The following is a 57,671-nucleotide window of genomic DNA, read 5'->3' on the forward strand; positions in this document are numbered from 1 at the left end:
GCCGCAGCCCCTGGGTCGAGTGAAAGAGCACGATGTTCATGAAGCCATCGTGCCAGCCGGGTGTGACAAGGCGAGATCGCGGCAGTACCCACGACCTGACGGAAGTCACATGTTCATGCCCGCCGGGAGCCGGTTAGGTTCGGGGGCATGGAGAACCTGCTACGACCGCTGATCGTGGTCGGTGGCTCGGTCGTGCTCACGCTCGTGATCGGCTGGGCCACCGACTTCCTGCTGCGCAAGGCCGACGAACGGCACCACGAGACCCAGCTGTGGGGTCTGCTCCGCCGCGGCCGCATCCCCTACCAGCTCGTGCTCTTCGCGGCCCTCCTGAGAGGGTCGTACGACGAGGCGGACCTGCTGGACGACCACCGCGAAGGCCTCGGCCAGGCGCTGACGCTGCTGCTCATCGGATCGGCCGCCTGGCTGGTGATCCGTATCGCGGGGGCGATCGTCGAGACGTCGTACAGCCGGTACGCCAGCGCCCGGGCCCACCGCGACCCGGCCAGGGTCCGCCGGGTGCGCACCCAGGTGACGCTGATCATGCGGGTGGTGTCCGCGATCGTCGGCGTGGTGGCCGCGGCGAGCATGCTGCTGACCTTCCCGGCGTTCCGGGCGGCGGGCGCCTCGCTGCTGGCCTCGGCCGGCATCCTCGGCATCGTCGCCGGTGTCGCCGCCCAGTCCACGCTGAGCAACATGTTCGCGGGGTTCCAGATCGCCTTCGGCGACATGGTGCGCATCGGCGACACCGTGGTGGTGGACGGCGAGTGGGGCACGGTCGAGGAGATCACGCTGACGTTCCTGACCGTCCACACCTGGGACGAGCGCCGGATCACCATGCCGGTCTCGTACTTCACGTCCAAGCCGTTCGAGAACTGGTCGCGCGGCACCCCGCAGATGACCGGCATCGTCTTCTGGCACCTCGACCACACGGCCCCCGTGGACGAGATGCGCGAGAAGCTCCGCGACATCCTGCGCGAGTGCCCGGCCTGGGACGGCCGTGCCTACAACCTGTGCGTCACGGACACCACGCCGAGCACCCTGCAGGTGCGGGCCCTGGTGACGGCCAAGGACGCGGACGACATCTGGACGGTGCGGGTCACGGTGCGCGAGGAGATGATCCGCTGGCTGGCCGAGGAGCACCCGTACGCCCTCCCCCGGGTCAACACGGCGGACGCGCTCCTGCCGCCGTCCTGGAACGGCAACGGGAGCGGGAACGGCCACCGCCCGTCGCAGGACGGCGTCCCGCCCCAGCAGCGCCGCTATCACGGCTCGGCGAGGCCGGAGCGCTGACGACACCAGAACCGAAGAAGAGGGGCTGCCCGTACCGCGGGCAGCCCCTCTTTCTGCCTGGTCTCAGTGACCGCGTTCGGCCCCGCCGTTGACCTGGATGATCTGGGAGGTGATGTGCCCGGCGCCCTGGGAGGCCAGCCAGTGCAGCGTCTCGACGACGTCACCGGGGGTCCCGGCCCGCCCGTTCGAGGTCTCCTCCACGAGCCGCGCCCGCCGCTCCTCGCTCATCGCGTCCCCGAAGAACTCGGTGTCCTCGACATAGCCGGGCGCGACCACGTTCACCGTGATGCCGCGCGGCCCCAGCTGCCGGGCCAGATCATGGGCGTAGGGATGCAGCCCCGCCTTGGCCGCCGCGTACGCACCGCTCCCGGATCCCCGGTAGGCGGCGATCGAACCGAGGAACAGCACCCGCCCGCCGGGCTCGGCGAGACGCGGCTTCAGAGCCTCGGTGAGCAGTACGGCGGTCAGGGTGTTGAGCCGGAAGTTCACGGTCCAGCTGTGCGCGACGGCCTCGAGCGGATCGTCGGGCCCGGGGCCCGGTTCGAGCAGCCCATTGCCCCCGGCGCTGTGCACGAGGACGTCCACGGCCCCGAACTCCCGCTCCACGAAAGCGGCCACACCCCGGACGTCCGCCGGCTCGGTGAGATCCGCCGCATACGTCCGCGCCCCCGGCACCCCGGCCTTCTCCAGCACGTCGGCCCGCCGCCCGAGCAACAGAACCTGATCCCCGCCCGCGGCGAAGGCCCGCGCCGCCGCGAGCCCGATCCCGGTCCCTCCACCACTGATCACAACATTCCGCGCCATACGACGACCCTACGACCCGTCAGCCGACGACGGCGAAGACCCCGCCGGGAAACCACTCACCGCATCGACCGCACGTCGAGATGGCGCAACACCCGGTCCACGACCTCCGGATCGGCCCCCGGCTCACTCCGCGCCGCCAGCACCTCGTGCCGCGCCGCGCTCAGCATCTCCTGCTGGATCCGCCGCACCCGCTTCAGCCGCCGCGCGCGCTCCCGGGAAGCCTCCCGCCGCTCGTCCTCGGCGACCTCGGGACTGATCCGCACCCCGATGTCGAAGGCCCGCCGCAGCATCTGCTCGGACAACTCCTCCGGGAGCTCCTCTTCCTCCTCGATCTCGCGCAGCCTCCGCTTCGCCGCCTTGGACGCCCGGATCGCCAGTTCCTTCGCGAGTTCCTTCTCCTGGTCCGTGTCGGCCTTCACGCCCAGCCGCCGCACCAGCCACGGCAACGTCAGCCCCTGCACCACCAGCGTCGCCACGATCACCCCGAACGCGATGAAGATGAGCTCGTCCCGGTTGGGGAACGGCGCCCCCGCGTCCGTCTCCAGCGGAATGGCCAGCACCAGCGCCACCGAGGCCACTCCGCGCATCCCCGACCACCACATGACCACGGTCTCGCGCCAGCTCACCGGGATGTCCTCGTCGTAGTCCCGCCGCGCGTGCAGCCGTTTGGTCAGCCAGGTCGCCGGCAGCAGCCACAGCAGCCTTACGAACACGACGACGGCCACCACCACCGCCGCCCAGCCGAGCAGTTCGCCCCACCGGCCGGACGCGGTGCGAATGGCGTTGTGCAGCTCGAGGCCGACCAGCCCGAACGCGACGCCGGTGACGAGGGTGTCGACGATGTTCCAGAAGGTGTGCCCTGCCAGCCGTGTCATGACGTCGTCGGCGTCGGACCCGTACTCCGCGAGGAACACCGCGGTGGTGAGCACGGCGAGCACTCCGGAGCCGTGCAGTTCCTCGGCCATGACGTAAGAGGCGTACGGCACCAGCAGGGTCAGCCCGATCTGCAGGGTCGCGTCCCCGAGGAGTTCCATCAGCTTGTTCGCGCCCCAGCCCAGCCCGATGCCCACGGCCGCCCCCACCACGGCCGACAGCACCAGATCGAGCCCGGCCTGCCAGGGCGAGAACGTCCCGCTGACGGCGGCGGCGATCGCCACGTGGTAGAGGACGATGGCCGTCACATCGTTGAACAGCCCCTCGCCCTCCAGGATCGACACCAGCCGGCGCGGCAGCCCCAGCTGCCCGGCGACGGCGGTCGCCGCGACCGGGTCCGGCGGCGCGACCAGCGCACCGAGCGCGAACGCCGCGGCCAGCGGCAGCCCCGGCACGATCGCGTCGGCCGCGGCGGCCACGCAGGCCATGGTGACGAACACCAGGGCCACGGCCAGCAGGAAGATCGGTCTCTTGTTCGCCGCGAACTGCCGCCATGACGTACGGCGCACGGCGGCGTACAACAGGGGCGGCAGCAGCAGCGGCAGGATGAGGTCCGGCGGGATCTCGACGTTCGGTACGAACTCGAGCAGCGCGAGGACTATGCCCAGGAGCGTCATCAGCACCGGCGCGGGCATCCCCAGCCGGTCCCCGACCGGGACGCTGATCACGGCCCCGAGCAGCAGCACGAACAACAGGGCCAACTGATCCACGGTCAGCGCTCCGGGAGGTCAGACGGTCATACGACTGACCTCAAGCCTGCCACGCAACTGCACGGACAAACCGTTTCGGCACCCGCGGCGAGCGGCTACAGCGAACGCCGCATCCCCTGGTGCGGGATGCCCGCCTCCAGGTACTCCGGCCCGTACGCCTCGTAGCCGAGCCGGGCGTAGAAGCCGAGCGCGTGCGTCTGGGCGTGCAGGTCCACGGCCACGAGTCCACGCGCGCGTGCGGCGTCCTCGATGGCCCGCACCAGGACGACCCCGACTCCGAGCCCGCGCGCCCGGCCGGTCACGGCGAGCCGGCCCAGCGAGCCCACGGACGGGCCGGCCCCGGTCTGCGCCACGGCCGCCTCGCCGTACAGCAGCCGCCCGGTCCCGAGCGGCACGCCGTCCTCCTGAACGGCCAGGACGTGCACCGCCCCCGCGTCGTACGCGTCGTACTCGAGGTCCTCCGGCACGCCCTGCTCGCCGACGAAGACCTCCTTGCGCACCGCGAAGCACGCCTCACGGTCGGCGGGGTCCTCCGCGACACGCACCGCATACCGCGCGGTGCTCATGCGTACGTCTCCTCCCGGACCTGGTCCAGGGCCTTCTGCAGGTCCTCCGGGTAGTCGCAGGAGAACTCCGCCCACTGCCCGTCCCCGGGGTGCTCGAAGCCGAGACGCACCGCGTGCAGCCACTGCCGCGTCAGGCCGAGGCGCTTGGCCAGCGTCGGGTCGGCGCCGTAAGTCAGGTCGCCGACGCAGGGGTGCCGGTGGGCGGCCATGTGGACGCGGATCTGGTGGGTGCGGCCGGTCTCCAGCTTCACATCGAGGAGCGATGCCGCACGGAAGGCCTCGATGAGGTCGTAGTGCGTGACGGACGCCTTGCCCTCGGCGGTGACCGCCCACTTGTAGTCGTGGTGCGGGTGACGGCCGATGGGCGCGTCGATGGTGCCGCTGGTCGGGTCGGGGTGGCCCTGGACGAGCGTGTGGTACCGCTTGTCGACCGTGCGCTCCTTGAATTGGCGCTTCAGGGACGTGTACGCGTACTCCGACTTGGCCACGACCATCAGCCCGGAGGTGCCGACGTCGAGGCGGTGCACGATGCCCTGGCGCTCCGCGGCACCGGAGGTGGAGATCCGGTACCCGGCGGCGGCCAGGCCCCCGATGACGGTCGGCCCGGTCCAGCCCGGCGACGGGTGCGCGGCGACACCCACCGGCTTGACGATCACGACCACGTCATCGTCGTCGTGCACGATCTCCATGCCCTCGACCGGCTCGGCCACCACCTGCACCGGCGCGGGCGCCTGCGGCATCTCGACCTCCAGCCAGGCGCCGCCGTGGACACGCTCCGACTTGCCGACCACCGACCCGTCGACCGTGACCTTCCCCGCGGCGGCGAGTTCGGCCGCCTTGGTCCGGGAGAAGCCGAACATGCGGGAGATGGCGGCGTCGACGCGCTCGCCCTCCAGTCCGTCGGGCACGGGCAGGGTGCGGATCTCGGGAATCGTGCTCACCCGTCGAGTATGCCGGACGGGTCCGACAGCCCCGTACGGCGCCTGTCAGTCCTTGTGGACGGTGCCGTCCGGGTCGAGCCCCTTGAACGACAGCAGCACGATCAGGATGCCGCCGCACACGATCGCCGAGTCGGCCAGGTTGAAGACGGCGAAGTGCTTGGGCGCGATGAAGTCCACGACCGCGCCCTCGAAGACACCCGGCGCCCGGAAGATCCGGTCCGTGAGATTGCCCAGCGCACCGCCGAGCAGCATTCCGAGCGCGAGCGCCCAGGGCAGGCTGTAGAGCTTGCGGGCGAGCCGGGCGATGACGACGATCACCGCCGCCGCGATCATGGTGAAGATCACCGTGAAGGCCTCGCCGAAGCCGAAGGCAGCACCCGCGTTGCGGATCGCCTCGAACTTCAGCCAGTCCCCGATGATCTCGATCGGCGGGTGGTGCTCCAGCTTGGCCACCACGATCATCTTGGTGATCAGGTCGAGGGCGTACGCGAACGAGGCGACGGCGAACAGCACCGCGATACGGCGCTTGCCCCGGGGCCGCGCGTCCGTGGCCTCCGGCTCACCCGTGCCGGGCTCTCCGGCGGCCCGGGTGCCCTCGGAGTCGGCGCGCTCGCCCGACGCCGCGTCCTCGGGCCGCTCCTGCCCGTCCCCGGCGGCATCCGGTGTGTCCGGCGTACCGATGATGCGCTCCGCCTCTGCCACGTGAGTCCCTCAACCTAGGTGCCTGACCAGGGCCTGTCCGACACATTCCCGTCGTCCGCCCGAAGGGCGGGGCCCGCGGCGTCTGGTGCGTGCGATCGCAAGGCGCCGGAGCGCTCTCGTGGCGGAGCCACGTGGGCGTTTCGGCAACGCGACGAGCGCGCGTGCCAGGCGTCGCGGGGCAGGCGGGAATGTGTCGGACAGGCCCTAGGGACGAGGGTACGACACACCGTGTGCGCCCCACGTGCTCAGGCGGCATTCGGCCGTCGGTCAGTACCTGCGCTCCTGCTTCTGCTTGCACTCCACGCACAGCGTGGCCCGCGGGAAGGCCTGCATCCGGGCCTTGCCGATGGCGTTGCCGCAGTTCTCGCACAGGCCGTAGGTGCCCGAGTGGAGGCGGTCCAGGGCGCGCTCGGTCTGGATGAGCATCTCGCGGGCGTTGGCGGCCAGGGCCAGTTCGTGCTCGCGGGTGATGTTCTTGGTGCCGGTGTCCGCCTGGTCGTCGCCCGCTCCGTCCCCGGAGTCGCGCATCAGACCGGCGAGCGAGCGCTCCGACGACGTGATCTCCTCACGCAGCCGGGTCTCCTCGGACGTCAGCTCGGCACGCGCCTCCTCGACCTCCGCCTCCGTCCAGGGGTCCTCACCGGGGCGTACCGCGAGCTCACCGGGCTCCGCCGCGGCGACCCGTGCCTTCGGGACGGCGGTCTTGGCCGCCGTCGCCGCGCCAGGAGTCTTCTTCGCACCCACCGTGGTCGCTCCTGTCTGCGTCGCGGCCTCGGCCGCGCCCGCCTTCTCGGCCGTGCTGTTCCCGGCCTTGTCCTGTGTGACCGCTCCGGTCCGGGCAGTGCCCTTCCCGGCCGCGCTCTTCGTGGTGGTGCTCTTGCCTCCGGCGCGCACGCCCTCGGCCCCGACGCCCTTCTCAGCAGCGACAGCCTTGGCGGCCTTCGCCCTTTTGACCGCGGCCTTCTTCTCCGCGACCTCTCCGACAGCGGCTTTCTTTGCCACTGCCTTCTTCCCCGCGCTCTCGCCGACAGCAGCCTTCTTCCCTGCCGTCTCATGAGCAGCCGCCTTCTTGGCCGCGGCTTTCTGCTCCCCGACTTCGCCGGCAGCCGCCGTCTTGCCCGCGGCTTTCTGCTCCCCGACCTCGCCGGCAGCCGCCTTCTCACCGGCGGCCTTCTGCTCAGCATCGGCAGCTGCCTTTTTGGCCGCCGCCTTCTTGCCCGCGGCTTTCGCGCCCGCGGCCTTGTCGGCCGCGGCCTTCTTGGCCGTCGCCTTCCCGACCGCCGTCTTCTTGGTCCCCGCCTTCTTGGCCGCAGTGCTCTCGAGCCCTGCCTTCTTGGCCCCAGTCCTCTCGAGCCCTGCCTTCTCGACCTCAGCCTTCTCTGCCGCGGCCTTCTCGACCTCAGCCCTGCCGGCCCCAGTCTTCTCGACCGCGGTCTCCCCGGCCTCCGTTTTTTCGCCCGGCCCCTTGGCTCCCGCCCTCTTCGCCGCGACCTTCCTGGCAACGGCCTTTCCCGCCGCGGTCTTCTTGGCCGTCACCTTCTTGACCGCCGCCTTGGTCCTGGTGACAGCCGCCTTCGTCCCCTCGGCCGCCTTCTCGGTCGCCCCCTTCGCCGCCCGCCCCGCCGAGCCGCCCTGGGCGGTCTTCTTCCCGCCCGGGTCCTTGGGCGCACCGCCGGAGGCCTCCGCGGACCTGCCGGACGCCGGCTGCTGTACGGCGGTCTTCTTCGCCACCATGGCCGCGGCCCCTTCACATATTGTGATCTTGCTCGCGAATCGTGCTGGGACGATAAATCGACTTGAGTCCCGCGGCAACGGGGCACACCGCCCGATTCGCCCGCCTCGCGCATGCCGCGCGGCGAACCTGCATCCGTTGTGCCCAGCTCCCCGCCCGGTAATCCGCCGAGCCGGACGTCCCAGGATCCGAACACCTATACCACTCCATTCGGGTCATCAAACCCAAAAGACACCTCTTGCGCCACCCCCTCCCCGGCGGCCCCGAAAAGCGGTCGGCCGCTGTCCGCCCGGCGCCGTACACTGGGCGGAGCGAAAAGCGTGGATGGGGACGAGTAGCGGCGTACGCAGCCCAGAGCGACCCGGGGACGGTGGAAGCCCGGGGGCCAGCGCGACGTGAAGATCACCCCGGAGCCGCCGGAAGAAAGCCGTAGCGAACAGCAGCGGCCAGTAGAGCCGGCATCGCGACCCCAATGAGGGGGCTCACCGGCGCACACCCCGCACCGGAGGGCCAAGGAGGGTGGTACCGCGGGAGCGCGCCGAAGGCGGCGCAGGCAATGACGTAGCTCTCGTCCCTCCGGACGGAAGGCAGCAAGTCCGCCGGAGGAAGCCCGCTGATGACATCGCCGACGTACCGCCAGGTACCCGCCCAGGTCGACCTGCCCGCCCTCGAGCACACCGTGCTCGCCTTCTGGGACGAGCAGAAGATCTTCACCAAGAGCCTGGAGCAGTCCGAGGGCCGCCCGGAGTGGGTCTACTACGAGGGCCCGCCCACCGCCAACGGCATGCCCGGCGCCCACCACATCGAGGCCCGCGTCTTCAAGGACGTCTTCCCCCGGTTCCGCACCATGCGCGGCTACCACGTCGCCCGCAAGGCCGGCTGGGACTGCCACGGCCTCCCGGTGGAGCTGGCGGTGGAGAAGGAGCTCGGCTTCTCCGGCAAGCAGGACATCGAGGCGTACGGCATCGCCGAGTTCAACGCGAAGTGCCGCGAGTCGGTGACCCGGCACACCAACGCCTTCGAAGAGCTCACCACCCGCATGGGGTTCTGGACCGACCTCAACGACCCCTACCGCACCATGGACCCCGCGTACATCGAGTCGGTCTGGTGGTCGCTGAAGGAGATCTTCAACAAGGGCCTGCTGGTCCAGGACCACCGCGTCGCCCCCTGGTGCCCCCGCTGCGGCACGGGTCTGTCCGATCACGAGCTGGCGCAGGGCTACGAGACGGTCGTCGACCCGTCCGTGTTCGTCCGCTTCCCGCTCACCTCCGGCCCGCTCGCCGGCGAGGCCGCGCTCCTGGTGTGGACAACCACGCCCTGGACTCTCGTCTCCAACACGGCGGTCGCCGCCCACCCCGAGGTCACCTACGTCGTCGCGACGAACGGCGAGGAGAAGCTCGTCGTCGCCGAGCCGCTCGTCGCCAAGGCCCTCGGCGAGGGCTGGGAGACCACCGGCCAGACCTTCACGGGCGCCGAGATGGAGCGCTGGACGTACCAGCGCCCGTTCGAGCTGGTGGAGTTCCCGGCCGAGGCCCACTACGTGGTCAACGCCGACTACGTCACGACCGAGGACGGCACGGGTCTGGTCCACCAGTCCCCCGCCTTCGGTGAGGACGACCTCAAGGTCTGCCGCTCCTACGGCCTGCCGGTCGTGAACCCGGTCCGCCCGGACGGCACCTTCGAGGAGGACGTCCCGCTCGTCGGCGGCGTCTTCTTCAAGAAGGCCGACGAGAAGCTCACCGAGGACCTCGACAGCCGCGGCCTGCTCTTCCGGCACATCCCGTACGAGCACAGCTACCCGCACTGCTGGCGCTGCCACACCGCGCTGCTCTACTACGCGCAGCCCTCCTGGTACATCCGCACCACGGAGATCAAGGACCGTCTCCTCACGGAGAACGAGAACACCAACTGGTTCCCGGACACGGTCAAGCACGGCCGCTACGGCGACTGGCTGGACAACAACATCGACTGGGCGCTGTCCCGCAACCGCTACTGGGGCACGCCGCTGCCCATCTGGCGCTGCGAGGACGACCACCTCACCTGCGTCGGCTCCCTCACCGAGCTGACCGAGCTGACGGGCACCGACCAGTCGGGCCTGGACCCGCACCGCCCTTACATCGACGCGGTCACCTTCGCCTGCCCGCAGGACGGGTGCGGCAGCACGGCCACGCGCGTGCCCGAGGTCATCGACGCCTGGTACGACTCGGGTTCGATGCCGTTCGCGCAGTGGGGCTACCCGTACAAGAACAAGGAGACCTTCGAGGCCCGCTACCCGGCGCAGTTCATCTGCGAGGCCATCGACCAGACCCGCGGCTGGTTCTACACGCTGATGGCGGTCGGCACCCTGGTCTTCGACAAGTCGTCGTACGAGAACGTGGTCTGCCTCGGCCACATCCTCGCCGAGGACGGCCGCAAGATGTCCAAGCACCTGGGCAACACCCTGGAGCCCATCCCGCTCATGGACCGGCACGGCGCCGACGCGGTCCGCTGGTTCATGGCGGCCGGCGGCTCCCCCTGGGCGGCCCGCCGAGTCGGCCACGGCACCATCCAGGAGGTCGTCCGCAAGACGCTCCTCACCTACTGGAACACGGTCGCCTTCCAGGCCCTGTACGCCCGTACGTCGGGCTGGGCCCCGTCCGAGGCCGACCCGGCCCCGGCCGACCGCCCGGTGCTGGACCGCTGGCTGCTGTCCGAACTGCACGCGCTCACCGACCAGGTCACCCAGGCCCTCGACGCCTACGACACCCAGCGCGCCGGCAAGCTGCTGTCCGCGTTCGTCGACGACCTGTCGAACTGGTACGTCCGCCGCTCCCGTCGCCGCTTCTGGCAGGGCGACAAGGCGGCGCTGCGCACGCTGCACGAGGTCGTCGAGACGGTGACGCAGCTGATGGCCCCGCTGACCCCGTTCATCACCGAGCGGGTCTGGCAGGACCTGATCGTTCCGGTCACCCCGGGCGCCCCGGAGTCGGTCCATCTGTCCTCCTGGCCGCAGGCGGACCTCACGGCCATCGACCCGGAGCTGTCGAAGCAGATGGTGCTGGTGCGCCGGCTCGTGGAGCTGGGCCGTGCCACGCGCGCGGAGTCGGGTGTCAAGACGCGTCAGCCGCTGTCCCGCGCCCTGATCGCCGCGTCGGGCTTCGACGCGCTGGACTCCGGACTGCGCACCCAGATCACGGAGGAGCTGAACGTCGAATCGCTCGCGACACTGAGCGACGTCGGCGGCAGCCTGGTCGACACCACGGCCAAGGCCAACTTCCGCGCACTGGGCAAGCGGTTCGGCAAGCGCGTCCAGGACGTGGCCAAGGCCATCGCGAACGCGGACGCGGCCGCCCTGTCCCTGGCCCTGCGCGAGGGCACGGCGTCGGTGGCGGTCGACGGCGAGACCGTCACGCTCGCCCCCGACGAGGTGATCATCACGGAGACGCCACGCGAGGGCTGGTCGGTGGCGTCGGATTCGGGTGCCACGGTCGCCCTCGACCTGGAGATCACGGAGGAACTCCGGCGTGCGGGCCTGGCCCGTGACGCGATCCGGCTGATCCAGGAGGCCCGCAAGAACAGCGGCCTCGACGTGGCCGACCGCATCGCGCTGCGCTGGACCGCCACGGACGAGGCGACGGCCGCGGCCCTGACCGGCCACGCCGGCCTGATCGCCGACGAGGTCCTCGCCACGGACTTCGCTCAGGGCGAGGCGGACGACGCCTACGGCGAGCCCTTCACCGACGAGGGTCTGTCCCTGACGTTCCGCCTGCGCAAGGCGTAACGCTCAGGCCGAAGGCCCGGCCCCGCCCAAAGATCTTGGCGGGACCGGGCCTTCGGCGTTGCGTACGCACGAACGCGGTTGCGTGCGGACGAACAGGCATGGCAACACGTACAGGCATGGCAAAGGGCGAGGCCCCGGGATCAACCCGGGGCCTCGCCCTGAACGCTGCCGATGCCTACGCCGTACTACTGGCCATCAGGCCGTCAGTTGTCATCCTCGTCGATCAGGAAGCCCCGCATGGGCGAGGGCGCCTGACCCATCGGCGACGGGCCCTGCGGACGCACAGGCGCCATCGGCTGGGTCATCGCCGGAGACATCTGCTGCTGACCGCCGTAGGACGGACCGGACTGCGACGGGGGGCCGCCCATCGTCTGGTTGCCGCCGCCGTAGGACGGGGCGCTCGCGCCGGCCGGAGCCATGGAAGGCGCCGGGGACGGCGGGAGGGACGCGGCAGCCGGAGTGCGCGGCGGAGCCAGCGAGTCGTCGGCCTGGGTCTCCAGCTGGCGCAGCTGCGACTCCAGGTACGACTTCAGGCGCGTGCGGTACTCGCGCTCGAAGCCGCGCAGGTCCTCGACCTTGCGCTCCAGCGTGGCGCGAGCGGACTCCAGGGAGCCCATCGCCACGCGGTGCTTCTCCTGCGCGTCCCGCTCCAGGGCATCGGCCTTGGCACGGGCGTCACGCTCCAGACCCTCGGCACGCGAACGCGCTTCCCCGACGATCTTGTTGGCTTCGGAACGGGCCTCGGCGATCGCCTGGTCGGCGGTCTGCTGGGCCAGCGAGAGGACACGGGCGGCGCTGTCGCCACCGGGGCCTCCTTGACCGGGGCCGCCCATCGGACCGCCCATGGGGCCGCCCATCGGGCCACCCATCTGCTGCTGCATCGGGGGCTGGCCCATGGGGCCCGGACCGCCCGGACCCTGGCCCATCGGACCGGGACCCTGCGGACCACCCTGACCGCCGGGACCGGCGGGCAGCTGCGGGGCACCGCTCGGCAGCTGGGGCGGACCACCCATGGGGCCACCCATCTGCTGCTGCGGCGGGCCCGATATGCCGGCGGGTACGGGACCACCCGGACCGCGCATGCCCTGCTGCTGCTGTTGCTGCTGATCCTGCTGGGGCTCCGGAGGCTTGCGCATGTTCTGCTGGTTCTGGGCAGCAGCGCGCGTGGCCGCGGCCAGCTTGGCGCGCAGGTCCTCGTTCTCGCGGAGCAGACGGGTCAGTTCGGCTTCGACCTCATCGAGGAAGGCATCGACCTCGTCCTCGTCATAGCCTTCTCGGAGGCGGACGGTCGTGAACTGCTTGTTCCGCACGTCCTCGGGGGTCAACGGCATCTCTTCACCTCAACGTAGTCGTCGGCATTCGGCAAGACGGTAGGTCACATCGCTCATCACAGCCGGCTCACGATCGAGATCAGGATGTAGACGATGATCATCAGTACGAAGAAGGACAGGTCTAGCGCCACGCCCCCGAGACGCAGCGGCGGAATGACCCGCCGCAGAAGCTTGAGCGGTGGATCAGTGACAGTGTAGGTGGCCTCCAGAACGACCACCATCGCCTTGCCGGGTTGCCATGAGCGGGCGAACTGGAAGACATAGTCCATGACCAACCGGAAGATGAGCACGATGAGAAAGCACATCAGCGCGATGTAGATGACATCCAAAACCACGCTCATGACCTGCGCTTCCCTCTCCCCTGTGCCCTGCTGGGTACTGCTGTTTCCGGTGGTGCGTCTCAGCTCTGGTTGAAGAACCCGCCCTCTGCGATGCGGGCCTTGTCCTCCGCCGTGACATCGACGTTAGCAGGCGACAACAGGAACACCTTCTGCGTCACCCGCTCGATACTGCCGTGAAGACCAAACACCAGGCCAGCCGCAAAGTCGACAAGTCGCTTCGCATCTGTGTCATCCATCTCAGTCAGATTCATGATCACCGGAGTGCCTTCACGGAAGTGTTCCCCGATGGTACGGGCCTCGTTGTAGGTCCGTGGGTGGAGTGTGGTGATCCGGTAAGGCTCTCGTTCGGACACGACCTTGGGCATGATCACCGGTGCGTTCTTCTCCAGACTTGCGCGTTCTTGTGTGATGGATGCCACGGGCGCGATACGCGCCGGGCGTCCGGATTCCGCGGGGAGCGAAGCGGAACGAGGGGCCGGTTCGCGAGGCACGGACGGCTGTACGACTCGTACCTCTTCGTCCCTTTGGGGCTGATGTGAGACGTGCGGCTGATGGGACGGCTCGTGCCGTCGGTGGTCCCGCTCGGGCTCCGGGTCCAGTTCGGGTTCGAAGTCGTCGTCGGGGTCGAATCCGCGGCCGTCGTACCCATCGTCCTCCACGAGGCCGAGGTAGACCGCCATCTTGCGCATCGCGCCGGCCATGCTCTGAGTCCTCCGCTCTGTGGTGGATCTGCTGACGACTGCCAAGTGCCTGCGATCCACGAGGTCCTTGAGTCCGCCTATCGGCGGCAATGACCATATTTTCTGCTGTGGTCCGACTTCTTGGCGACGTTACCCGAGCCTGGGGCGGACTCCGAGTACCGCGCTGCCGACGCGCACATGTGTCGCTCCGGCCGCCACGGCCTGTTCGAGGTCCGCACTCATCCCTGCCGAGACCATGGTGGCAGTCGGATGACTCCGGCGCAGGTCGGTCGACAAAACCACCAACCGCTCGAACGCCGCCTGTTCGCGTCCCGCATACTCGCCGGTGAGCGGCGCGACGGTCATCAGTCCGCCGAGCCGCAGCCCCGGCGCCTCGGCCACGAGGCCGGCCAACTCCTCGATCCCGCCGGGAGCCACGCCTCCCCGCTCACCCCTCGCGCTCTCCCCGGCATCGAGCGCGACCTGGATGAGGCACCCCAGTTCACGCCCGGACCGGACGGCTTCCTTCGACAGAGCTGTGACGAGCTTGGAACGATCGACGGACTGCACGAAGTCCGCGTAACCGACCACCGATCGGACCTTGTTGGTCTGGAGTTGACCGACGAAGTGCCATGAAAGGGGCAGATCCGCACAGGCGGCGGCCTTGGGGGCCGCGTCCTGGTCGCGGTTCTCGGCGACATGCCGCACCCCTAGTTCCGACAACACGCGCACATCGCTCGCGGGATAGGTCTTGGTGACCACGATCAGGGTCACCTCCTCGCGTCCCCGCCCGGCGGCCGCGCATGCGTCGGCGATGCGTCGCTCGACTTTCGCCAGATTCGCGGCGAGTTCGTCCTTACGGTCCGTCATGCCCCATCAGTCCAGCCACACATAGCCCGCGAGTCGACCGGTGGTCCGGTCGCGGCGGTACGAGAAGTGATCGTCCGACTCCAGCGTGCACACCGGAGACTGCGCCCGGTCGCGCACCCCGAGCCTTTCGAGCTGCGCGTGCACCCCGGCACTCACGTCGACCGCCGGAGTGCCCCAACTGGTTTCGGCGTACGCCGCCGGCTCGACGGCGGACACCTCGGCGCGCATCGCCCCGGGCACTTCGTAACACCGGCCGCAGACGGTGGGCCCGGTGCGGGCGACGATCCGGGAGGGCTCGGCACCCAGTTCGGTCATCGCGCGTAGCGCGGCCGGGACGACCCCGGCGATCATGCCGGGCCGGCCCGCGTGGGCCGCCGCGGCGATCCCGGCGACCGGGTCGGCGAGCAGGACCGGCACGCAGTCCGCGGTGAGCACGGCGAGGGCGAGCCCCCGCTTCACCGTGACGATCGCGTCGACCGACGGGATCTCGGACGAAGATCCCCACGGCCGGTCCACCACCGCCACGTCGGCCCCGTGCACCTGGTTCATCCAGACCACCCGGTCCGGCTCGACGCCCAGGGACTTGGCGGCCAGGTCCCGGTTGGCGCGTACGGCGGCGGGGTCGTCGCCGACCGCTCCGCCGAGATTGAGCTCCTCATACGGAGCGGCGCTCACTCCGCCCCACCGGTCGGTGAAGCCGAAGTGCGCGCCGCTCACGCTTTCGCGCTGTCCTATCACCACTGAAGGATCACTTGAGGAAGTCCGGTACGTCCAGTTCCTCGGCCGCGCTGTCCGAGTAGGTCCGCGGCGCCGGCGGGACCGGCGGGGCGACCGGGATGTCGTTGACCGGCTCCGGAGCGGGCTCCGGGTCCTCCTTCGGGGTCACGCTGCCGAGCGAGCCGAAGGACGGGCGGCTCTCGGTCTGCCGCGCCGGGGCCGGCTCCTCACGCTTGGCCGAGGACGAGCCGAGGACGTTGTCCCGCTTGGACGGCGGCTGGCCGCCGTCGAAGCCGGCCGCGATCACGGTGACCCGGACCTCGTCGCCGAGGGCGTCGTCGATCACCGCACCGAAGATGATGTTGGCCTCGGGGTGAGCGGCCTCGGAAACCAGCTGGGCGGCCTCGTTGATCTCGAACAGACCGAGGTCGCTGCCGCCGGAGATGGAGAGGAGCACGCCGCGGGCGCCGTCGATGGACGCCTCCAGCAGCGGCGAGGAGATCGCCATCTCGGCCGCGGCCACCGCACGGTCGTCGCCACGCGCCGAGCCGATGCCCATCAGCGCCGAGCCGGCCTCGGACATGACCGACTTGACGTCGGCGAAGTCGAGGTTGATGAGGCCGGGGGTGGTGATGAGGTCGGTGATGCCCTGGACACCGGAGAGCAGGACCTGGTCGGCCGACTTGAAGGCGTCCAGCACCGAGACCTGGCGGTCCGAGATGGACAGCAGCCGGTCGTTCGGGATGACGATGAGGGTGTCGACCTCTTCGCGGAGCTCGGCGATGCCGTCCTCGGCCTGGTTCGCGCGGCGCCGCCCCTCGAAGGTGAACGGGCGCGTGACCACACCGATGGTGAGAGCGCCGAGCGAGCGGGCGATGTTGGCCACGACGGGCGCGCCGCCGGTGCCGGTGCCGCCGCCTTCACCGGCTGTCACGAAGACCATGTCGGCCCCCTTGAGGACCTCCTCGATCTCCTCGCGGTGGTCCTCGGCGGCCTTGCGGCCCACGGCCGGGTTGGCTCCGGCGCCGAGTCCGCGGGTGAGTTCACGGCCGACGTCCAGCTTGACGTCGGCGTCGCTCATCAACAGAGCTTGCGCGTCGGTGTTGATGGCGATGAACTCGACGCCCTTGAGACCGACCTCGATCATCCGGTTGATGGCATTGACACCACCGCCGCCGACACCGATGACTTTGATGACTGCGAGGTAGTTCTGCGGTGCTGCCACGTCGAAGGCCTCTCGCCTCGAGTTACGTGTCGCCGAATCAGCGTGACGCGCTGCGCCCCGCGACCCGACGACTGATGCCGAATGGGACGGTCCGTATCGCCGACCCGAACCCTAACCCTGAAGTTTAGGGTTACCAGTGTGTCTGTTCCTTGGAGTCTTCTGAACAGGACACTAAGTCGACAAGTGGCGCACGTTCAACGAACACGCCGAACCTCCCGTTTTTCTTTTCACCCTATGTGATCAGCCGTAGCACTGCCCAACCAGGGTGCTGGCCTGCGCGGATGTGCGTCAACTCGCTGATGACGCGGGCGCGGTGGGGACACTCACGTCGAAGTAACGCGCGCCGGGCGAGGCTTTCATCAGGGCGGTGAGCGTACGGGCCTTGACCGCGCCCTTCTCGCTGCTGCCCCAGACGACCGTGCGGCCGTCCCTCAACTCCAGCGAGATGTCGTCGTAGGAACGGACCTTGACGGCCTGTGTGCCGCGGGCGACGGCGGCCGGAACGGCACGGGCGACGACGACCGCCTCGCGCACCAGCCGGGCCTCGCCGAAGCGGCGCAGGCTCGCTGCGGCGGAGCTGGACCGGGACAGTGTCAATTCCAGTGCGGGCACGCCTTTCGGGGCCTCGGACACCGTGGCGAAACGGACACCTTCATCGTCCACTTCGACGAACTTTCCGCCCTTTTGGACAATCAGAACCGGAGTCCGCTCGACCACTTTCAGCCCGATTCCCTCGGGCCAGGAACGGACCACGTCAACCGAGTCAATTCGGGGCAATTTCCGGCGCAGTCGTGACTCGATCGCTTCGGTGTCGACGGAAATCAGCGGCTTCCCGAGGGGAACGTCGGCGGCGGCCCGGACCTGAGCCGGTGTCAGGACCCTGGTGCCCGACACCGAGACGCGCTCGGCACGCAGCCAGTCGGAGCCGTAGAACAGCCATACCGTCGGGAAACCGAGGAAGACCAGGGCGAGGCCCAGGATGACAATCACACGAAGCCGGGCCCGCCTCGACCGCGGGCGGAGCGGCGGGCCGGACGACTTCTGCTGGCGTTCACCGCGCTCGGCGGTGGTCGATCCGGCCACGCTCCCCTGCCTTCCGTCATACAGTCCTAGCGGTGTGCACGACTGGCGGCGATCGCCTCGTACACCATGCCGACGAGCAGATCGTCGGCGTCCCGGCGGCCGAACTCGGCGGCGCTGCGGGACATCTGGTACAGCCGGTGCGGGTCGGCGAGCACGGGCAGGACGTTCTGCTGGACCCACTCGGGGGTCAGCTCCGCGTCGTCGACCAGCAGGCCGCCGCCGGCCTTGACCACCGGCTGGGCGTTGAGCCGCTGTTCGCCGTTGCCGATGGGCAGCGGGACGTAGGCGGCCGGGAGCCCGACGGCGGAGAGTTCAGCGACGGTCATCGCGCCCGCGCGGCAGAGCATCATGTCCGCCGCGGCGTACGCGAGGTCCATCCGGTCCAGATAACTTACCGGGATGTAGGGGGGCATTCCCGGCATCTGCTGGACCTGCGGCAGTTCGTTCTTCGGACCGACCGCGTGCAGGATCTGGATTCCGGCCTGCTGGAGCCAGGGCGCGACCTGCTGGACGACCTCGTTCAGCCGGCGGGCGCCCTGGGAGCCGCCGGTGACCAGCAGCGTGGGCAGGTTCGGGTCCAGGCCGAAGGCGGCCCGGGCCTCGGGGCGTACGGCGGCCCGGTCCAGGGTGGCGATGGAGCGGCGCAGCGGGATGCCGATGTAACGGGAGTTACGCAGCTTGCTGTCCGGGGTGGAGACCGCGACCTGGCTGGCGTACCGCGAGCCGATCTTGTTGGCCAGGCCCGGGCGGGCGTTGGCCTCGTGGATGACGATCGGCACCCCGAGGCGCTTGGCCGCGAGATAGCCGGGCAGGGCGACGTAGCCGCCGAAGCCGACCACGGCGTCCGCCCTGGTGCGCTCCAGGATCTGCTCGGTCGCCTTGATCGTCCCGCGCAGCCGGCCCGGGACGGTGATCAGCTCGGGGGTGGGCTTGCGCGGCAGCGGCACGGCGGGAATCAGCGCGAGTTCGTACCCACGCTCGGGCACGAGACGTGTCTCGAGGCCGCGCTCCGTTCCCAGGGCCGTGATGCCCACGCTCGGATCCTGCCTGCGCAGGGCGTCCGCGAGGGCGAGCGCGGGCTCGATGTGGCCCGCGGTTCCTCCGCCGGCGAGTACGACATGCACCGAAATTCACCGCTCTCCGGACGAGCGTGCCGCCGAGGCACGCCGTCGCATCGTGTTCCATCTCCGGGGACTCCGAATGGAACCGGTGCCCCCAGCCCCCCGCTTTCTACCAAAGCGGGGTTGCCGCATCGCAAGCGCCGCCCGCGCAGCGGGCTCGTCGCGTGCGAAGGCGATCAGCAGCCCGATGGCGAACATGGTCGGCAGCAGGGCGGATCCTCCGTAGGAGAACAGCGGGAGGGGGACGCCGGCGATCGGCAGCAGACCGAGCACCGCACCGATGTTGATCACGGCCTGGGCCGTGATCCAGGTGGTCACGCCTCCCGCGGCATACCTGACGAAGGGGTCCTCCGTGCGTCCGGCCACGCGGATACCCGCATAGCCTAGAGCCGCGAAGAGGGCGAGTACCGACAGCGTCCCCGCCAGGCCCAGTTCCTCACCGGTGACGGCGAAGATGAAGTCGGTGTGGGCTTCGGGGAGTTGGCCCCATTTCTCCACACTCGCACCCAGCCCGGAGCCGAAGATTCCGCCCGAGGCAAGGGCATAGATGCCGTGCACGGCCTGCCAGCAGTCGACGGGCCCGGACTGGGGTTCGGTGGCGCCGAGGCACTGCAGGCGGGCCATACGGTTGGCACTGGTCTTGATGAGGATCAGGCCGAGCACGGCGGCGATCGACAGCACACCGGCGAACAGCCGCGTGGGCGCGCCGGCCAGCCAGAGCAGGCCGAACAGGATGGCCGTGAGGATGATCGCCGTGCCCATGTCGCCGCCGATCATGATCAGCCCGAGCAGCATGAAAGCGGCCGGCACCAGTGGGACGAGCATGTGCTTCCACTGGGTCAGCAGCTTCTTGTCCTGCTTGCGGGCGAGCAGGTCGGCGCCCCACAGCACGAGGGCGAGCTTGCCGAACTCACTGGGCTGGATCTGGAAGGAGCCGCCGACCGCGATCCAGTTCTGGTTGCCGTTGACCGACACTCCTATCCCCGGGATCTGTACCAGGGTCATCAGGAAGACGGCACCCGCGAGGATGGGGTAGGCCAGCGCCCGGTGCAGCTTCACCGGCATCCGTGAGGCGGCGAACAGCAGCCCCGCGCCGATCACCGCCGCGAGCAGCTGCTTGCGGAAGAAGTACGAGCCCGGCAGCGACATCTGCAGCGCGGTGATCTGGGAGGCCGAGTAGACCATCACCAGCCCCAGCACCGTGATCAGCAGGCTGCCGCCGAAGATCAGGTAGTAGGCGGTCAGCGGCCGGTCCCAGCCCCTGCGCGCCCGCAGGTACAGGCCCAGGACGCCGCTCTCGCGCGACGGCCGGGGCGTGGCGGGCCGGCGGACGGGCCGCTGCGCGGGCGGCCCTCCGGTACGGCTACCGGGCATGGACGGCTCCCGTGAGAGCGTGCGGGAGGGGCGGGGGCGTCGGCCCCGGGTCGGCGGCGGATGTCCGCCGGTTCGTCTCGGGCCACATCCGAGTCACGCGTCCCTCCAAGGGTCCCGAAGCACCCGCCGTGGCCGAGACCGACCGTCAGGTGCCCGCGCCGAGTGCGCGAACCGCCTCCGCGAACGCGTCACCACGCTGGTTGTAGTTGGTGAACATGTCCATCGAGGCGCAGGCCGGGGCCAGCAGCACCGTGTCGCCGGGCTGTGCGAGCCGCCGCGCCTCCTGGACAGCCTGGAGCATCGCCCCAGTGTCGGTCCGGTCGAGGTCGACGACGGGTACTTCCGGGGCGTGTCGCACGAGGGCTTCGCGGATGAGCGCGCGGTCCGCGCCGATCAGCACGGCCCCGCGCAGCCGCTGCGCCGACTTGGCGACCAGCTCGTCGAAGACGGCACCCTTCGCGAGCCCGCCCGCGATCCACACGATCGGCTCGTACGCCGCCAACGAGGCTTCCGCCGCATGCGTGTTGGTGGCCTTGGAGTCGTCGACGTACGCGACGCCGTCCACGTCGGCCACGTGGGCGATGCGATGGGCGTCCGGGGTGAAGGCCCGCAGACCGTCCCGTACGGCCTTGGCGGGCACGCCGTAGGCCCGGGCGAGGGCCGCCGCCGCGAGGGCGTTGGCGATGTTGTGCGGGGCCGGCGGGTTCACATCGGCGACCTCGGCCAGCTCCTGGGCGTTCTTCTGCCGGTCCTCGACGAAGGCGCGGTCGACCAGGATGCCCTCCACGACACCGAGTTGGGAGGGCCCGGGCGTGCCCAGGGTGAAGCCGACGGCGCGGCAACCCTCCTCGACGTCGGCCTCGCGGACCAGGTCCTCGGTGGACGGCTTGTCGGTGGCGTCCACGTTGTAGACGCAGGCGACGCGATTGCCCTCGTAGATACGGCCCTTGTCGGCCGCGTACGCCTCCATCGAGCCGTGCCAGTCGAGGTGGTCGGGGGCGAGGTTCAGCACGGCGGCCGAGTGGGCGCGCAGCGACGGCGCCCAGTGCAGCTGGTAGCTGGACAGCTCCACGGCCAGCACGTCGTACTGCTCCTCGCCGAGCACCGCGTCCAGGAGCGAGACGCCGATGTTGCCGACGGCGGCCGTGCGCAGGCCCGCCGCCTTCAGGATCGAGGCGAGCATCTGGACGGTCGTGGTCTTGCCGTTGGTGCCGGTGACGGCCAGCCAGGGAGCGGCGTCGGGGCCGCGCAGGCGCCAGGCCAGTTCGACGTCGCCCCAGACCGGGACACCCGCCTGTGCCGCCGCCGCGAACAGCGGCTTGTCCGGCTTCCAGCCGGGTGCGGTGACGATCAGTTCGGAACCCTCGGGCAGCGTGTCGCCGTCGCCGAGGCGCACGGTGACGCCGAGCGCCTCCAGCTCGGCCGCCTGCGCCCGGGCGCGCTCGTCGGCGCCGTCGTTGACGACCGTGACAATCGCGCCGAGGCCGTGCAGCACCTTGGCCGCCGGGACGCCGGAGACGCCGAGCCCGGCGACGGTGATGCGCTTGCCCTGGAAGTCGAAGGGCTCCGGGGAGGTCACTTGTCCGCTGCCCATCCTGCGTAGAAGAGGCCGAGTCCGACGATCACACAAATGCCCTGAATGATCCAGAAGCGGACCACGATGAGCACTTCGGACCAGCCTTTGAGTTCGAAGTGGTGCTGGAGTGGCGCCATCCGGAAGACGCGTTTCCCGGTCAGGCGGAAGGAACCGACCTGGATCACCACGGACATGGTGATCAGCACGAACAGGCCGCCGAGGATGGCGATCAGCAGCTCGGTGCGGGAGCAGATCGCGAGACCGGCGAGCACACCGCCGAGCGCGAGCGAGCCGGTGTCTCCCATGAAGACCTTGGCCGGCGAGGTGTTCCACCACAGGAAGCCGAGGCAGGCGCCCATCAGCGCCGAGGAGACCACGGCGAGGTCGAGGGGGTCGCGCACCTCGTAGCATGCGCCCGGGTTGGTCAGGGTCTGCGCGTTGGCGCAGGACTCCTGGAACTGCCAGACGCCGATGAAGGTGTAGGCGCCGAAGACGAGGACCGAGGCGCCCGTGGCCAGGCCGTCCAGACCGTCGGTCAGGTTCACGCCGTTCGACATCGCGAGAATCATGAACAGCGCCCAGACCACGAACAGCACGGGTCCGATCGTCCAGCCGAAGTCCGTGATGAACGACAGCTTCGTGGACGCCGGGGTGTTGCCCCGGTTGTCCGCGAACTGGAGCGACAGCACCGCGAAGGCGATGCCGACGGTGAGCTGGCCGGCCATCTTCGCCTTGGCCCGGAGGCCCAGCGAACGGCGCTTGACGATCTTGATGTAGTCGTCGAGGAAGCCGACCAGGCCCATGCCGACCATCAGGCCGAGCACCAGCAGACCCGAGAAGGTCGGTGCCGCGTCGGCCTCCGGGTCCAGATAGCCCGTGATCACCTTCGCCAGGAAGTACGCGGCGACCGTCGCCAGGATGAAGGCGATACCGCCCATGGTCGGAGTACCGCGCTTGCTGGCGTGCTCGCGCGGGCCGTCGTCGCGGATGTACTGGCCGTAGCCCTTGCGCGCGAGGAGCTTGATCAGCAGCGGGGTGCCGATCAGGGTCAGGAAGAGGCCAATGACTCCTGCGAACAGGATCTGCTTCATCATCGGGCGGAAACCTCACCCTCGGCACCGGACTCGAGGAGCGCCTGCGCCACGCTCTCGAGGCCGACCGAACGGGACGCCTTCACGAGTACGACGTCTCCCGGGCGCAACTCGCTGCGCAACAGGTCGACCGCCGCCTGTGCGTCGGACACGTGCACCGACTCCTCACCCCACGAACCCTCGTTATATGCGCCCAGTTGCAGCCAGGCGGCTTCCCTGCCACCGACCGCGACGAGCTTGCTGACGTTGAGCCGGACGGCGAGCCGTCCGACCGCGTCGTGCTCGGCGAGAGCCTCGTCCCCGAGCTCGGCCATCTTGCCGAGCACCGCCCAGGTCCGCCGCCCCTTGCCCATCGCCGCGAGCGCGCGCAGAGCGGCTCGCATGGACTCGGGGTTCGCGTTGTAGGCGTCGTTGACGATCGTCACGCCGTCCGGGCGCTCGGTGACCTCCATCCGCCAGCGGGAGAGGGAGCCCGCCTCGGAGAGCGCCACGGCGATCTCGTCTGCGGACATGCCCAGTTCGTGGGCGACGGCGGCCGCGGCGAGCGCGTTCGACACGTGGTGCTCACCGTACAGGCGCATGGTCACGTCACTTGCACCGGAGGGTGTGTGAAGCCTGAACGAGGGCTGTCCGGTGTCCGTGAGTCGTACGTTCTCGGCGCGAACGTCCGCTTCGCCGGACTCTCCGAAAAAGATCACCTTCGCCTTCGTACGGGCGGCCATGGCCCGTACGTAGGGGTCGTCCGCGTTGAGGACGGCGGTCCCGCCATCGGCTTCGGACGGCAGGGCCTCGACGAGCTCGCCCTTCGCCTGGGCGATCTGCTCACGGCCGCCGAACTCGCCGATGTGGGCGCTGCCGACGTTGAGGACGAGACCGACCTTCGGGGGCGTCAGACCGGTGAGGTAGCTGATGTGCCCGATACCGCGGGCGCCCATCTCCAGGACGAGGAACCTGGTCTCCTCGGTCGCGCTGAGCGCGGTCAGCGGCAGTCCGATCTCGTTGTTGAGGGAGCCGGGCGTGAACACCGTCGGCGCCTTGCTCCGGAGCACCTGCGCGATGAGGTCCTTGGTGCTGGTCTTGCCCGCCGAGCCGGTGAGGGCGACCAGGGTGGCTCCTAGACGTCGTACGACGTGCCGGGCGAGGGCGCCGAGGGCCGTCTGGACGTCGTCCACGACGATCGCGGGGACGCCGACGGGCCGGGTGCCGAGCACGGCCACCGCTCCCGCCTCGACGACCGCCGCCGCGTAGTCGTGTCCGTCCACGCGCTCGCCGGCGAAGGCGGCGAACAGGCTGCCCGGCACCGCCTCGCGGGAGTCACGGACGACCGGGCCCGTGACCTGGACGGACGGGTCCGGTATGTCGTGTGTCTGCCCGCCGACGACTTCTGCGATCTCGGCGAGGGAGAGGGCGATCACAAGTTCATCCCCTGGGTCTTCTGGATTTTCATCCCTGGGTCTTCTGGACGGCTTCGCGAAGTACCTGGCGGTCGTCGAACGGACGGACCACCCCGGCGATGTCCTGGCCCTGCTCGTGGCCCTTGCCCGCGACCAGCACGGTGTCGCCGGGCTCGGCGCGGGCGACGGCCGCGGCGATCGCGGCGGCCCGGTCCTCGAAGACCTGCACCTCGCCGCGCTCGAACGCGGGCACGGAGGCCGCCCCCTGGAGCATCGTGGCGAGGATCGCGAGGGGGTCCTCGGAGCGGGGGTTGTCGGAGGTCAGTACGGCGGTGTCGGCGAGCCGGGCCGCCGCGGCACCCATGGGCTCGCGCTTGGACTTGTCCCGGTCGCCGCCGCAGCCGAGGACGATGTGCAGCTTGCCCTCGGTGACCTTGCGGAGCGCTTTGAGGACCGATTCGACCGCGTCCGTCTTGTGGGCGTAGTCGACGACCGCGAGGTAGGGCTGACCGGCGTCCACGCGCTCCAGCCGGCCCGGCACGCCGGGTACGGCGGCCACACCGTCGGCGGCGGCCTGCGGGTCGAGGCCGGCGACGGCGAGGGCGACGATCGCGGCGAGGGTGTTGGCCACGTTGAAGGGGCCCGGCAGCGGCGACTTGGCGCTGATCCGCTCACCCTTGGGCCCGATGACGGTGAACGTCGAGTCCAGCTGGCCGACCTCGACGTCCTCGGCGCGCCAGTCGGCGTCGGGGTGGCCCTCCGCGGAGTAGGTGACGACCGGGACGGTGGCTTCGTTGGCCAGCCGGCGACCGTACTCGTCGTCGATGTTGACCACGCCGAGTTTGCCGCGTTCCGGCGTGAACAGCTGCGCCTTGGCCTGGAAGTAGTCCTCCATGCCGGAGTGGAACTCCATGTGCTCCGGGCTGAGGTTGGTGAAGACGCCGATGTCGAAGACACAGCCGTCGACCCGGCCGAGGACCAGGGCGTGGCTGGAGACCTCCATGGCGACCGCGTCGACGCCGCGTTCGCGCATGACGGCGAACAGTGCCTGGAGGTCGGTGGCCTCGGGGGTGGTGCGTTCGGACTTGATGCGCTCGTCGCCGATGCGCATCTCGACCGTGCCGATCAGGCCGGTGGACCTGACGGTCTTCAGGCCGCCCTCGACGAGATAGGCGGTGGTGGTCTTGCCGGAGGTACCGGTGATGCCGATCTGGAGCAGGTCCCGGCCGGGGTGGCCGTAGATCGTCGCGGCCAGCTCGCCCATCCGCCCGCGGGGGTCGTCGACGACGAGGACCGGCAGCCCGGACGCCGCGGCGCGCTCCGCGCCCGTGGGGTCGGTCAGCACGGCGGCCGCGCCGAGGCCGGCGGCCTGCGTGACGAAGTCGGCGCCGTGCAGCCGGGCGCCCGGGAGTGCGGCGTACAGGTCGCCGGGGCGCACGGCGCGTGAGTCGTGGGTGATGCCCGTGACCTCGGCGGCGTTCTCCGGCGTTGGAGCACCCAGCTGATCGGAGAGTTCCGCGAGGGGTGTGGCGGAGACCTGCACCGGCCTGGGCGGCCCGGGGTATGTCACGGGATGGCCCTTCTGGGTGGTTTGGGACTGATCAGCGTGTGGCACGGCGGTGAGCGTACCGGGCGTACCCGCCTCCGGGCGAAGTGAGGTGGCGGCAGGGTTCTGGTTCCCGGGGTCGGGGGTGATCGTTGTCACGGGGGCGGTCCTGGTGGCTCGGTGGGGCTCGGTGCTGATCAGGGCTCGGGGGTCGGTTGAGGGTTCGGTCGGGGGTTCGGTCGGGGGTTCGGTTCCGGAAGGAGTGGGTTCAGTTCTGGAAGGAGACGGGCAGCTTCGCGGCCTTGGCCCCGGTCGGCGGGACCTGGAGGGACTTCAGCGCGAACTCCATGACCCGCTTGTAGACGGGGCCGCAGATCTGGCCGCCGAAGTAGCTGCCCTGGGTGGCGTTCTGGATCGCGCAGTAGACGGTGACGCGGGGCTTGTCGGCGGGCGCGAAGCCGGCGAAGGACGAGGTATAGCCGTGGTACTTGCCGGTGGCCGGATCCACGCGGTTGGCCGTGCCCGTCTTGCCCGCGACGCGGTAGCCGGGGATGCGCGCCTTGGTGCCGGTGCCCTCCTCGTCGTCCACGACGGACTCCAGCATCTGGGCGAGGGTCTTCGCCGTCTTGGCGCTGACGACCCTGGTCTTCTTGGGTTCGGGGGCCGGGGCGAAGCGGCCTTCGGGGCCCTTGGTGCCGCGGACGAGCGAGGGTTCGACGCGGACGCCGCCGTTGGCGATGGTCGAGTACACGGACGCGGCCTGCATGGCGTTGATGGAGACGCCCTGGCCGAAAGGAATCGTGTACTGCTGCGAGGTCGACCACTTGTCGGGCGGGGCGAGGATGCCCTTGGTCTCGCCGGGGAAGCCCAGGCCGGTGTAGCTGCCGAGGCCGAACTTGCGCAGGTAGTCGTAGAGGACCTTGTTGGACTGGGCCTGGGTCTTGCCGAGCTGGCCGGTGGCGAGGATGGTGCCGATGTTGCTGGACTTGGCGAGGACGCCGTTGAGCGTCAGGTACCAGGTCGGGTGGTCGATGTCGTCCTTGAAGAGCCGGTCGCCGCGGTGCAGCCGGTTGGGCACGACGACGTGGGTCATCGGGGTGGCGGTGTTCTCCTGGAGGACGGCCGCCATCGACATGACCTTGGCGGTGGAGCCGGGCTCGAAGGCGTCCTGGACGGCTGCGTTGCCGAGCGCGGCCGAGTCGGCGTCCGACAGGTCGTTGGGGTCGAAGCCGGGTGAGTTGGCCATGGCCAGGATCTGGCCGGTGCGGGTGTCCTGGACGATCACGTAGCCGCGGTCGGCCGCGGATTCCTTCACCTGGTCGGTGATGGCCTTCTGGGCGGCCCACTGGATGTCGCGGTCGATGGTGAGCTCGACGTCGCTGCCGGGCACGGCGGGTGTCTCGGTGGAACCCACGGTGGGGACGAGACGGCCGCCGGACTGGGCGTAGCGGATCTTGCCGTCCTTGCCGGCCAGTTCCTTGTCCAGCTGGAGTTCGATGCCGCCGCCGGGCTTGCCCTCGCCGTTGACCCAGCCCAGTATCCCGGCGGCGAGGTCGCCGTTGGGGTACACGCGCTTGCTGGTCCCGACGGAGAAGACGCCTGCGAGGACGTTGTGCGCGGACTTGTCCGTCTCCTCCTTCTTGGCGAGCGCGGACTTCAGGTCCTTGATCTGCTTCCAGACCTGCGGGGTCTGGCGGGAGGCCAGCTTCGCGTAGCGCAGGGACTTGTTCTTCGGCCGCAGCTTCTCGACCAGGGCCTCCTGGTCCTGGCCGAGGATCGGCGCGAGGAGCGCGGCGGCCTGCTCGGGCCCGTCACCGATCTTCAGGTGGTCCGGGGCGAACATCGTGGGGTCGGCCGTGATGTCGTAGGCGTCCTCACTGGTCGCCAGGGCCACACCGGACCGGTCGGTGATCTCGCCCCGGTCCGCGGCCAGCACCTGCCCGACGTAGCGGTTCTGCTCGGCCTTGGCGGCATAGGTGCTCGCGTCGACGGCCTGCACCTGGAACAGCCGTACGACGAAGGCGATCATCACCAGCGTCAGCGCGAGCCCGACCAGCCGCAGCCGGGGCCTGGGGCTGCCCAGCCGCAGCGGCCGGGGCGCCCCCGGCCGGGCCTGTGACGGCCGCCGGACCGGACGGCCACCGGAGCCGGGACGCCGCCGGGCATCGGGCCGAGCGGGCCTGGCGGGGCCGGGCACGCGGCGGCGCGGGGGTTCCCTGTCGGACACTTCCGTCACCTGCCGGGGGTCGGGGTGGACTGGGGACTGACGGACACCGCGGCGGCCGCACGGCCGATCCGACACCGGGCCTCCGGGCCGACGGCGCACAGCGGCGACGGCCCGGCGGACACCCGAGCGGGCGCGAGCCCGCGAACGGACACGGCGACGAAGGCCGGACGAACACCGGCATCACAGGGGCGGACGGACCCGGCGGGGCCCGCTACGCGGCGGCGCGAGGCATCCGGGCCGACAGCCCAGGCAAGGCCGCAGGCCTGGCACAGCGGGGACCGCTCGGCGGACACCCGAGCCACCCGGCCCAAGGACCGAGCCGCCGCGAGCCCGCGAACAGACACCGCACCGAGGGCCGGACGAACACCGGGATCGCTGGGGCAGGCGGACCCGGCCAGGCCCGGCACCCGGCGGCGCGAGGCATCCGGGCCCGCAGCGCTGGCAAGGCCGCGGGCCTGACACAGCGGGGACCGCCCAGCGGACACCCGAGCCACCCGGCCCAAGGACCGAGCCGCCACGGGCCTGCTAACAGACACCGCACCGAGGGCCGGACGAACACCGGGATCGCTGGGGCAGGCGGGCCCGGCCAGGCCCGGTACGCGGCGGCGCGGGGGTTCCCTGTCGGACACTTTCGTCACCTGCCGGGGGTCGGGGCGGGGCCGTTGGGCATGGCCTCGGGGGCGAGGACGAGGGGGATGTGCGCGGCGCTCTGCCAGGCGCCCGGGGCGGCGCTGGGGACGCCCTTGACGGTGCCGTCGCGCTCGAGGAAGGCGGGGTCGCCGCCGGGCACCATGCCGAGTTCGCGAGCGCGGCGCTGGAGGGCCTCGGGGGCGGAGTAGGCGTCGATGTCCCGCTGGAGGGCCTGTTCCTCGTCGGTGAGGCTCTTGGTCTCGCGCTGGAGGTCGTCGAGCTGGAACGCGCCTTCGCTGAGGGCCGAGTTCAGCACCAGGAGGCCGATGAGACCGCCGCCGAGGAGGAGGACCACGAGGAGCACGAACGGCATGCGGGCCGCCCGCGCGGTGCCGGTCGGGAAGAGCCGCGCGAGACGGGCCGCCCTCCCCTTCAGTTCGGGTTTACTGCTCACTCACGCTCCCTCGGGTCCGGAACACCCGGCCGCCCTGCACGTGGCTCACTCGACGTCCTCTCTGATGCGCTGCGCCCCGCGCAACCGCGCCGGTGCCGCCCGCCGGTTCTCGGCGATCTCCTCTTCCGTGGGGAGTTCGGCACCGCGCGTGAGCAGCTTGAGCCGCGGCTGGTAACGCTCGGGCACGACGGGCAGTCCGGGCGGCGCGGTGGTGGCGGCGCCCGCCGCGAAGACCTGCTTGACCAGCCGGTCCTCCAGCGAGTGGTACGACAGCACCGCGATCCGCCCGCCCACATCGAGCGACTTCACGGCGGCCGGGATCGCCCGCTCCAGGACGGAGAGCTCGCCGTTGACCTCGATGCGCAGAGCCTGGAAGGTGCGCTTGGCCGGATTGCCGCCGGTGCGCTTGGCGGCCTGCGGAAGTGCGTCCCGGATCAGCTCGACCAGCCGCGCGCTGTTGCTGAACGGCTCCTTCTCGCGCTCGCGCACCACCGCGGCGACGATCCGCTTGGCCTGCTTCTCCTCGCCGTACGCCCGGAGGATGCGGACGAGTTCGCCCGGCGGATACGTGTTGAGGACCTCGGCGGCACTGGCGCCGGTCGTCTGGTCCATCCGCATGTCGAGCGGGGCGTCCTGGGCGTAGGCGAAGCCGCGGTCGGCCTCGTCGAGCTGCATGGAGGAGACGCCGAGGTCGAAGAGAACGCCCTGCACGCGCGCGATGCCGAGCTTGTCCAGCACCTCGGGCAGTTCGTCGTACACGGCGTGGACGAGGGTGGCGCGCTCCCCGTGGGGGGCGAGGCGCTCGCCGGACAGGCGCAGGGCCTCCTTGTCGCGGTCCAGGGCGACGAGCCGGGCCTCGGGGAACCGCTCGAGCAGCGCCTCGCTGTGGCCGCCGAGGCCGAGGGTGCAGTCGACGACCACCGGGTCCGGGCCCTCCAGGGCGGGTGCCAGCAGGTCCAGGCACCGCTGGAGCATCACCGGGACGTGTCGACTCTGTCCCTCCGGTCGCCCACCGCCACCCTCATTCGAATGCGCTTCGCGCCCCATTGATCCTGGGCCTCTCAGATCCGCACGGGCCCACGCACCGCCAGGTCCCCGCCCGCTGCCGAAGGGGAGGCCTGCCGGCGCCGGAAGCGTCAGCCGACCGGGAGCGGGAGGAGGCCGAGCCGTACGTACGCGCCGCGCACGTGGGGAGATCGCCGGGCGTCGCCGGGTCTCCGGGGAAATCAGTCCAGCGGGGAGAGTCTCGCCTCCCGCTTCGCGTCACTTTAGTCCACGGTGTCTCCCGGTCAATCAACCGGCCTGCGCGTCGCGACCGGCAGGCACACCACCCTTGTGGGTTACCTCACTACAAGCCCCGATGGCGTTCTTTGTCCTCTCTCACAGCGAGCCCGGAACAGTCGTGACCAGTACCGTCATGGATATGACGACTTCTGCATCAGTTCCCACGGGTTCGGAGAGCGCCATAGCCGGAAGCGGCACGGTCACCGACCGGATCGTCGACGCCAACACCCGGTACGCCGCCGACTTCGGCCACGCCGGGATGGACGCCAGGCCCGCCCTGCACGTGGCCGTCGTGGCCTGCATGGACGCCCGCCTCGACCCGCTCTCCACGCTCGGTCTCGAACTCGGCGACTGCCACACGATCCGCAACGCCGGCGGCGTCGTCACCGACGACGTGATCCGCTCCCTCGCCATCAGCCAGCGCAAGCTGGGGACGCGCAGCGTCGTCCTCGTGCACCACACCGGCTGCGGCATGGAGACCCTCACCGAGGACTTCCGGGGCGAACTGGAGGCCGAGGTCGGCCAGCGCCCGGCCTGGGCGGTGGAGTCCTTCCAGGACGTCGACCAGGACGTACGGCAGTCGATGCGGCGCGTGCGCACCTCGCCGTTCGTGCCGCACACCGACGACGTCCGCGGATTCGTCTACGACGTCGGGACCGGCCTGCTGCGGGAGATCGATCCCGCCTCCTGACCTGGTCACCCGCCCCCGGCCCCACCCCGGAGCCGGCCCGCCGCAGCTGTCGAAATCCTGTCAGTCACACGTTCGAAACGGTCTCAAGGCCGACATATCGCGGCCAGTTATCCACAGTCGAGTGACACGAAACGGTAACGGCAGCAAGAATGCGGGAGTGACGTCACGCTGAGCGTTTCACGCGTGGGGTCCGTGATTCGGGGTGGGCCGGCGCGCGTCATGCGGCGTCGGTCCGGGAAAATGGGGTATCCCGTGCTCCCTGGGAGCAAGGGAAAGGCCGAGGAGGGCCGGGTGACGACCTATGACGATCGAGCGAGCCTCACTGATCTGACCGCTGTGGTGGAGCGGGTGCGGGAGTCGGTGGAAGGCGTGATCGAGGGCAAGCCCGAGGTCGTACGGCTCTCGCTGACCGTACTGCTCGCCGAGGGACACCTGCTGATCGAGGACGTCCCGGGAGTCGGCAAGACGATGCTGGCCAAGGCACTGGCGCGGTCCATCGACTGCTCGGTGCGGCGCATCCAGTTCACGCCCGACCTGCTGCCGTCGGACATCACCGGTGTGTCCATCTGGGACCAGCAGCGCCGTGACTTCGAGTTCAAGCCGGGCGCGATCTTCGCGCAGGTCGTGATCGGCGACGAGATCAACCGCGCCTCGCCCAAGACGCAGTCCGCGCTCCTGGAGTCGATGGAGGAGCGCCAGGTCACCATCGACGGCAGCAGCTACGAACTGCCGAGCCCGTTCATGGTGGTGGCGACGCAGAACCCGGTCGAGATGGAGGGCACCTACCCGCTGCCGGAGGCCCAGCGCGACCGTTTCATGGCCCGGGTCTCGGTCGGATACCCCAGCGCTGAGGCCGAGTTGCAGATGCTGGACGTGCACGGCGGCGTCTCGCCGCTGGAGGACCTCCAGCCCGTGGCCCACGCGCACGAGATCCTCAAGCTGATCGAGGCGGTGCGCGGCGTGCACGTCGCCGAGCCGGTCCGGCGCTACGTGGTGGACCTGGTCGGCGCCACGCGCACGCACCCCGACCTCAGACTGGGCGCCTCCCCGCGCGCGACGCTGCACCTGCTGCGCGCGGCGAAGGCGTCCGCGGCCCTCAGCGGCCGGGAGTACGCGCTGCCGGACGACGTGCAGGCCCTGGCCGTCGCCGTCCTGGCCCACCGCCTGCTGCCCACCGCCCAGGCCCAGCTCAACCGCCGCACCTCCGAGCAGGTCGTCGAGGAGATCCTGCAGCGCACTCCGGTGCCCGCGGCGCCGCAGCAGCAGAGCGGCCTCGGCGGCCTGGGCCGCGGGGTGCCGGCGTATCCCCAGCAGCCGCCGCGGAGGCTGTGATGACCACTGCGGGGACGGGGCACGCGGAGGCCGACCAGGACGAGAAGGGCGGCATCCGCACCGCCCTGGCCGGTCTGACCACCCGCGGACGCTCCTTCCTGGCCGCCGGAGTCGCGGCCGCCGTCTGCAGCTACGTGCTCGGGCAGAGCGACCTGCTGCGCGTGGGCCTGCTGCTGGCTGTGCTGCCGCTGGTGTGCGCGACGGTCCTGTACCGCACGCGCTACCGGGTCGCGGGCAGCCGCCGGCTCTCCCCCGCGCGCGTGCCCGCCGGCAGCGAGGCCCGGGTCCACCTGCGGATGGACAACGTCTCGCGGCTGCCAACGGGCCTGCTGATGCTCCAGGACCGGGTGCCGTACGTGCTCGGGCCCCGGCCGCGCTTCGTGCTGGACCGGGTGGAGGCGGGCGGCCGGCGCGAGGTGTCCTACCGGGTGCGCTCCGACCTGCGCGGCCGCTACCCGCTGGGCCCGCTCCAGCTGCGCCTGACCGACCCGTTCGGCATGTGCGAACTGACCCGGTCCTTCTCGACGTACGACAACCTGACGGTGATCCCGCGCGTGGAGCCGCTGGCGCCGGTGCGGCTCAGCGGCGAGGCGAAGGGGTACGGCGACGGGCGGCAGCGCTCGCTCGCGCTGGCCGGCGAGGACGACGTGATCCCGCGCGGGTACCGCTACGGCGACGATCTGCGCCGCGTGCACTGGCGCTCCACGGCCCGCTACGGCGAGTTGATGGTGCGCCGCGAGGAACAGCCGCAGCGCGCCCGCTGCACGGTGCTGCTCGACACCCGGGGCATCGCCTTCCAGGGCGCGGGCCCGGACGCGGCCTTCGAGTGGGCCGTGGCGGGCGCCGCGTCCGTGCTGGTGCACATGCTCGAACGGGGCTTCTCCGTACGGCTGTTGACCGACACCGGCAACGCGGTGCCCGGCGAGGGCGGGGACGGCTTCGCGGGCGCGAGCCAGGGGTCGGCGGACGCGGCCGGGCTGATGATGGACACCCTCGCGGTGATCGACCACTCCGACGGCGCGGGCCTGTCCCGGGCCTACGACGTGCTGCGCGGAGGGAACGAGGGGCTGCTGGTGGCCTTCCTCGGCGACCTGGACGAGGAACAGGCGGCCGTGGTGGCCAGGATGCGGCAGCGCGGCGGCGCGGTCGCCTTCGTGCTGGACAGCGAGACCTGGATGCGGGAACCGAGTGACGTGCCCGGTCCGTTGGACGGGAGCGGGGAGCGGCTGCGCATGCTGCGCGAGGCGGGCTGGACGACTCTGGGCGTGCCGCGAGGGGCCTCCCTGGACGACCTGTGGCGACAGGCGGACCGGGAGCGCAGGGGCGTGGCCACGGCCGGCGGGAAGGGACCGTGATGAGCGGGCGGATACGACTGACGCTCGGCGCGTGGGCGGCCACGCTGATGGCCGCGTGCGCCCTGCTGCCCCTCGTCAAACCGGCCACCTGGATCGTGCAGGCGGCCTTCCTGCTGGGTGTGCAGGCGGGCGTGGGTGCCGCGGCCCGCAGGGTGCCGCTGGCCCGGCCGCTGACGGTCGCGGCGCAGGCCGTGGTCACGGTGTTCCTGCTGACGTTCGTGTTCGTCCGTGAACAGGCCCTCGCCGGTCTGGTCCCGGGGCCGGAAGCCCTCGACCGCTTCGCGCTCCTGCTCCGGCAGGGCGGGGACGACATCGCGCGGTACGCGATCCCGGCTCCCCTGGAGTCCGACGGCATACGGCTGATGCTCATCGGCGGGGTCCTGATCATCGGGCTGCTGGTGGACACCCTCGCGGTGACCTTCCGCAGCGCCGCCCCGGCCGGGCTGCCGCTGCTCGCGCTGTACTCCGTGGCGGCGGGGCTGTCCGACGGGGGCGCGGACTGGCTGTGGTTCCTGGTCGCGGCGGCCGGCTATCTGATGCTGCTCCTGGCCGAGGGGCGGGACCGGCTCTCCCAGTGGGGCCGGGTCTTCGGCGGGGCCTCGCGCACGGCCGGAGAGGAGCAGAGCGGCGCGGTCGCCCCGGTCCGCACCGGCCGGCGCATCGGCGTGGTCGCGCTGGGCATCGCCCTGGTGGTGCCGCTCGGCCTGCCCGCGATGAACGGCGGCCTGCTGGACTCGGTGGGTGCCGGCACCGGCTCCGGCACGGGCGGCGGCGGCACGATCTCCGCCGTGAACCCGCTGGTGTCGCTGCGGGACAGCCTGAACGCGGACGAGGACCAGCAGGTCCTGTCCGTGAAGACCAAGATGCCGGACGTCTCGGACCTGTATCTGCGGATCGTGTCCCTGGACGACTTCGACGGCACCACCTGGAAGCCGTCCCGGCGGTCGATCACCGCCCTGCCCGACGGCACGTTCCCGACCCCGGTCGGACTCGGCCCGGACGTGAAGCGCACGGAGGTCGACACCACGATCTCCGCGGCCGACTGGTACGCCCAGGACTGGCTGCCGATGCCGTATCCGCCTAGCGGGGTGAACATCCGGGGCAACTGGCGCTACGAGCCCCTGGGCATGACGCTGGTCGGCGACCACGGCCAGAACACCCGGGGCCTGACGTACCAGGTCAAGAGCCTGGACGTGCAGCCGACGGCGGAGCAGCTGGCCTCCGCGCCGCGGCCGCCGGCGTCCATCGAGCGCGATTTCACCAAGCTGCCCGACTCGCTGCCGTCGGTGGTGGCGAGCACGGCCCGCAAGGTCACCGAGGGCGCGGCCAACCCGTACGACCAGGCGGTCAAGCTCCAGGACTGGTTCGCCGTGACCGGCGGCTTCGAGTACGACACCCAGGTGCAGGTCGGCAGCGGCTCGCAGGCGATCGCCCGCTTCCTGAAGGACAAGCAGGGCTTCTGCGTGCACTTCTCCTTCGCGATGGCGGCGATGGCCCGCTCCCTGGACATACCGGCCCGGGTCGCGGTGGGCTTCGCTCCCGGTTCCCCGCAGGCGGACGGCTCGGTGTCGGTGGGGCTGCGGGACGCGCACGCCTGGCCCGAGCTGTACTTCGAGGGCGTGGGCTGGACCCGCTTCGAGCCGACTCCCAACCGCGGCTCGATGCCGTCGTACACCCTGCCGGAAGACCCGGGCAGCTCGGTGCCGGATGCCGCGCGCCCGACCGAGACGTCGTCCGCCGCGCCCTCCGCGACGCCCTCGGCGAGCGAGAGCTGCACGCCGGAGCAGAAGAAGCTGGACGGCGGGTGTGCGAGCGAGTCGCCGCAGGCGGCGCTGCCCACGGACGACGACGGCCCGAAGTGGTACGCGATCCTGGTCTGGGCCCTGGCCGGCCTCGCCGTCCTGGCGCTCCCGCTGGCCCCGATGCTGTGGCGCCTGCGAACACGCACGGTCCGGCTGGGGGCACACGGCCGGGGCGAGGCGGACGCGGCGCCGCACACGCTGGCCGTCTGGCATGAGCTGACCGACACCGCGTGGGACTTCGGCATCACGCCGGACGAGTCGCAGACCCCGCGCGGGGCGGCCGCCCGCATCGTCGAACTGGGCGGGCTCGATGCCACGGCCGCGGCCTCGGTGCACCGGGTGGCGAACGCGGTGGAACAGGTCCTGTACGCGCCCCGGCCCCGCCCGACGGCGGGCATCGCGGACGACGTCCGCCGTGCGACGGCGGGTCTGAGCGCCGCGGTCGGCAGGGGCGCCAGGCTCCGCGCGGTCCTCGCCCCACGCTCCACGGTGCGCGTGCTGTGGACGGCGTCGGCCTGGTGGTCACGGGTGCGGGATCGCGTCCTGGCGATGCGGCCGACGTGGCGGAAGGCGTCCGGGCAGCAGGGCTGAACCCGCTGGTCCCACGGCACCCGGCACCCGGCACCCGGCATACGGGATACGGGATACGGGATACGGGATACGGGATACGGGATGAGTCAGGGGGTGACCACCAAGTCGGTGGTCACCCCCTGACTCACGTCTTCGCGTAGTCCCGGAGAGCTGCGCTCCGGGCTAGTGGCCGCCCTGTTCGTCGCGGCGCTTCTGCCAGCGCTGCTCGATGCGGTCCATCATGGAGCGCTTCTGCCGGCCGCCCTGGCGGCGGGCTTGCGGTCCGGCGGCGCCTGCCGCCTGTTCGCCCGGCTTGGGGGCCTTGCGCCAGCCGGTCACGGCGAGCACCGCACAGCCCAGCATGACGAGGAAGCCCACGACGCTGAGCCAGACCTGCTTGGCGACCATACCGGCCATGAGGAGCGCAATACCTACGAGGAAGCCCGCGACCGCCTGGTAGACCCGTCGCCGGGTGTACGTACGCAGCCCGCTTCCCTCGAGCGCCGTCGCGAACTTGGGATCTTCGGCGTACAGCGCTCGCTCCATCTGCTCGAGCATGCGCTGCTCGTGCTCCGAGAGCGGCACGGAGTCCTCCTCATCGTGCAGTCGCCGGGGGCGACCCGGGGGGTCTCTTCAGGATAGGCAGGGAATCGCCCCCGTGAAACCCGCCCCTCTGCGCCAACTGACCAACCGGAACCCGCCATGGACGTCCCGGCTCGCTGAGGCTTCCATTCCCCGGCGGCCGACCCGTCATGCCGGAACGGTCTCCCTCGATCATACGGCGCCAAGCCCCCATTCGGGGGGCCTGTGGCGTACTCCATGCACAGTCAAGGCGCTGATCAGGGGTGGTACCTCACGAAGCGGCTCAGGCCTCGACCGCCCCACCGGTCTCGTCGGCCCCGCCGGTCCCAGCGGCCCCACCGGTCTCACCCAGCACATGCAGTTGCGTGGCCACCGAGTGGAAGGCCGACAGCTCGGCCGCGGCCTCCTCCAGCTTCAGCAGCGCTTCCAGGGCTCCGGGCTCGGTGTCCACGAGGACACCGGGCACGAGGTCGGCGAAGACCCGCACGCCGTGCACGGCGCCGACGCGCATGCCCGCGCCCTCGACGAGTCCCGTGAGCTGCTCGGCGGTGAAGCGGCGCGGCACCGGGTCACCCGTGCCCCATCGGCCGTTCGGGTCGTCGAGCGCCTGCTTGGCCTCCTTGAAGTGACCGGCGAGGGCGCGGGCGAGCACGGCACCCCCGAGACCGGCGGCGAGCAGGCTCAGGACGCCCTCCGGACGCAGGGCGGCCACCGCGTTGCGGACGCCTTCGGCCGGGTCGTCCACGTACTCCAGGACGCCGTGGCACAGCACCACGTCGTAGCCGCCGCGCTCGGCCACGTCGAAGAGGCCGTGGGCATCGCCCTGCACGCCCTTCACCCGGTCGGCGACACCGGCCTCGGCGGCGCGGCGCTCCAGGGCGAACAGCGCGTTGGGGCTGGGGTCGACGACGGTGACCCGGTGGCCGAGGCGGGCGGCGGGCACCGCGAAGTTGCCGCTGCCGCCTCCGGTGTCGAGGACGTCCAGCGACTCCCGGCCCGTGGCCTTGACCCGGCGTTCCAGGGCGTCCTGGAGGACCTCCCAGACCACGGCCGTACGCAGTGAGGCGCGAGACCGGGAAGGGCCGGAACGCAGCGACGCCGCTTCAGCGTGGTGGTGGGAGACGGGTGGGCGCATCGGGTCCGACACGGCAGTTGACTCCTCGGCGCGGCACCGCCTCTTGCGCGGCGGAGCGAACGGGGCGCCTCCCCCGGCCCCGGCTGCAGGGAGGGAAGACTTCAGGCGTCTCCCACCCTATTGCCTCGGACACGGCGGGCCGCATGAGCGGTCCCGCCATGGCCCGAGCCGGTGGCGGCCGGGCGGATCCGGGGCGCCGGCACCCGGTCAGCCCGCGTCCGGCATGTCCCTCCCCTCGCCGGGACCCTGCGGCCGGTCCTGGTCCGGGCGCGGCTGCGGGAGGGCCGGCTGGAGGACGAGCATGCGCTCGACGAGGCGGAGGAACATCGCCACGTCCCGTATCAGGTCGTCGGCGTCCCGGACGCTCGCGGCGCCCTGGATGCCCGCCTCGGCGCGGGCCCGGCGCCGGGCACCGGCGGCGAACAGCGCGCTCCACTCGGTCAGTTCGGGCGCGATCTCGGGGAGCACTTCCCAGGCGCTCCGGATCTTGGTCCGGGCCCGGGTCGAGGTCTCGGGCCTCCCCCGGGCGGCGAGGACGGCGGCGGCGGTGCGGAGGGCGGCGAGATGGGCCGTCGCGTAGCGCTCGTTCGGTGTGCCCAGGGTGGTGGCCTCGTCGAGACCGGAGCGGGCCTGGGCGAGCAGGTCGAGGGCGGCGGGCGGGGCCGTGGCCCGGCGCAGCACGGGGTGTACGTCGCTCGCCGGGCCGGTCAGTGAGGGGGCAGGGCCGGTGGCGCGGCGCCGGCGGGCGGCTGCTGCGTGGTAGCTGGCCATGACGAACCTCCTGTCGTCGTGTGACGGCGGCTCCTCCCAGGGAGTGCCGTATGTGACCCATCGTGAGGTATGGCACTGACAATCCGTTCTGACCTGCGGTTTTGCTTCGATCGTAGGTTCGGAGTAGTTTTTGCACTGACCAGTCAGTTCAATTTCATGCTCACATTCAGGGGAGCCCCGTGGGGGAACAACCGGGAGGGGTGCGGGTCGCCGCCGAGGGCCTTGGGATCAAGGGGCCGCGCGGGTGGGCGTTCCGCGGGATGTCCGTCGACGCCGAGCCGGGATCACTCATCGCGGTCGAGGGCCCGTCCGGGTCCGGCCGCACGTGCCTGCTGCTCGCGCTGACGGGCCGGATGAAGATCACGGAGGGCACGGCAGCCGTCGGCGATGCCAGGCTGCCCAAGCAGTTGTCGGCGGTGCGCCGGGTCAGCGCCCTGGCCCACGTGCCCGGGGTCACCGACCTCGACCCGGCCCTGACCGTCGGCGAGCACCTGCGCGAACGGGCCCTGCTCCAAAGGCGGTTCGGCGACTCCCTGCGCGGGCTGCTGCGACCACGCGGCGAGAGGGCGGCCGAGGCCGGGCAGCGGGTCGACACCGCACTGACAGCGGCCGGACTCGACCTGGAGGCGTTGCCCAAGGGTCCCCGTACCGCCGTACGCGATCTGGAGCGCCTGGAGGCGCTGCGGCTGTCGGTCGCCCTCGCCCTCGTGGCCCGGCCGCGGCTGCTCGGGGTCGACGACACCGACCTCAAGCTCTCGGACGGCGAGCGGGACGAGGTCTGGGCGCTGCTCAGGTCCCTCGCCGACGCCGGGACGACGGTCGTGGCGGTGTGCAGCGAGGCCCCCGAGGGCGCCGTCAAGGTCTCCACCCGGCAGAGCACCCATCAGAGCGAGGACAAGGAGAAGGCCGATGCGTTCGCCGAGACTGGCCGCGCTTGAGCTCCGCCGCTTCGGCCGGGGGAAGCTGCCGCGCGCCGCACTGGTCGCGCTGCTGGTGCTGCCGTTGCTGTACGGCGCGCTGTACCTGTGGTCGTTCTGGGACCCGTACGGCCGGCTGGACCGTATCCCCGTGGCGCTCGTGAACGACGACAAGGGGGCGACCGCCGACGGGAAGAAGGTCACGGCGGGCGACGACATCACGGAGAAGCTGCGCGACAGCAAGACCTTCGACTGGCGCGAGGTGAGCGCCGACGAGGCCCGCAGGGGCGTCGAGGACGGCACCTACTACCTGTCGCTCACCATGCCTGGCGACTTCAGCGAGCGGATCGCCTCCAGCTCCGGCAAGTCCCCGGAGACCGGCGCCCTCCAGGTACGCACCAACGACGCGAACAACTACATCGTCGGGCAGATCTCCCGGACGGTGTTCAGCGAGGTGCGCCAGGCCGCTTCCACGAAGACGTCACGGTCCTTCCTGGACAAGATCTTCGTGTCGTTCTCCGACATCCACGGCGAGACCGTGAAGGCCGCGAAGGGCGCCGACAAGCTCAAGGGCGGCATCGGCAAGGCCGAGAAGGGCTCCAAGGACCTCGCCGACGGTCTGAAGGACGCCAAGGACGGCAGCGGGAAGCTGTCCACGGGCCTGAAGAAGCTCGACAAGGGCGCGGGGGACGTGGCGGACGGCACGAAGCGGGTCGCGGAAGGCACGCAGATTCTCGCCGACAAGGTCAACACGAACGCCCGCAAGGTGGGCCCCTTCCTGAAGGGCAACGAGAAGACCATCGGCGACACGGCCCAGCTCGTCGCCGACGCCTCCGGCGCGATCCGCAAGCACCTGGACACCCTGGCGGAGCGCGCCCCTGCCGCCGCGAAGGGCGCCCGTACGGCGTCGGACACGCTGAACGGCGTCTACGCCAGGCGCTGCGACGACCCGGTGCTGCCCGACGCCGCCTGCGCCGACCTGAAGAAGGCCAAGGACGCGGCCGCCGACGTGGCCACCATCGCCGACGACCTCGACACGCTGATCGCGGACCAGAACGGCGACCTCACCAAGCTCGACAAGAACCTCGCCACCCTCCAGAAGCAGTCCCAGGCCCTCGCCGACCGCGCGCCGCACCTCTCCGAGGACCTCGACGACGCCGTCAAGAAGATCAACAAGCTGAACGACGGGGCGGCCGAGGTCGCCGCAGGAGCGAAGAAGCTGCACAAGGGGATCGGCACGGCCAAGACCGGTGCCACCGATCTGGACAAGGGTGTCGGCGACCTGAAGACGGGCGCGGACGACCTCAACGGCGGCATGTACAAGCTGGTCGGCGGCTCCGGGAAGCTGGCCGGCGGACTGCACGACGGGGCCGAGCAGATCCCCGACTACGACAAGCAGGACCGCGACCGGCGCACCGAGGTCATGGCCGACCCCGTGCGGCTCGCCTCCCAGGACCTGCACAAGGCGCCCAACTACGGCACCGGCTTCGCCCCGTACTTCATCCCGCTGTCGCTGTGGGTGGGCGCGATGGTGGCGTACATGCTGATCACGCCGATGAACCGGCGCGCGCTCGCCGCGGGCGCCTCGGCATGGCGGATCGCGCTGGCCGGCTGGCTGCCGGTGGTGGCGATCGGGGTGCTCCAGACGGTGGCCCTGATGTCGGTGCTGCACTGGGCCGTCGGCCTGGAGATGGCGCGGGCGGCCGGGACGGTGGGCTTCCTGTTCCTGGTGACGGCGTGCTTCGCGGCGATCGTGCAGTGGCTGAACGCGCGCTTCGGGGCGGCGGGCCGGATCCTCGTCCTCGCCCTGCTGATGCTCCAGCTGACGTCGGCGGGCGGCACGTACCCCGTGCAGACCAGTCCCGGCTTCTTCAACGCGCTCCACCCCTTCCTGCCGATGAGCTACGTCGTGGAGGCCCTCAGGAGGCTCATCACGGGCGGCGGTCTGGAACCGGTGTGGCACGCGTGCGTGGTGCTCACGGCGTTCACCGCGGGCGCCCTCGCGCTGACCGCCGTGGCGGCCCGCCGCCGCCAGGTGTGGACCCTGGACCGGCTGCACCCGGAGCTGAGCCTGTGAGCCCTTCCGTCACGTCTCCCGGAAAGGTTCCTGTGACAATCAGGGCCATGGAAAGCAGCAGTGCAACGTCGGGCGGCAGCACGCGCCGCGAGGCCACCCGGCAGAAGCTCTACGAGGCGGCCGTCACGCTCATCGCCGAGCAGGGCTTCTCCGCCACGACCGTGGACGAGATCGCCGAGCGTGCCGGGGTCGCGAAGGGCACGGTCTACTACAACTTCGCGAGCAAGTCCGTCCTCTTCGAGGAGCTGCTGCGGCACGGAGTGGGCCTCCTCACCGCCTCCCTCCGGGAAGCGGCCGAGCGGACCGCCCGGGAGGGCGGCACCAAGGTGGACGCGCTGGACGCGATGATCCGCGCGGGCCTGGTCTTCATCGACCGCTACCCGGCCTTCACCCAGCTGTACGTCGCCGAGCTGTGGCGCACCAACCGGACCTGGCAGTCCACGCTCATGGTGGTACGGCAGCAGGCCGTCGCGGTCGTGGAGGGCGTCCTGCGCGACGGCGTCGCGGGCGGCGAGTTCAGCGAGGAGATCGACGTCCCGCTGACGGCGTCCGCGCTGGTCGGCATGGTCCTGGTGGCCGCGCTCGACTGGAAGTCCTTCCAGGCGGAGCGCTCCCTGGACGACGTCCACGCGGCACTGTCCCGGCTGCTCCAGGGGAGGGTGAGCGGCTGCCGCTGAGGACACATCGGGCGCAGACGTGAAAGCGCCGGTCCGCTGTGGCCGCGTCCCCCGCGGGCCACCTCGAACCGGCGCCTTCCCTGCTCCCCCTCTTTTCCTGCTCCCCCGTGCGTCCCCCGCAGGACCCCCGTGCGGTCGTCCCCCGGTTCTCCCCCGTGTCTCGCTCCCGCCGACATGGCCGGCGGAAGGAGCGGATCGCGGGCCGGCCCCGTTCCGGCGCCCCGTGTCGCCGGTGCCGGAGCCGTGCCCCTTTCCGTGTCTCCACTCTCTCGTTCCCACCGGCCCTCCCCCATCCGCGCGCGTACTCAACTCCCCCACTAGGTACTGGTACTCAGCCCTGCGCACGCGGCACCAGAACGCACTGTCAGGGGGGCGGATAGAGTCCTTCGCATGGCACGGATTGCGGTGATCGGCGCCGGGATGGGCGCGCTGACGGCTGCCGCCCGGCTGGCCGTCGCGGGCCACCGGGTGGTGGTGTACGAGCGGACGGACACGTACGGCGGAGCGCTGCGCCGCTTCGAGCGTGACGGGTTCTCCTTCGACACGGGCCCCGGCCTGCTCCCGCTGCCGGCCGTCTATCGCGATCTGTTCGTCAAGACCGGCAAGGAGCCGCTGGAGGCGTGCGTCGAGCTGGTCCAGGTCGACCCCTCGTCCCGGCATGTGTTCGCGGACGGCACCGGGGTGTCGCTGCCGAACGCCTCGCGCGCGGGCGTCGTCACCGCCTTGGACGAGGGCCTCGGCCCGGGCACCGGGAACCGGTGGGGCGACTTCCTGGTCCGGGCCCGCGAGGCCTGGGACCGGACCCGCCGCCCGCTCCTGGAGGAGCCGCTGTGGCCGAACTGGCAGGTGCTGGCCGAGCGCGAGCCCTACCCGGCGGTGCCCCACAAGCGGCTGCTCCGCACCCGCCGGGCCGGGACGCTCGCCGAGATCGGCGCCTGGGAGCTGCGCGACCCCAGGCTCGCCGCCCTGCTGGAGAGCCACGCCCTCACCCAGGGCCTGGACCCCCGGGTCACCCCGGCGAGCGCGGCCGTACTGCCGTACATGGAGCACGCCTTCGGCGTCTGGTACGTGCGCGGGGGCCTGCGCGAGCTGGCGCGGGCGGTGTACGAGCGGTGCGTGGCCAGAAAGGTCGAGTTCCGTTTCGGCGCCGACGTGACCGGGGTGCTGGAGAAGGACGGGCGGGCGTCGGGGGTGGAACTCGCCGACGGGACGGTCACGGAGGCGGACTTCGTGGTCGCCGGTGTCACGCCCGGCACACTGGACCGGCTGACGACGGGGACCGTGGTGCGGGGCGACGGCGAGGTGCCGCCGCAGCCCGCGTCCGCCAGTCGGCTCACGGTGCTGCTTGGCCTGCGCGGCGGCCGTCCCGAGGGCACGGCACACCGCACGGTGGTGCACGCGGCGGACCGGGAGGCCGAGCTGGACGCCCTGTTCGGCACGGCGGGGGCCCAGGCGCAGCCCACGGTCACGGTCCTGCGGCCCGACGACCCGGCACTCGTCCCGGACCGGGAGCACGAGGCGGTCACCCTCACGACGGTGGTGCCCGCCCGGCCCGAGGGGCGCCAGGCGTCGTACGACGACCTCGCCGACACCATGATCGGCGTCGCCGAACGTGCCGTACCCGGCCTGCGCGACCGTCTCCTCTGGCACGAGGTGCGTACCCCGGCCGCCATCGCCGAGGCGACCGGCGCTGAGGGCGGGGCCGTGCCGGTGCAGGCACTGGCGGCGGCCGACGGGCGATTGCTGCATCCGTCCAACGGCACGCGCGTACCCGGCCTGTTCACCGTCGGCGGCTGGGCGCACCCCGGCGGCGGACTGCCGCACGCGGGCATGTCGGGCGCGCTGGTCGCGGGACTGATCGTGGAGGGGCCGGGGTTCCGGGGCTCTCAGTGAGCCCAGGGCCCCCGGCGGGGTTCAGGCTTCAGAAACGGTACTGCTCGTCGAATCCGTTGCCCTGCGGCTGCTGTTGCCCGTTGCCCTGGTAGGGGTACGGCTGCTCCGGCGGCAGCTCCTGCCCGTACTCGTCGGTGCGCTGCTGCGGGACCCACACACCGCCGGGCGGGGACTCGCCGCCGTAGGTGCCGGCGTACTGGTCCTGGCCGTAGCCCTGCTGCTGGCCGTAGTACTGCTGGTCGCCGTAGCCGGTGTCGTACGAGGTCCCGCCGTAGGTGGGATTGCCGACGTACGGGTCGGAGTAGGCGGCGTACTGCTGCTGACCCGTGGCGTCGTAGCCCTGCTGCTGGCCGTAGCCCGAGTAGTCGTAGGCGTAGGACTGGTCGGTGCCCTGGGCCGTGGCGGCGTACTGGTCGTGGGGCGGGCCCTGCTGCTGGTAGCCGGTGTCGCCGCCCTGCTGGTAGCCGGTGTCGCCGTAGACGCCGTAGGAGCCGGTGTCGTCCGGGATGGGCTGCGGCTCGTACACGGCGGTGGTCTCGGCGGCCGTCGGCTGGACCGGGCGCGCGGGAGTGAAGACGTCGTCGCGGTCGTAGTCGTCGCCCTGGCCGTAGGAGGCGGCGTCGTGGCGGTAGTCGCCGCCCTCGTCGCCGTAGCCGCCGCCCGCCGCCTCCATGCCGGAGACCTCGAGGGTCGGCTCCTGGCGGCCCCGCTCACCGCGGCCGCGCTTGCTGCCGCCCAGCATCGGGGCGTTCATCGCCCAGCCGGCCGCGAAGCCGCTGCGGAACGACAAGGTGACGTAGGTCTGCCCGACCGCGAAGGCGGCCGCGCCCAGTCCGATCACGACGACCGACGGGATCAGGACACCGACGACGACGCCGAGGAAGCCGGCGAAGGCCAGCAGCCGCCAGCGCAGCCGCGCCTTGTACTGCAACAGCACCTCGCCCAACAGCCACAGCGCGACGATGCCGAACGCGATGTAGAGGACCGCCCAGCCCATGTACGCCCCTCTCCCAGTGGCCGCTACGCAGTGTGTCGTATACCGGTGCGAACGGTCTAGGCCTGCGATGGGTGGTGCAGGCCCAGGTTCTCGTAGATTTCCAGGGTCGCCGTGGAGTTGTTGAGCGTGATGAAGTGCAAGCCGGGCACTCCCTCGGCGAGCAGCCGGGCACAGAACTCCGTGGCGAATTCGATCCCAATGGAGCGTACAGCGGCCGGATCGTCTTTTGCTGTGAGGATCCGCTCTTTCAGGGCGGCCGGGAACACGGCGTTGGTGAGGGAGGGGATCCGCGCCAGCGACTTCACACTGGCGATGGGCATGATCTCGGGGATGATCGGGGTGTCGCAGCCCGCTGCCGCGACCCGGTCGCGCAGCCGCAGATAGTCCTCCGGCTGGAAGAACATCTGCGTGATCGCGTAGTCCGCGCCCGCGCGGCACTTGTCCACGAAGTGGCGGACGTCGGCGTCCCAGTCGCTGGAACGCGGATGCATCGCGGGGAAGGCGGCGACGCCCACGCAGAAGTCGCCGGACGCCTTGATCAGCTCGACCAGTTCGGCGGCATAGGCGAGGCCGCGCGGGTGCGCCACCCAGTCGCCCATCGGGTCGCCGGGCGGGTCGCCGCGCAGGGCGAGCATGTTGCGGATCCCGGCGTCGGCGTACTGGCCGATGATGTTGCGCAGGTCGGCGACCGAGTGGTCGACGGCCGTCAGGTGCGCGATCGGGGTGAGGGTGGTGTCGGAGGCGATCGCCTCGGTCGCCTTGACCGTGCCCGCGCGGGTGGAACCGCCCGCGCCGTAGGTCACGGAGACGAAGTCGGGCGCCACCGCTTCGACCCGGCGCAGGGCGTTCCACAGGTTCCGCTCGCCCTTCGGGGTCTTGGGCGCGTAGAACTCGAACGAGTACGTCGTCTTGCCTGTCGCGAGCATGTCTCGGACGGTGGGTGCGTGGTCCGACCTGATGGATGCGGTGCCGAGGGCCATACCGGCAGGTTAGCCAGGGGCGGTCGGTCACCCAACCGGGCATCGATATTTGCCCGATTTGCGTACTTACTGTCCACCCCTTGGACATCCGGCCCCTGGACATCCGGCCGACCGGCGTACTACTTCTCCCGCAGCCTCTTCGCGAACTCGGTGGCCGCCGCACCCGGGTCGTCGGCCTCGGTGATCGCCCGTACGACGACGACGCGCCGGGCGCCCGCATCGAGGATCTGGTCGAGGTTGCCGAGGTCGATGCCGCCGATGGCGAACCAGGGGCACTCGGTGCCGAGGGCGGCGGTGAACCGGACCAGGTCCAGGCCGGGGGCGTGGCGGCCGGGCTTGGTGGGGGTGGGCCAGCACGGGCCGGTGCAGAAGTAGTCCACGCCGTCCTGGGCGGCGGCCGCGGCGGCCTCTGACTCGGCGTGTGTGGAGCGGCCGATCAGGACGTCGTCGCCGAGGATCGCGCGGGCCGCCGGGACCGGGAGGTCGCCCTGGCCGAGGTGCAGCACGTCGGCGCCGGCGGCGTGGGCGACGTCGGCGCGGTCGTTCACCGCGAGGAGCTTGCCGTGCCGGGCACAGGCGTCGGCGAAGACGGCCAGGTGCTCCAGCTCCTCGCCCGCCTCCATGCCCTTGTCCCGCAACTGCACGATGTCGACCCCGCCGACCAGCACGGCATCGAGGAACTCCTCGAGATCACCCTGCCTCTTGCGGGCGTCGGTGCAGAGGTAGACCCGGGCGTCGGCGAGCTGGGCCCGTGCGGTGGTGGCGGTGTCGGGCATGCGTGGCCCCCTGGGTATCGGTGGCGGCGGGTGCGGACACCCGTGCCGGTGGCGGTGGCGTTGAGGTGCGAGACGCACCCGGGGCCATGGTGAACGGGTGCGAGACGCACCCCTGGCCTGTGGCGTAAGGGCGCGAGACGCACCCGGGCCTGTGGAACTGCCGGGCACCCAGGGCGCCCGTGCCGGTGTCTGCGCCGGGCGGGCGGTGGCCCACGCCCCGAGCGGGGCGCGAGCCACCCCAGGACCGTGGCCCCACGGGCCCCGGCCCTCACACCGGGCAGATCTTCAGGTCCGGCCCCGCTCGCACGGCACCGGACGGTTGTTCGGTCGAGGTCGGGTCAGACCGCGAGCGCCTGGGCGCGGCGCTTCACCTCCGTGCCGCGATTCTCACTCAGTGCCTGCGCCGGGGTGCCGGGCAGGCTCGGGTCGGGGGTGAAGAGCCACTCCAGCATCTCCTCGTCCGTGAAGCCGTCGTCCCGCAGGAGCGTCAAGGTCCCGGACAGGCCCTTGACGACCTTGTCCCCGTCGATGAAGGCGGCGGGGACGTGCAGCGCGCGGTTCTCACCTCGGCGTACGGCGATGAGCTGGCCGTCCTTGACCAGCTGCCGCACACGCGTCACCTCGACATCGAACTGTTCGGCGATGTCGGGGAGGGTGAGCCAGGCGGGGACGAGAGCATCGATCTTTGCGTCAATCTCGGTCACGGAAACCAGCCTGCCATCCCCCACTGACAGTCGGAAGTCAGCCCGGCCCACCTGGGCGGACAACGGGCCCCCGCACTTCCCCCGACAGCTACGCCGTGGCCGCCTTCAGCGGCCTGGCCGGGTCCTCCAGCAGCACCGGATTCATGGCGGCGCCCGACTCGATCAGGCGACGCCCCTGCGCCAGGTCCCGGGGCCGGCCCACCGCCAGCAGGGCGACCAGGCGGTCGCCGCGGAGCCAGCAGACCGTCCAGGCCGGCCCGGCCGGGTCGCCCCGCCACAGGGTCGTGTCGGCACCGGCATGGTGCCCGGCGTACTGCACGAACCGCCCGAACTGCTCGGACCAGAAATACGGCACCGGGTCGTACACCGCCGGGGTCTCCCCCGAGGCCCGGCCGACGATGTTCAGGGCCACCGTGCGCGGCCCCTGGAGGGCGTTGTCCCAGTGGTGGACCAGCAGGCGCTCGCCGTACCGCCCCGAGGGGAAGGATGCGCAGTCGCCGACCGCGTACACGTCCGGCACCGACGTACGCAGGTGCCGGTCGCACACGATCTCGCCCTGGGCACCGAGCTCCACTCCGGAGCCGGCGAGCCACGCCGTGGCGGGGCGGGCGCCGATGCCGACCACGACCGCGCCCGCCGGCAGCCGCGTGCCGTCGTCGAGGAGCACCGCCCCGGGCTCGACGCGCTCCACGCGCGCGTGCGTGCGCAGCACCGCACCCGCGTCGGCGTACCAGCCGGCCATCGGGGCCGCGACCTCGGCGGGCAGCGCCCCGGCGAGCGGCCGTTCGGCGGCCTCCACGACGGTCACCGCGCAGCCGGCCTCGCGCGCGGCGGTGGCGAACTCCGCGCCGATCCAGCCCGCGCCGACGACCACGATGTCGTGCTTGCGGGCCAGCACGGGCCGCAGCCGCTCGGCGTCGTCCAGGGTGCGCAGCAGATGCACGCCCGGCACGCCCTCCGCGCCGGGCAGCCGGACCGGCTCGGCGCCGGTCGCGACGACGAGGGCGTCGTACGGCACGGGCCCGTCCTCGGTGTCCAGCTCGTGATCGCCGGGGCGCAGGCCCAGCACCTCGCAGCCGAGCCGCAGCTCGATGCCGAGGGCCTCGAAGTCGAGGTCGAAGGCGGAGCCCTCGGCCTTGCCGAGCAGGACGGCCTTGGACAACGGGGGCCGGTCGTACGGCTGGTGGGGCTCGGCGCCGATGAGGATCACGGTGCCGCTGAAGCCCTGCTCCCGCAGGGCGACCGCGGTCTGCACACCGGCCATGCCCGCACCCGCCACGACCACGCGCCGCGGCGCGGACGGACCTGCTTCCTGCGTCTGCTCGCTCACCTGATCACCATAGACAACTGACGTTTTGTCAGTCAGTGCTCATGCGCAGTGACCTGCTCCACAACGCTCGTCCCGCTGCCCCGCTGCGACTCCCACTCCCACGTCTCCTCCAGCCTCACCCGCCCGTCGGGCAGCTCCACGACCGTCGACACACAGTGCCCCGAGGAGGTGGTTCCGTCCTGCTTGAGCTGTACGTACCGGAAGTCCAGCCGGTCACCTTCCCGGGTACCCACGAGGTGGCCGCGTACGACGTCGCCGCCCGAGTACTCGGCCCAGATCTCGCCGTCCTTCTCGTGGTACGTGAACCGGGTGCGGGTCCCCACCTGGCCCGGGGCCTGGTCGGCGACCGGGGCGAGGAGAAGACCGTCGAGGGATCGGGCCATGGACGGAGGCTCCCTTACTGCGACATACGGCATCGGGCTAGGGTGGCCAACGTAGAGCACTCGCGGGAGCCCGGACGCACCGGGCTGAGAGGGAGGCTGGCGGCCTCCGACCGTACGAACCTGATCCGGGTCATGCCGGCGAAGGGAGGGGCTGGACGCCCATGCCGCGTACGCGAACGTCAGACGTCCTCGTCATCGGGGGCGGCATCATCGGCCTGGTCACCGCGTGGCGGGCCGCACAACGCGGGCTCACCACGGCCGTGGTGGACCCCGAGCCGGGCGGCGGGGCCGCGCAGGTGGCGGCCGGCATGCTGGCCGCCGTCACGGAACTGCACTACGGCGAGCAGACCCTGCTCGGTCTGAACCTCGCCTCCGCCCGGCGCTACCCGGACTTCGCGGCCGAGCTCACCGACCTCACGGGCCACGACCTCGGCTACCGCCGCTGCGGCACGCTCGCCGTCGCCCTGGACGCCGACGACCGGGCGCATCTGCGCGAACTGCACGCCCTGCAGCAACAGTCCGGCCTGGAGTCGCAGTGGCTGTCGGGGCGGGAGTGCCGTCGCCTGGAGCCGATGCTCGCGCCGGGCGTGCGCGGCGGGCTGCGCGTCGACGGCGACCACCAGATCGACCCGCGGCGGCTGTCCGGGGCGCTGGTGACGGCGTGCGAACGGGCGGGGGTGGTCTTCCACCGGGCATGGGCGGAGCGGCTCACCGTCGTGCGGGACCGGGCCGCGGGCGTCGTCACGGCCGACGGGACCGCCCTGGACGCCGGGCAGGTGGTGCTGGCCGGGGGCAGCCTCAGCGGACGGCTCGCGGGCGTCCCCGAGGACGTACTGCCTCCCGTGCGGCCGGTGAAGGGGCAGGTCGTACGGCTGACCATGCCGGGGCGGCACGGGCCCTTCCTGAGCCGGACCGTGCGCGCGGTCGTGCGCGGCAGCCATGTCTATCTGGTGCCGCGCGAGAGCGGCGAGCTGGTCATCGGGGCGACCAGCGAGGAAACGGGCTGGGACACCACCGTGACGGCGGGCGGCGTGTACGAGCTGCTGCGCGACGCGCACGAGCTGGTCCCGGGCATCACCGAGCTGCCGTTCACGGAGACCCGCGCCGGACTGCGGCCCGGCTCCCCCGACAACGCGCCGCTGCTCGGCCCGACCGGCCTGGAGGGTCTGCTGCTGGCCACCGGGCACTACCGCAACGGTGTCCTGCTCACCCCGGTGACCGGCGACGCCATGGCGCACGTCCTGACGGCGGGCGAACTCCCCGAGGAAGCCCGCCCCTTCACCCCGAAGCGCTTCAGTACCGCCACCGCACTCACGGAGCAGCCCGTATGAACATCTCCGTCAACGGGGAGCCCCGGGACGTCCGGCCCGGCACGGCTCTCGACACCGTCGTGAGGTCGCTCACCGCCTCACCCTCCGGAGTGGCCGCCGCCCTCAACGAAACCGTCGTCCCGCGCGCGCAGTGGCCGGCCACGTCCCTCGCCGAGGGAGACCGCGTGGAAGTCCTCACCGCCGTCCAAGGAGGCTGACCATGGCCGGCGATCCGTTTGTCCTCGGTGGTACGTCCTTCACGTCCCGACTGATCATGGGCACGGGCGGGGCGCCCAGCCTCGATGTGCTGGAGCGTTCCCTGGTCGCCTCCGGGACGGAGCTGACGACGGTCGCGATGCGCCGGGTGAACCCCTCGGTGCACGGTTCGGTGCTGTCCGTCCTGGACCGGCTCGGTATCCGGGTGCTGCCCAACACGGCGGGCTGTTTCACCGCCGGAGAGGCCGTCCTCACGGCCCGTCTCGCGCGCGAGGCCCTCGGCACGGACCTGGTCAAGCTGGAGGTCATCGCCGACGAGCGCACACTGCTGCCGGATCCGATCGAGACGCTGGAGGCGGCCGAGACGCTGGTCGACGACGGGTTCACGGTGCTGCCGTACACCAATGACGACCCCGTGCTTGCGCGGAAGCTGGAGGACGCCGGCTGTGCGGCGATCATGCCGCTCGGCTCGCCGATCGGCTCCGGGCTCGGCATCCGCAACCCGCACAACTTCCAGCTGATCGTCGAGCACGCGCGCGTGCCGGTGATCCTCGACGCCGGCGCCGGTACGGCGTCCGACGCGGCGCTGGCGATGGAGCTGGGCTGCGCCGGTGTGATGCTCGCCTCGGCGGTGACGCGGGCGCAGGAGCCGGTCCTGATGGCCGACGCGATGCGGCATGCCGTGGAGGCGGGGCGGCTGGCGTACCGGGCCGGGCGCATCCCGCGGCGGCATTTCGCGGAGGCGTCGTCCCCGACGGAGGGCGTGGCCGTACTGGACCCGGAGCGGCCCGCCTTCCGGTGACCGGGGGCCACGGCCCGGGACACACGTCACAGGTCAGTCGCAGTACCGGCCCGAATCCGGACGGGGCGGCGGGCTGTCGGTCGTGGCTCGTACACTCGCCTCCGTGGACACGACCCTTCAGGACCCCTTGGTCGGGCAGGTGCTCGACGGCCGGTATCGCATCGACGCGCGGATCGCCGTCGGCGGGATGGCGACGGTCTACCGGGCTGTGGACACCCGGCTGGACCGCGTTCTCGCGCTCAAGGTGATGCACCCCTCGCTCGCCGTCGACGGCTCGTTCGTCGAGCGGTTCATCCGCGAGGCGAAGTCCGTCGCCCGACTGGCCCATCCGAACGTGGTGCAGGTCTTCGACCAGGGCACCGACGGCTCGTACGTCTATCTCGCCATGGAGTACGTCGCGGGCTGCACCCTGCGGGACGTACTGCGCGAGCGCGGGGCCCTGCAGCCGCGGGCCGCCCTGGACATCCTGGAGCCGGTGCTGGCCGCGCTGGGCGCCGCCCACCGCGCCGGGTTCGTGCACCGGGACATGAAGCCCGAGAACGTCCTGATAGGGGACGACGGCCGGGTGAAGGTCGCCGACTTCGGACTCGTCCGTGCCGTGGACACGGTGACGAACACCACAGGGACCGTGCTCGGCACGGTCGCGTACCTCGCACCCGAGCAGATAGAGAACGGCACCGCGGACCCCCGCGTCGACGTGTACGCGTGCGGGGTGATGCTGTACGAGATGCTGACCGGCGACAAGCCGCACGACGCGGACTCCCCGGCCGTGATCCTGTACAAGCACCTGCACGAGGACGTCCCGCCGCCGTCGGCCGCCGTACCCGGTCTGGCCTACGAGCTGGACGAGATGGTCGCCTCGGCGACCGCCCGCACCCCGGACATCCGCCCGCACGACGCGGTGGCGCTGCTCGCGCGGGTCCGCGACGGTCGCGCCGGGCTGAGCGCGGAGCAGCTGGACATGGTGCCGCCGCAGGCGCTCTCCGCGGAGCACGACGGCGCCGACGACCGTACGAGCGTGATCCCGCGCGCGCTGGGGACCCTGCGCCCGCTGCCGGTCAACGAGGACGACGAGACGTCCGAGGCGGCGCTCAACCGCACCAGCCGTTTCGAGTCCCCGCCGCCCCCGCCGTCCCGGCGCCGCCCGGGGTCCCGGCGCGGTCCGCTGGCGATCGTCGTCGCCGTGCTGCTGGTGCTGGGCCTCGGCGGCGGCATCTGGTACATCAACTCGGGCCAGTTCACCGAGGTCCCCCCGCTGCTGGCGAAGACGCAGACCGAGGCCGAGAGCCGGCTGGAGGACGCCGGGCTGGATCTCGGCAAGGTCGAGCACGCCTACAGCGACACCGTGGAGCGGGGCCAGATCATCAGCTCCGACCCGAAGTCCGGGACGCGCATCCGTGGCAACGACTCGGTGAGCATCACCGTCTCCGACGGCCCCGAGACCGTGCGCGTGCCCGCCCTGGAGGGCCAGCAGCTGGCCAAGGCGCGGGCCCAGCTGAAGGAGGACGGTCTTGAGCCGGGCATGGTCACCCGGGAGTTCAGCGAGGACGTGCCGAAGGGCTCGGTGATCTCCGCGCGGCCCGCCGACGGCACGAAGGTGCGCGCGGGCACCGCCGTCGCGCTGGTCGTCAGCAAGGGCAGCCCCATCGACATCCCCGATGTCACCGGCGCGGACGAAGCCGACGCCCGGGCGCAGCTCCAGGACGCCGGGCTCAAGGTGAGGGTCGCCACCGAGCGGGTCAACTCCTCCGAGTTCGACAAGGGCCAGGTCGTCAAGCAGACCCCGAACGCCGGCGGCCGGGCGGCCGGGGGCGACACGGTGACGCTGACGCTGTCCAAGGGCCCCGAGATGATCGAGGTCCCGGACGTGGTCGGCGACACCGTCGACGACGCCACGCAGGCACTGGAGAGCGCCGGGTTCCAGGTCGACGAGGACCGCGGTCTGCTCGGGCTGTTCGGCGACGAGGTCAAGGGGCAGTCCGTCGAGGGCGGCCAGACCGCGCCCAAGGGTTCGACGATCACCATCAAGATCAGGTGACGGGCGCGGGCAGGGAGCCCGTGGACGGGGCAGGGCCGGCCGCATGACACCCTGAACGGGTGAACAATCAGCTGTCCGGCCCCTCCCGCAACCCGGTGGGCGGCCATGTCCCCGTGGCCGGTGGGCTGCACTCCGTCGGTCTGTCGTACGCCCGTGATCTGAAGGCGGAGACCGTCCAGGTCTTCGTCGCCAACCCGCGCGGCTGGGCCACACCGGCCGGGAACCCCAAGCAGGACGAGGCGTTCCGCGCGGTGTGCGAGGCCGAGTCGATCCCGGCGTACGTGCACGCCCCCTACCTGATCAACTTCGGCTCGCACACCGAGGCGACGGTGGAGCGGTCGGTGGAGTCGTTGCGGCACTCGCTGCGCCGCGGGCGGGAGATCGGGGCGCTGGGCGTGGTCGTGCACACCGGCAGCGCGACGGGCGGCCGGGAGCAGTCCGTGGCGCTGAAGCAGGTGCGCGAGCACCTGCTGCCGCTGCTGGACGAGCTGACCCATGACGACGACCCGTATCTGCTGCTGGAGTCGACCGCCGGCCAGGGCGCCTCGCTGTGCTCGCGGACCTGGGACTTCGGCCCGTACTTCGAGGCGCTGGACTCCCACCCGATGCTCGGCGTGTGCCTGGACACCTGCCACATCTTCGCCGCCGGGCACGACCTGACCGGCCCGAGCGGCATGCACCAGACGCTGGACCTGCTGGTGGACACGGTCGGCGAGGGCCGGCTGAAACTGATCCACGCCAACGACTCCAAGGACGTGGTGGGCGCGCACAAGGACCGGCACGAGAACATCGGCGTCGGCCACATCGGCGAGGACCCGTTCCGGGCCCTGATGACGCACCCCGCGACCGAGGGCGTGCCGCTGATCATCGAGACGCCGGGCGGCAAGGAGGGGCACGCGGCGGACGTGGAGCGGCTGAAGAAGCTGCGCGACTGCTGACGGCCTCAGATCAGAGGTCGGGCCCGTCCCCGGGCTCCTCCTGGTACGAGTAGCGCTGCTCCTGCCACGGGTCGCCGACGTTGTGGTAGCCGCGCTCCTCCCAGAAGCCGCGCCGGTCGGCGGTCATGTACTCCACGCCGCGCACCCACTTGGGGCCCTTCCAGGCGTACAGGTGGGGCACGATCAGGCGCAGCGGGAAGCCGTGCTCGGCGGTGAGGAGTTCGCCGTCCTTGTGGGTGGCGAACAGGGCCTGCTCGGAGGCGAAGTCGGACAGCCGGAGGTTGGAGCTGAATCCGTACTCGGCCCACACCATCACATGGGTGACGTCGTCCGCGGGCGGAGCGATGTCGAGGATGGTGCGCGCGGGGACCCCGCCCCACTCGGCGCCCAGCATGCTGAACTTGGTGACGCAGTGCAGATCGGCCACGACGGTGGTGTACGGCAGGGCCGTGAACTCCTCGTGGGTCCAGCAGTGCTTGCCGCCGCCGGCGGTGGCGCCGAAGACCCTGAACTCCCAGCGCTCGGGCCGGAACTTGGGGACGGGACCGTAGTGCGTGACCGGCCAGCCGCGCTGCAATCGCTGTCCCGGCGGAAGCCCGGGCTGCGTCGCTCCTGCTGAATCGCGCCCTTCTCCCGATTCGCGTCCCACCGGCTGACCCATGTGTCCATCCTGACAGACCTCGGGTGATGCCCCTGACCCGGGCCATTCCAAAACGGGGCAATGCGAACTAAGCATGCCCTTACTTACTAAGTGAAGACTTACTGGACGATCTTCTTCCGCGGTGGAATCATGCGGCGCAACCTGCCAGTTCTTACGCGTGGAAGGAGCCTCTGCGATGCAGGGCGACCCCGAGGTCCTCGAATTCCTTAACGAGCAGTTGACCGGCGAGCTGACGGCGATCAACCAGTACTGGCTGCACTACCGGATCCAGGACAACAAAGGCTGGACCAAGCTCGCCAAGTACACGCGTGAAGAGTCCATCGATGAGATGAAGCACGCGGACAAGATCACCGAGCGCATCCTCATGCTGGACGGCCTGCCCAACTACCAGCGGCTCTTCCATGTCCGGGTCGGGCAGACGGTCACCGAGATGTTCCAGGCCGACCGGCAGGTCGAGGTCGAGGCGATCGACCGTCTCAAGCGGGGCATCGAGGTGATGCGTACCAAGGGCGACATCACGTCCGCGAACCTCTTCGAGTCGATCCTCGAGGACGAGGAGCACCACATCGACTATCTGGACACGCAGCTCGAGCTCATCGAGAAGCTCGGCGAGGCGCTGTACATCGCGCAGCAGATCGAGCAGCCCAGCTAGGAGCTGCCTAGGCGGCGCCTTCCAGTTCCGAGAGCACCGGCTCGCCCCGGTCGGCCAGATCGCGGCGAGGGCACGCACCCCTGCCGAGGATCGCCTGGATACGGCGTACGCACGACCCGCAGTCCGTGCCCGCCTTGCAGGCGGAGGCTATCTGGCGGGGGGTGCAGGCACCGCTGTCCGCGTGCTGCTTGACCTGCTGCTCGGTGATCCCGAAGCAACTGCAGATGTACACGCGGCTCACCTCCCGGCGGGTTGTTTCCTGGTGCCGTCCCCGTTAATCGGTGAGGCTAACCTAACCTTACCCGCCGGGCCGGAGCCACAAAAGTGGAGAGGGGCGCGGATCCTGTGATCCGCGCCCCAGTCCATGCCCGGGTAACAGGCGAGCCCGTTACTGGTCCCTGTACATCTCGGCCACGAGGAACGCCAGGTCGAGCGACTGGCTGCGGTTGAGCCGCGGGTCGCAGGCCGTCTCGTAGCGCTGGTGCAGATCGTCGACGAAGATCTCGTCACCGCCGCCCACGCACTCGGTGACGTCGTCGCCGGTCAGCTCCACGTGGATGCCGCCCGGGTGGGTGCCGAGCGCCTTGTGGACCTCGAAGAAGCCCTTGACCTCGTCGAGCACGTCGTCGAAGCGGCGGGTCTTGTGCCCGGAGGCCGCCTCGAAGGTGTTGCCGTGCATCGGGTCGGTCACCCAGGCCACGGTGGCGCCCGAGGCGGTGACCTTCTCGACCAGCTCGGGGAGCTTGTCGCGGACCTTGTCGGCGCCCATGCGGACGATGAAGGTCAGCCGGCCCGGCTCACGCTCCGGGTCGAGGCGCTCGATGTACTGCAGCGCGTCCTCGGCCGTGGTCGTCGGGCCCAGCTTGATGCCGATCGGGTTGCGGATCTTCGAGGCGAACTCGACATGCGCGTGGTCCAGCTGCCGGGTGCGCTCGCCGATCCACACCATGTGCCCGGAGACGTCGTAGAGGTGTCCGGTGCGCGAGTCGACCCGGGTCAGGGCGGACTCGTAGTCGAGCAGCAGCGCCTCGTGCGAGGCGTAGAACTCGACCGTCTTGAACTCCTCCGGGTCGGCCCCGCAGGCGTGCATGAAGTTCAGCGCCTGATCGATCTCGCGGGCGAGCTGCTCGTAGCGCTGCCCCGACGGGGACGACTTCACGAAGTCCTGGTTCCAGGCGTGCACCTGGCGCAGGTCGGCGTAGCCGCCGGTGGTGAAGGCGCGCACCAGGTTCAGCGTGGAGGCGGACGCGTGGTACATCCGCTTCAGGCGCTCGGGGTCCGGGATGCGGGCGGCCTCGTTGAAGTCGAAGCCGTTGACCGAGTCGCCGCGGTAGGTCGGCAGGGTCACGCCGTCGCGGGTCTCGGTGCCCTTGGAGCGCGGCTTGGAGTACTGGCCGGCGATCCGGCCGACCTTCACCACGGGCACGGACGCGGCGTACGTGAGCACGGCGCCCATCTGGAGCAGCGTCTTCAGCTTGTTGCGGATGTGGTCCGCGGACACCGCGTCGAAGGCCTCGGCGCAGTCGCCGCCCTGGAGGAGGAACGCCTCTCCCTTGGCGACGGCCGCCATCCGGGCACGCAGCTGGTCGCACTCGCCCGCGAAGACGAGCGGCGGATACGACTCGAGGTCCGCAACGACTGCGCGCAGAGCCTCGGTGTCGGGGTACTCGGGCTGCTGCGCCGCGGGCAGGTCTCGCCAG

The 57,671-nt window shown here is 71.2% G+C and carries 51 protein-coding genes and 1 riboswitch (2 of these 52 running past the window's edge); of the genes, 16 read left to right on the forward strand and 35 right to left on the reverse strand.

Features of this window, described 5'->3' with window-relative positions:
• Positions 1-85: the start of a dienelactone hydrolase family protein gene (locus tag ACFT32_RS40210; RefSeq protein ID WP_382499193.1), read on the reverse strand. 530 nt of this gene lie to the left of the window's left edge; only the first 85 of its 615 coding nucleotides appear in the window; it begins with the start codon at positions 83-85; its stop codon lies off the left edge, out of view.
• Positions 86-147: 62 nt separating this feature from the next.
• On the opposite strand from ACFT32_RS40210, the gene ACFT32_RS40215 reads away from it, so the two are divergent.
• A complete protein-coding gene (locus ACFT32_RS40215; protein WP_382499077.1) occupies positions 148-1,290 on the forward strand; it encodes a mechanosensitive ion channel family protein in 1,143 nt (380 codons plus the stop codon).
• Between the two features lie 63 nt (positions 1,291-1,353).
• Here the strand turns inward: ACFT32_RS40215 and ACFT32_RS40220 are convergent, their stop codons facing one another.
• The 6 genes from ACFT32_RS40220 to ACFT32_RS40245 form a co-directional block, all read right to left on the reverse strand.
• Positions 1,354-2,094, reverse strand: a complete 741-nt coding sequence (locus tag ACFT32_RS40220; protein WP_382499079.1) for an SDR family NAD(P)-dependent oxidoreductase — start codon at positions 2,092-2,094, stop codon at positions 1,354-1,356.
• Between the two features lie 56 nt (positions 2,095-2,150).
• Entirely contained in the window at positions 2,151-3,737 is a 1,587-nt protein-coding gene (locus ACFT32_RS40225; protein WP_382499081.1) for a Na+/H+ antiporter, read from the reverse strand.
• Positions 3,738-3,832: 95 nt separating this feature from the next.
• Entirely contained in the window at positions 3,833-4,303 is a 471-nt protein-coding gene (locus ACFT32_RS40230) for a GNAT family N-acetyltransferase (RefSeq protein WP_382499084.1), read from the reverse strand.
• Positions 4,300-5,244: an RluA family pseudouridine synthase gene (locus tag ACFT32_RS40235; protein ID WP_215122043.1), complete on the reverse strand. Its 945-nt coding sequence runs from the start codon at positions 5,242-5,244 to the stop codon at positions 4,300-4,302. Before ACFT32_RS40235 ends, ACFT32_RS40230 begins: the two co-directional genes overlap by 4 nt.
• A 45-nt stretch (positions 5,245-5,289) precedes the next feature.
• Positions 5,290-5,946 carry a signal peptidase II gene (lspA, locus tag ACFT32_RS40240; protein WP_382499086.1) on the reverse strand — a complete coding sequence of 219 codons (657 nt, stop codon included), beginning with the start codon at positions 5,944-5,946 and terminating at the stop codon, positions 5,290-5,292.
• A 267-nt stretch (positions 5,947-6,213) separates the two neighbouring features.
• Positions 6,214-7,680 carry a TraR/DksA C4-type zinc finger protein gene (locus ACFT32_RS40245; protein ID WP_382499088.1) on the reverse strand — a complete coding sequence of 489 codons (1,467 nt, stop codon included), beginning with the start codon at positions 7,678-7,680 and terminating at the stop codon, positions 6,214-6,216.
• 614 nt (positions 7,681-8,294) lie between these two features.
• Here ACFT32_RS40245 and ileS point away from each other — a divergent pair.
• Positions 8,295-11,438, forward strand: coding sequence for an isoleucine--tRNA ligase (gene ileS, locus ACFT32_RS40250; protein WP_382499091.1), 3,144 nt, complete (start codon positions 8,295-8,297; stop codon positions 11,436-11,438).
• Between the two features lie 203 nt (positions 11,439-11,641).
• Here ileS and ACFT32_RS40255 read toward each other — a convergent pair whose 3' ends face one another.
• The 16 genes from ACFT32_RS40255 to rsmH form a co-directional block, all read right to left on the reverse strand.
• Positions 11,642-12,769, reverse strand: coding sequence for a DivIVA domain-containing protein (locus ACFT32_RS40255; protein WP_382499093.1), 1,128 nt, complete (start codon positions 12,767-12,769; stop codon positions 11,642-11,644).
• 56 nt (positions 12,770-12,825) lie between these two features.
• Entirely contained in the window at positions 12,826-13,110 is a 285-nt protein-coding gene (locus tag ACFT32_RS40260; RefSeq protein ID WP_115908676.1) for a YggT family protein, read from the reverse strand.
• 59 nt (positions 13,111-13,169) lie between these two features.
• The gene (locus ACFT32_RS40265; RefSeq protein ID WP_184596554.1) at positions 13,170-13,811 is read right to left on the reverse strand and encodes a cell division protein SepF; all 642 of its coding nucleotides are present in this window, start codon (positions 13,809-13,811) and stop codon (positions 13,170-13,172) included.
• Positions 13,812-13,940: 129 nt separating this feature from the next.
• Positions 13,941-14,660: a YggS family pyridoxal phosphate-dependent enzyme gene (locus ACFT32_RS40270; protein WP_382499095.1), complete on the reverse strand. Its 720-nt coding sequence runs from the start codon at positions 14,658-14,660 to the stop codon at positions 13,941-13,943.
• A gap of 6 nt (positions 14,661-14,666) precedes the next feature.
• Entirely contained in the window at positions 14,667-15,398 is a 732-nt protein-coding gene (pgeF, locus tag ACFT32_RS40275) for a peptidoglycan editing factor PgeF (protein WP_382499097.1), read from the reverse strand.
• A 10-nt stretch (positions 15,399-15,408) separates the two neighbouring features.
• Complete coding sequence (ftsZ, locus tag ACFT32_RS40280; RefSeq protein WP_189729071.1) at positions 15,409-16,602, reverse strand: cell division protein FtsZ; 1,194 nt, start codon at positions 16,600-16,602, stop codon at positions 15,409-15,411.
• A gap of 288 nt (positions 16,603-16,890) precedes the next feature.
• Positions 16,891-17,685 carry a cell division protein FtsQ/DivIB gene (locus ACFT32_RS40285; protein WP_382499099.1) on the reverse strand — a complete coding sequence of 265 codons (795 nt, stop codon included), beginning with the start codon at positions 17,683-17,685 and terminating at the stop codon, positions 16,891-16,893.
• Positions 17,686-17,711: 26 nt separating this feature from the next.
• On the reverse strand, positions 17,712-18,809 hold the full coding sequence (murG, locus tag ACFT32_RS40290) for an undecaprenyldiphospho-muramoylpentapeptide beta-N-acetylglucosaminyltransferase (protein ID WP_382499101.1): 1,098 nt from the start codon (positions 18,807-18,809) through the stop codon (positions 17,712-17,714).
• Positions 18,810-18,815: 6 nt separating this feature from the next.
• The gene (gene ftsW, locus ACFT32_RS40295) at positions 18,816-20,180 is read right to left on the reverse strand and encodes a putative lipid II flippase FtsW (protein WP_382499102.1); all 1,365 of its coding nucleotides are present in this window, start codon (positions 20,178-20,180) and stop codon (positions 18,816-18,818) included.
• 145 nt (positions 20,181-20,325) lie between these two features.
• Complete coding sequence (murD, locus tag ACFT32_RS40300; protein ID WP_382499104.1) at positions 20,326-21,774, reverse strand: UDP-N-acetylmuramoyl-L-alanine--D-glutamate ligase; 1,449 nt, start codon at positions 21,772-21,774, stop codon at positions 20,326-20,328.
• Positions 21,756-22,847, reverse strand: a complete 1,092-nt coding sequence (gene mraY / locus ACFT32_RS40305; RefSeq protein ID WP_382499195.1) for a phospho-N-acetylmuramoyl-pentapeptide-transferase — start codon at positions 22,845-22,847, stop codon at positions 21,756-21,758. Before mraY ends, murD begins: the two co-directional genes overlap by 19 nt.
• Positions 22,847-24,262, reverse strand: a complete 1,416-nt coding sequence (gene murF, locus ACFT32_RS40310; RefSeq protein ID WP_382499106.1) for a UDP-N-acetylmuramoyl-tripeptide--D-alanyl-D-alanine ligase — start codon at positions 24,260-24,262, stop codon at positions 22,847-22,849. The genes mraY and murF overlap by 1 nt, the downstream gene beginning before the upstream one ends.
• Before the next feature lie 28 nt (positions 24,263-24,290).
• The gene (locus ACFT32_RS40315) at positions 24,291-25,811 is read right to left on the reverse strand and encodes a UDP-N-acetylmuramoyl-L-alanyl-D-glutamate--2,6-diaminopimelate ligase (protein WP_382499108.1); all 1,521 of its coding nucleotides are present in this window, start codon (positions 25,809-25,811) and stop codon (positions 24,291-24,293) included.
• A gap of 244 nt (positions 25,812-26,055) precedes the next feature.
• Positions 26,056-28,014: a peptidoglycan D,D-transpeptidase FtsI family protein gene (locus tag ACFT32_RS40320; protein ID WP_382499110.1), complete on the reverse strand. Its 1,959-nt coding sequence runs from the start codon at positions 28,012-28,014 to the stop codon at positions 26,056-26,058.
• Positions 28,015-28,648: 634 nt separating this feature from the next.
• A complete protein-coding gene (locus tag ACFT32_RS40325) occupies positions 28,649-29,098 on the reverse strand; it encodes a septum formation initiator family protein (RefSeq protein ID WP_382499112.1) in 450 nt (149 codons plus the stop codon).
• Between the two features lie 45 nt (positions 29,099-29,143).
• Entirely contained in the window at positions 29,144-30,145 is a 1,002-nt protein-coding gene (gene rsmH, locus ACFT32_RS40330; RefSeq protein WP_382499114.1) for a 16S rRNA (cytosine(1402)-N(4))-methyltransferase RsmH, read from the reverse strand.
• A gap of 313 nt (positions 30,146-30,458) precedes the next feature.
• On the opposite strand from rsmH, the gene ACFT32_RS40335 reads away from it, so the two are divergent.
• The 4 genes from ACFT32_RS40335 to ACFT32_RS40350 all read left to right on the forward strand — a co-directional run bounded on the left by ACFT32_RS40335 (position 30,459) and on the right by ACFT32_RS40350 (position 36,153).
• Positions 30,459-31,073: a beta-class carbonic anhydrase gene (locus tag ACFT32_RS40335; protein WP_382499117.1), complete on the forward strand. Its 615-nt coding sequence runs from the start codon at positions 30,459-30,461 to the stop codon at positions 31,071-31,073.
• A 291-nt stretch (positions 31,074-31,364) separates the two neighbouring features.
• The gene (locus tag ACFT32_RS40340; protein WP_382499119.1) at positions 31,365-32,405 is read left to right on the forward strand and encodes an AAA family ATPase; all 1,041 of its coding nucleotides are present in this window, start codon (positions 31,365-31,367) and stop codon (positions 32,403-32,405) included.
• Positions 32,405-33,760, forward strand: coding sequence for a DUF58 domain-containing protein (locus tag ACFT32_RS40345; protein WP_382499121.1), 1,356 nt, complete (start codon positions 32,405-32,407; stop codon positions 33,758-33,760). Before ACFT32_RS40340 ends, ACFT32_RS40345 begins: the two co-directional genes overlap by 1 nt.
• The gene (locus ACFT32_RS40350; RefSeq protein ID WP_382499122.1) at positions 33,760-36,153 is read left to right on the forward strand and encodes a DUF3488 and DUF4129 domain-containing transglutaminase family protein; all 2,394 of its coding nucleotides are present in this window, start codon (positions 33,760-33,762) and stop codon (positions 36,151-36,153) included. Before ACFT32_RS40345 ends, ACFT32_RS40350 begins: the two co-directional genes overlap by 1 nt.
• A 162-nt stretch (positions 36,154-36,315) precedes the next feature.
• On the opposite strand, the gene ACFT32_RS40355 is transcribed toward ACFT32_RS40350, so the two are convergent.
• The 3 genes from ACFT32_RS40355 to ACFT32_RS40365 all read right to left on the reverse strand — a co-directional run bounded on the left by ACFT32_RS40355 (position 36,316) and on the right by ACFT32_RS40365 (position 38,620).
• Complete coding sequence (locus ACFT32_RS40355) at positions 36,316-36,717, reverse strand: DUF3040 domain-containing protein (protein WP_184596525.1); 402 nt, start codon at positions 36,715-36,717, stop codon at positions 36,316-36,318.
• Positions 36,718-36,997: 280 nt separating this feature from the next.
• Positions 36,998-37,861 carry a methyltransferase gene (locus ACFT32_RS40360; RefSeq protein ID WP_382499124.1) on the reverse strand — a complete coding sequence of 288 codons (864 nt, stop codon included), beginning with the start codon at positions 37,859-37,861 and terminating at the stop codon, positions 36,998-37,000.
• Positions 37,862-38,056: 195 nt separating this feature from the next.
• Positions 38,057-38,620: an SAV_6107 family HEPN domain-containing protein gene (locus ACFT32_RS40365; RefSeq protein WP_382499127.1), complete on the reverse strand. Its 564-nt coding sequence runs from the start codon at positions 38,618-38,620 to the stop codon at positions 38,057-38,059.
• Between the two features lie 179 nt (positions 38,621-38,799).
• On the opposite strand from ACFT32_RS40365, the gene ACFT32_RS40370 reads away from it, so the two are divergent.
• From ACFT32_RS40370 to ACFT32_RS40385, 4 genes are all read left to right on the forward strand, one after another.
• Positions 38,800-39,558, forward strand: a complete 759-nt coding sequence (locus ACFT32_RS40370) for an ATP-binding cassette domain-containing protein (RefSeq protein WP_382499129.1) — start codon at positions 38,800-38,802, stop codon at positions 39,556-39,558.
• A complete protein-coding gene (locus tag ACFT32_RS40375) occupies positions 39,530-41,614 on the forward strand; it encodes a YhgE/Pip family protein (RefSeq protein ID WP_382499131.1) in 2,085 nt (694 codons plus the stop codon). Before ACFT32_RS40370 ends, ACFT32_RS40375 begins: the two co-directional genes overlap by 29 nt.
• A gap of 47 nt (positions 41,615-41,661) precedes the next feature.
• Positions 41,662-42,291, forward strand: coding sequence for a TetR/AcrR family transcriptional regulator (locus ACFT32_RS40380; RefSeq protein ID WP_382499133.1), 630 nt, complete (start codon positions 41,662-41,664; stop codon positions 42,289-42,291).
• A 390-nt stretch (positions 42,292-42,681) separates the two neighbouring features.
• The gene (locus tag ACFT32_RS40385) at positions 42,682-44,184 is read left to right on the forward strand and encodes a phytoene desaturase family protein (RefSeq protein ID WP_382499134.1); all 1,503 of its coding nucleotides are present in this window, start codon (positions 42,682-42,684) and stop codon (positions 44,182-44,184) included.
• 28 nt (positions 44,185-44,212) lie between these two features.
• Here the strand turns inward: ACFT32_RS40385 and ACFT32_RS40390 are convergent, their stop codons facing one another.
• The 6 genes from ACFT32_RS40390 to ACFT32_RS40415 form a co-directional block, all read right to left on the reverse strand.
• Positions 44,213-45,181, reverse strand: coding sequence for a hypothetical protein (locus ACFT32_RS40390; protein WP_382499136.1), 969 nt, complete (start codon positions 45,179-45,181; stop codon positions 44,213-44,215).
• Between the two features lie 56 nt (positions 45,182-45,237).
• Positions 45,238-46,161, reverse strand: a complete 924-nt coding sequence (gene metF / locus ACFT32_RS40395) for a methylenetetrahydrofolate reductase [NAD(P)H] (protein WP_382499138.1) — start codon at positions 46,159-46,161, stop codon at positions 45,238-45,240.
• A gap of 119 nt (positions 46,162-46,280) precedes the next feature.
• Complete coding sequence (thiE, locus tag ACFT32_RS40400) at positions 46,281-46,937, reverse strand: thiamine phosphate synthase (RefSeq protein WP_382499140.1); 657 nt, start codon at positions 46,935-46,937, stop codon at positions 46,281-46,283.
• Between the two features lie 338 nt (positions 46,938-47,275).
• Positions 47,276-47,641: an Rv2175c family DNA-binding protein gene (locus tag ACFT32_RS40405; protein ID WP_184596507.1), complete on the reverse strand. Its 366-nt coding sequence runs from the start codon at positions 47,639-47,641 to the stop codon at positions 47,276-47,278.
• A gap of 88 nt (positions 47,642-47,729) precedes the next feature.
• Positions 47,730-48,971 carry an NAD(P)/FAD-dependent oxidoreductase gene (locus tag ACFT32_RS40410; protein ID WP_382499143.1) on the reverse strand — a complete coding sequence of 414 codons (1,242 nt, stop codon included), beginning with the start codon at positions 48,969-48,971 and terminating at the stop codon, positions 47,730-47,732.
• Between the two features lie 32 nt (positions 48,972-49,003).
• Positions 49,004-49,354 (reverse strand): hypothetical protein, encoded by a 351-nt coding sequence (locus ACFT32_RS40415; RefSeq protein WP_382499144.1) that lies wholly within the window; start codon positions 49,352-49,354, stop codon positions 49,004-49,006.
• Between the two features lie 52 nt (positions 49,355-49,406).
• A riboswitch (TPP riboswitch) is annotated at positions 49,407-49,518 on the forward strand.
• Here ACFT32_RS40415 and thiO point away from each other — a divergent pair.
• The 5 genes from thiO (at position 49,516) to ACFT32_RS40440 (ending at position 54,658) form a co-directional block, all read left to right on the forward strand.
• Complete coding sequence (thiO, locus tag ACFT32_RS40420; protein WP_382499146.1) at positions 49,516-50,685, forward strand: glycine oxidase ThiO; 1,170 nt, start codon at positions 49,516-49,518, stop codon at positions 50,683-50,685. It overlaps the preceding riboswitch by 3 nt.
• The gene (gene thiS / locus ACFT32_RS40425) at positions 50,682-50,882 is read left to right on the forward strand and encodes a sulfur carrier protein ThiS (RefSeq protein ID WP_382499147.1); all 201 of its coding nucleotides are present in this window, start codon (positions 50,682-50,684) and stop codon (positions 50,880-50,882) included. Before thiO ends, thiS begins: the two co-directional genes overlap by 4 nt.
• Positions 50,883-50,884: 2 nt before the next feature.
• The gene (locus ACFT32_RS40430) at positions 50,885-51,682 is read left to right on the forward strand and encodes a thiazole synthase (RefSeq protein WP_382499149.1); all 798 of its coding nucleotides are present in this window, start codon (positions 50,885-50,887) and stop codon (positions 51,680-51,682) included.
• Positions 51,683-51,785: 103 nt separating this feature from the next.
• Positions 51,786-53,720 (forward strand): Stk1 family PASTA domain-containing Ser/Thr kinase, encoded by a 1,935-nt coding sequence (pknB, locus tag ACFT32_RS40435; protein ID WP_382499150.1) that lies wholly within the window; start codon positions 51,786-51,788, stop codon positions 53,718-53,720.
• 59 nt (positions 53,721-53,779) lie between these two features.
• On the forward strand, positions 53,780-54,658 hold the full coding sequence (locus ACFT32_RS40440; RefSeq protein WP_382499152.1) for a deoxyribonuclease IV: 879 nt from the start codon (positions 53,780-53,782) through the stop codon (positions 54,656-54,658).
• Between the two features lie 10 nt (positions 54,659-54,668).
• On the opposite strand, the gene ACFT32_RS40445 is transcribed toward ACFT32_RS40440, so the two are convergent.
• Complete coding sequence (locus ACFT32_RS40445; protein WP_215122006.1) at positions 54,669-55,319, reverse strand: sulfite oxidase-like oxidoreductase; 651 nt, start codon at positions 55,317-55,319, stop codon at positions 54,669-54,671.
• A gap of 175 nt (positions 55,320-55,494) precedes the next feature.
• On the opposite strand from ACFT32_RS40445, the gene bfr reads away from it, so the two are divergent.
• The gene (gene bfr, locus ACFT32_RS40450; protein ID WP_031107638.1) at positions 55,495-55,971 is read left to right on the forward strand and encodes a bacterioferritin; all 477 of its coding nucleotides are present in this window, start codon (positions 55,495-55,497) and stop codon (positions 55,969-55,971) included.
• Between the two features lie 7 nt (positions 55,972-55,978).
• Here bfr and ACFT32_RS40455 read toward each other — a convergent pair whose 3' ends face one another.
• Both ACFT32_RS40455 and ACFT32_RS40460 read right to left on the reverse strand, forming a co-directional pair.
• A complete protein-coding gene (locus ACFT32_RS40455) occupies positions 55,979-56,203 on the reverse strand; it encodes a bacterioferritin-associated ferredoxin (RefSeq protein WP_382499154.1) in 225 nt (74 codons plus the stop codon).
• A gap of 156 nt (positions 56,204-56,359) precedes the next feature.
• Positions 56,360-57,671, reverse strand: the 3' portion of a protein-coding gene (locus ACFT32_RS40460; protein ID WP_382499156.1) for a class II 3-deoxy-7-phosphoheptulonate synthase. The gene runs 41 nt beyond the window's last position; the window shows 1,312 of its 1,353 coding nt (coding positions 42-1,353); its start codon lies off the right edge, out of view; the stop codon is at positions 56,360-56,362.

It is taken from the genome of Streptomyces sp. NPDC057002 (genome assembly GCF_042673825.1).
Classification (GTDB): Bacteria; Actinomycetota; Actinomycetes; order Streptomycetales; family Streptomycetaceae; genus Streptomyces.

Coding starts and splice junctions, on each gene's coding strand:
- ACFT32_RS40270 (WP_382499095.1), bottom strand. CDS start 14,660: ATGACGGACCGTAAGGACGAACTCGCCGCGAATCTGGCGAAAGTCGAG.
- ACFT32_RS40230 (WP_382499084.1), bottom strand. CDS start 4,303: ATGAGCACCGCGCGGTATGCGGTGCGTGTCGCGGAGGACCCCGCCGAC.
- mraY (WP_382499195.1), bottom strand. CDS start 22,847: ATGAAGCAGATCCTGTTCGCAGGAGTCATTGGCCTCTTCCTGACCCTG.
- ACFT32_RS40375 (WP_382499131.1), top strand. CDS start 39,530: ATGCGTTCGCCGAGACTGGCCGCGCTTGAGCTCCGCCGCTTCGGCCGG.
- ACFT32_RS40245 (WP_382499088.1), bottom strand. CDS start 7,680: ATGGTGGCGAAGAAGACCGCCGTACAGCAGCCGGCGTCCGGCAGGTCC.
- ACFT32_RS40430 (WP_382499149.1), top strand. CDS start 50,885: ATGGCCGGCGATCCGTTTGTCCTCGGTGGTACGTCCTTCACGTCCCGA.
- ACFT32_RS40390 (WP_382499136.1), bottom strand. CDS start 45,181: ATGGGCTGGGCGGTCCTCTACATCGCGTTCGGCATCGTCGCGCTGTGG.
- thiS (WP_382499147.1), top strand. CDS start 50,682: ATGAACATCTCCGTCAACGGGGAGCCCCGGGACGTCCGGCCCGGCACG.
- murD (WP_382499104.1), bottom strand. CDS start 21,774: ATGGGCAGCGGACAAGTGACCTCCCCGGAGCCCTTCGACTTCCAGGGC.
- ACFT32_RS40445 (WP_215122006.1), bottom strand. CDS start 55,319: ATGGGTCAGCCGGTGGGACGCGAATCGGGAGAAGGGCGCGATTCAGCA.
- ACFT32_RS40415 (WP_382499144.1), bottom strand. CDS start 49,354: ATGGCCCGATCCCTCGACGGTCTTCTCCTCGCCCCGGTCGCCGACCAG.
- ACFT32_RS40220 (WP_382499079.1), bottom strand. CDS start 2,094: ATGGCGCGGAATGTTGTGATCAGTGGTGGAGGGACCGGGATCGGGCTC.
- bfr (WP_031107638.1), top strand. CDS start 55,495: ATGCAGGGCGACCCCGAGGTCCTCGAATTCCTTAACGAGCAGTTGACC.
- ACFT32_RS40265 (WP_184596554.1), bottom strand. CDS start 13,811: ATGGCCGGCGCGATGCGCAAGATGGCGGTCTACCTCGGCCTCGTGGAG.
- ACFT32_RS40345 (WP_382499121.1), top strand. CDS start 32,405: ATGACCACTGCGGGGACGGGGCACGCGGAGGCCGACCAGGACGAGAAG.
- rsmH (WP_382499114.1), bottom strand. CDS start 30,145: ATGGGGCGCGAAGCGCATTCGAATGAGGGTGGCGGTGGGCGACCGGAG.
- ACFT32_RS40385 (WP_382499134.1), top strand. CDS start 42,682: ATGGCACGGATTGCGGTGATCGGCGCCGGGATGGGCGCGCTGACGGCT.
- thiE (WP_382499140.1), bottom strand. CDS start 46,937: ATGCCCGACACCGCCACCACCGCACGGGCCCAGCTCGCCGACGCCCGG.
- ACFT32_RS40255 (WP_382499093.1), bottom strand. CDS start 12,769: ATGCCGTTGACCCCCGAGGACGTGCGGAACAAGCAGTTCACGACCGTC.
- ACFT32_RS40215 (WP_382499077.1), top strand. CDS start 148: ATGGAGAACCTGCTACGACCGCTGATCGTGGTCGGTGGCTCGGTCGTG.
- ACFT32_RS40260 (WP_115908676.1), bottom strand. CDS start 13,110: ATGAGCGTGGTTTTGGATGTCATCTACATCGCGCTGATGTGCTTTCTC.
- ACFT32_RS40380 (WP_382499133.1), top strand. CDS start 41,662: ATGGAAAGCAGCAGTGCAACGTCGGGCGGCAGCACGCGCCGCGAGGCC.
- ileS (WP_382499091.1), top strand. CDS start 8,295: ATGACATCGCCGACGTACCGCCAGGTACCCGCCCAGGTCGACCTGCCC.
- ACFT32_RS40365 (WP_382499127.1), bottom strand. CDS start 38,620: ATGGCCAGCTACCACGCAGCAGCCGCCCGCCGGCGCCGCGCCACCGGC.
- ftsW (WP_382499102.1), bottom strand. CDS start 20,180: ATGCCCGGTAGCCGTACCGGAGGGCCGCCCGCGCAGCGGCCCGTCCGC.
- ACFT32_RS40335 (WP_382499117.1), top strand. CDS start 30,459: ATGGCGTTCTTTGTCCTCTCTCACAGCGAGCCCGGAACAGTCGTGACC.
- metF (WP_382499138.1), bottom strand. CDS start 46,161: ATGGCCCTCGGCACCGCATCCATCAGGTCGGACCACGCACCCACCGTC.
- ACFT32_RS40350 (WP_382499122.1), top strand. CDS start 33,760: ATGAGCGGGCGGATACGACTGACGCTCGGCGCGTGGGCGGCCACGCTG.
- thiO (WP_382499146.1), top strand. CDS start 49,516: ATGCCGCGTACGCGAACGTCAGACGTCCTCGTCATCGGGGGCGGCATC.